Origin of the sequence: Aquamicrobium segne, assembly GCF_042656785.1 — a bacterium.
Lineage (GTDB): Bacteria > Pseudomonadota > Alphaproteobacteria > Rhizobiales > Rhizobiaceae > Mesorhizobium > Mesorhizobium segne.
The window spans coordinates 1-56,103 of record NZ_JBHSLL010000025.1 but is presented as its reverse complement, the minus strand read 5'-3'; the positions used below and the strand labels follow the sequence as shown (position 1 = coordinate 56,103).

56 protein-coding genes (1 of these 56 only partly in view) are annotated in these 56,103 nt (G+C 55.0%); 28 read left to right on the top strand and 28 right to left on the bottom strand.

Going from position 1 to position 56,103, the window contains the following annotated elements:
• Positions 1-875 carry the 5' portion of an oxygen-dependent coproporphyrinogen oxidase gene (gene hemF, locus ACFPLB_RS08975; protein ID WP_378229014.1) on the bottom strand. The gene continues 43 nt to the left of window position 1, outside the view, so 875 of the gene's 918 nt are visible here — the first part of the coding sequence; its start codon is at positions 873-875; the stop codon falls past the left edge of the window.
• Positions 876-971: 96 nt separating this feature from the next.
• Here hemF and ACFPLB_RS08970 point away from each other — a divergent pair, with 96 nt between their 5' ends.
• Entirely contained in the window at positions 972-1,229 is a 258-nt protein-coding gene (locus ACFPLB_RS08970) for a hypothetical protein (RefSeq protein ID WP_378229013.1), read from the top strand.
• Between the two features lie 11 nt (positions 1,230-1,240).
• Here the strand turns inward: ACFPLB_RS08970 and ACFPLB_RS08965 are convergent, their stop codons facing one another.
• Positions 1,241-1,699, bottom strand: coding sequence for a tRNA (cytidine(34)-2'-O)-methyltransferase (locus ACFPLB_RS08965; protein ID WP_378229012.1), 459 nt, complete (start codon positions 1,697-1,699; stop codon positions 1,241-1,243).
• Positions 1,700-1,876: 177 nt separating this feature from the next.
• Between ACFPLB_RS08965 and ACFPLB_RS08960 the strand changes: the two genes are divergently transcribed.
• From ACFPLB_RS08960 to ACFPLB_RS08935, 6 genes are all read left to right on the top strand, one after another.
• The gene (locus ACFPLB_RS08960) at positions 1,877-3,763 is read left to right on the top strand and encodes an ABC transporter ATP-binding protein (RefSeq protein ID WP_378229011.1); all 1,887 of its coding nucleotides are present in this window, start codon (positions 1,877-1,879) and stop codon (positions 3,761-3,763) included.
• A gap of 58 nt (positions 3,764-3,821) precedes the next feature.
• Positions 3,822-5,702, top strand: a complete 1,881-nt coding sequence (locus tag ACFPLB_RS08955; protein ID WP_378229010.1) for an ABC transporter ATP-binding protein — start codon at positions 3,822-3,824, stop codon at positions 5,700-5,702.
• Between the two features lie 261 nt (positions 5,703-5,963).
• A complete protein-coding gene (petA, locus tag ACFPLB_RS08950; protein WP_378229009.1) occupies positions 5,964-6,527 on the top strand; it encodes a ubiquinol-cytochrome c reductase iron-sulfur subunit in 564 nt (187 codons plus the stop codon).
• Positions 6,528-6,541: 14 nt separating this feature from the next.
• Positions 6,542-7,843: a cytochrome b gene (locus ACFPLB_RS08945; RefSeq protein ID WP_378229008.1), complete on the top strand. Its 1,302-nt coding sequence runs from the start codon at positions 6,542-6,544 to the stop codon at positions 7,841-7,843.
• A gap of 29 nt (positions 7,844-7,872) precedes the next feature.
• On the top strand, positions 7,873-8,730 hold the full coding sequence (locus ACFPLB_RS08940; RefSeq protein WP_378229007.1) for a cytochrome c1: 858 nt from the start codon (positions 7,873-7,875) through the stop codon (positions 8,728-8,730).
• Between the two features lie 94 nt (positions 8,731-8,824).
• Positions 8,825-9,370, top strand: coding sequence for an adenine phosphoribosyltransferase (locus ACFPLB_RS08935; protein WP_378229006.1), 546 nt, complete (start codon positions 8,825-8,827; stop codon positions 9,368-9,370).
• 194 nt (positions 9,371-9,564) lie between these two features.
• On the opposite strand, the gene ACFPLB_RS08930 is transcribed toward ACFPLB_RS08935, so the two are convergent.
• Positions 9,565-9,834, bottom strand: a complete 270-nt coding sequence (locus ACFPLB_RS08930) for a PepSY domain-containing protein (protein WP_378229005.1) — start codon at positions 9,832-9,834, stop codon at positions 9,565-9,567.
• Between the two features lie 246 nt (positions 9,835-10,080).
• Between ACFPLB_RS08930 and ACFPLB_RS08925 the strand changes: the two genes are divergently transcribed.
• Entirely contained in the window at positions 10,081-10,383 is a 303-nt protein-coding gene (locus ACFPLB_RS08925) for an alkylphosphonate utilization protein (protein ID WP_378229004.1), read from the top strand.
• Positions 10,384-10,430: 47 nt separating this feature from the next.
• On the opposite strand, the gene ychF is transcribed toward ACFPLB_RS08925, so the two are convergent.
• The 10 genes from ychF to lgt form a co-directional block, all read right to left on the bottom strand.
• Positions 10,431-11,534, bottom strand: a complete 1,104-nt coding sequence (gene ychF, locus ACFPLB_RS08920; RefSeq protein WP_378229003.1) for a redox-regulated ATPase YchF — start codon at positions 11,532-11,534, stop codon at positions 10,431-10,433.
• Positions 11,535-11,615: 81 nt separating this feature from the next.
• Complete coding sequence (pth, locus tag ACFPLB_RS08915) at positions 11,616-12,347, bottom strand: aminoacyl-tRNA hydrolase (protein ID WP_378229002.1); 732 nt, start codon at positions 12,345-12,347, stop codon at positions 11,616-11,618.
• Between the two features lie 23 nt (positions 12,348-12,370).
• On the bottom strand, positions 12,371-12,994 hold the full coding sequence (locus ACFPLB_RS08910) for a 50S ribosomal protein L25/general stress protein Ctc (RefSeq protein ID WP_378229001.1): 624 nt from the start codon (positions 12,992-12,994) through the stop codon (positions 12,371-12,373).
• 232 nt (positions 12,995-13,226) lie between these two features.
• Positions 13,227-14,429 (bottom strand): MFS transporter, encoded by a 1,203-nt coding sequence (locus tag ACFPLB_RS08905; RefSeq protein ID WP_378229000.1) that lies wholly within the window; start codon positions 14,427-14,429, stop codon positions 13,227-13,229.
• An 8-nt stretch (positions 14,430-14,437) separates the two neighbouring features.
• Complete coding sequence (locus ACFPLB_RS08900) at positions 14,438-15,373, bottom strand: ribose-phosphate pyrophosphokinase (protein WP_378228999.1); 936 nt, start codon at positions 15,371-15,373, stop codon at positions 14,438-14,440.
• A gap of 143 nt (positions 15,374-15,516) precedes the next feature.
• Positions 15,517-16,035 carry a hypothetical protein gene (locus ACFPLB_RS08895; RefSeq protein ID WP_378228998.1) on the bottom strand — a complete coding sequence of 173 codons (519 nt, stop codon included), beginning with the start codon at positions 16,033-16,035 and terminating at the stop codon, positions 15,517-15,519.
• A 73-nt stretch (positions 16,036-16,108) separates the two neighbouring features.
• The gene (locus tag ACFPLB_RS08890; protein WP_378228997.1) at positions 16,109-17,260 is read right to left on the bottom strand and encodes a M24 family metallopeptidase; all 1,152 of its coding nucleotides are present in this window, start codon (positions 17,258-17,260) and stop codon (positions 16,109-16,111) included.
• A 4-nt stretch (positions 17,261-17,264) separates the two neighbouring features.
• Positions 17,265-18,056 carry a peptidoglycan editing factor PgeF gene (gene pgeF, locus ACFPLB_RS08885; RefSeq protein ID WP_378228996.1) on the bottom strand — a complete coding sequence of 264 codons (792 nt, stop codon included), beginning with the start codon at positions 18,054-18,056 and terminating at the stop codon, positions 17,265-17,267.
• Between the two features lie 101 nt (positions 18,057-18,157).
• On the bottom strand, positions 18,158-19,246 hold the full coding sequence (locus ACFPLB_RS08880) for a class I SAM-dependent methyltransferase (RefSeq protein ID WP_378228995.1): 1,089 nt from the start codon (positions 19,244-19,246) through the stop codon (positions 18,158-18,160).
• Between the two features lie 10 nt (positions 19,247-19,256).
• Entirely contained in the window at positions 19,257-20,084 is an 828-nt protein-coding gene (lgt, locus tag ACFPLB_RS08875) for a prolipoprotein diacylglyceryl transferase (protein WP_378229210.1), read from the bottom strand.
• Positions 20,085-20,297: 213 nt separating this feature from the next.
• Between lgt and ACFPLB_RS08870 the strand changes: the two genes are divergently transcribed.
• The 6 genes from ACFPLB_RS08870 to ACFPLB_RS08845 all read left to right on the top strand — a co-directional run bounded on the left by ACFPLB_RS08870 (position 20,298) and on the right by ACFPLB_RS08845 (position 24,802).
• Positions 20,298-20,603 carry an accessory factor UbiK family protein gene (locus tag ACFPLB_RS08870; protein WP_378228994.1) on the top strand — a complete coding sequence of 102 codons (306 nt, stop codon included), beginning with the start codon at positions 20,298-20,300 and terminating at the stop codon, positions 20,601-20,603.
• A gap of 329 nt (positions 20,604-20,932) precedes the next feature.
• Positions 20,933-21,433: a type III secretion system chaperone family protein gene (locus ACFPLB_RS08865; protein ID WP_378228993.1), complete on the top strand. Its 501-nt coding sequence runs from the start codon at positions 20,933-20,935 to the stop codon at positions 21,431-21,433.
• An 11-nt stretch (positions 21,434-21,444) separates the two neighbouring features.
• Positions 21,445-21,804 (top strand): tRNA-binding protein, encoded by a 360-nt coding sequence (locus ACFPLB_RS08860; protein WP_378228992.1) that lies wholly within the window; start codon positions 21,445-21,447, stop codon positions 21,802-21,804.
• A gap of 155 nt (positions 21,805-21,959) precedes the next feature.
• The gene (locus tag ACFPLB_RS08855) at positions 21,960-22,808 is read left to right on the top strand and encodes a MetQ/NlpA family ABC transporter substrate-binding protein (protein WP_378228991.1); all 849 of its coding nucleotides are present in this window, start codon (positions 21,960-21,962) and stop codon (positions 22,806-22,808) included.
• A 259-nt stretch (positions 22,809-23,067) separates the two neighbouring features.
• Positions 23,068-24,162, top strand: coding sequence for a methionine ABC transporter ATP-binding protein (locus tag ACFPLB_RS08850; protein ID WP_378228990.1), 1,095 nt, complete (start codon positions 23,068-23,070; stop codon positions 24,160-24,162).
• The gene (locus tag ACFPLB_RS08845; protein ID WP_378228989.1) at positions 24,155-24,802 is read left to right on the top strand and encodes a methionine ABC transporter permease; all 648 of its coding nucleotides are present in this window, start codon (positions 24,155-24,157) and stop codon (positions 24,800-24,802) included. Before ACFPLB_RS08850 ends, ACFPLB_RS08845 begins: the two co-directional genes overlap by 8 nt.
• A gap of 8 nt (positions 24,803-24,810) precedes the next feature.
• On the opposite strand, the gene ACFPLB_RS08840 is transcribed toward ACFPLB_RS08845, so the two are convergent.
• The 3 genes from ACFPLB_RS08840 to ACFPLB_RS08830 form a co-directional block, all read right to left on the bottom strand.
• Positions 24,811-26,223, bottom strand: a complete 1,413-nt coding sequence (locus ACFPLB_RS08840; protein WP_378228988.1) for an ATP-binding protein — start codon at positions 26,221-26,223, stop codon at positions 24,811-24,813.
• Positions 26,224-26,317: 94 nt separating this feature from the next.
• Positions 26,318-27,040: a response regulator gene (locus ACFPLB_RS08835; protein ID WP_378229209.1), complete on the bottom strand. Its 723-nt coding sequence runs from the start codon at positions 27,038-27,040 to the stop codon at positions 26,318-26,320.
• 4 nt (positions 27,041-27,044) lie between these two features.
• Positions 27,045-27,587, bottom strand: coding sequence for a MarR family winged helix-turn-helix transcriptional regulator (locus ACFPLB_RS08830; RefSeq protein WP_378228987.1), 543 nt, complete (start codon positions 27,585-27,587; stop codon positions 27,045-27,047).
• A gap of 239 nt (positions 27,588-27,826) precedes the next feature.
• Between ACFPLB_RS08830 and ACFPLB_RS08825 the strand changes: the two genes are divergently transcribed.
• Both ACFPLB_RS08825 and ACFPLB_RS08820 read left to right on the top strand, forming a co-directional pair.
• Complete coding sequence (locus ACFPLB_RS08825; RefSeq protein WP_378228986.1) at positions 27,827-28,720, top strand: branched-chain amino acid aminotransferase; 894 nt, start codon at positions 27,827-27,829, stop codon at positions 28,718-28,720.
• Between the two features lie 147 nt (positions 28,721-28,867).
• Entirely contained in the window at positions 28,868-29,509 is a 642-nt protein-coding gene (locus ACFPLB_RS08820; protein WP_378228985.1) for an MBL fold metallo-hydrolase, read from the top strand.
• Between the two features lie 138 nt (positions 29,510-29,647).
• Here ACFPLB_RS08820 and ACFPLB_RS08815 read toward each other — a convergent pair whose 3' ends face one another.
• Together ACFPLB_RS08815 and ACFPLB_RS08810 are read right to left on the bottom strand one after the other, a co-directional pair.
• Positions 29,648-29,860, bottom strand: a complete 213-nt coding sequence (locus ACFPLB_RS08815) for a cold-shock protein (RefSeq protein ID WP_378228984.1) — start codon at positions 29,858-29,860, stop codon at positions 29,648-29,650.
• Between the two features lie 326 nt (positions 29,861-30,186).
• Complete coding sequence (locus ACFPLB_RS08810; protein WP_378228983.1) at positions 30,187-30,399, bottom strand: cold-shock protein; 213 nt, start codon at positions 30,397-30,399, stop codon at positions 30,187-30,189.
• Between the two features lie 365 nt (positions 30,400-30,764).
• Between ACFPLB_RS08810 and ACFPLB_RS08805 the strand changes: the two genes are divergently transcribed.
• A complete protein-coding gene (locus ACFPLB_RS08805) occupies positions 30,765-31,241 on the top strand; it encodes a Kazal-type serine protease inhibitor family protein (protein WP_378228982.1) in 477 nt (158 codons plus the stop codon).
• Between the two features lie 170 nt (positions 31,242-31,411).
• Here the strand turns inward: ACFPLB_RS08805 and uvrB are convergent, their stop codons facing one another.
• Both uvrB and ACFPLB_RS08795 read right to left on the bottom strand, forming a co-directional pair.
• On the bottom strand, positions 31,412-34,321 hold the full coding sequence (gene uvrB / locus ACFPLB_RS08800) for an excinuclease ABC subunit UvrB (RefSeq protein ID WP_378228981.1): 2,910 nt from the start codon (positions 34,319-34,321) through the stop codon (positions 31,412-31,414).
• A 128-nt stretch (positions 34,322-34,449) separates the two neighbouring features.
• Positions 34,450-34,797: a hypothetical protein gene (locus ACFPLB_RS08795; protein WP_378228980.1), complete on the bottom strand. Its 348-nt coding sequence runs from the start codon at positions 34,795-34,797 to the stop codon at positions 34,450-34,452.
• Positions 34,798-35,203: 406 nt separating this feature from the next.
• Between ACFPLB_RS08795 and ACFPLB_RS08790 the strand changes: the two genes are divergently transcribed.
• Positions 35,204-35,413 (top strand): cold-shock protein, encoded by a 210-nt coding sequence (locus ACFPLB_RS08790; RefSeq protein ID WP_378229208.1) that lies wholly within the window; start codon positions 35,204-35,206, stop codon positions 35,411-35,413.
• Between the two features lie 63 nt (positions 35,414-35,476).
• On the opposite strand, the gene ACFPLB_RS08785 is transcribed toward ACFPLB_RS08790, so the two are convergent.
• Together ACFPLB_RS08785 and ACFPLB_RS08780 are read right to left on the bottom strand one after the other, a co-directional pair.
• The gene (locus ACFPLB_RS08785; RefSeq protein WP_378228979.1) at positions 35,477-36,310 is read right to left on the bottom strand and encodes an EAL domain-containing protein; all 834 of its coding nucleotides are present in this window, start codon (positions 36,308-36,310) and stop codon (positions 35,477-35,479) included.
• A 26-nt stretch (positions 36,311-36,336) separates the two neighbouring features.
• A complete protein-coding gene (locus ACFPLB_RS08780; protein WP_378228978.1) occupies positions 36,337-37,215 on the bottom strand; it encodes an EAL domain-containing protein in 879 nt (292 codons plus the stop codon).
• Between the two features lie 221 nt (positions 37,216-37,436).
• Here ACFPLB_RS08780 and ACFPLB_RS08775 point away from each other — a divergent pair, with 221 nt between their 5' ends.
• Positions 37,437-38,639, top strand: coding sequence for a pyridoxal phosphate-dependent aminotransferase (locus ACFPLB_RS08775; RefSeq protein ID WP_378228977.1), 1,203 nt, complete (start codon positions 37,437-37,439; stop codon positions 38,637-38,639).
• 349 nt (positions 38,640-38,988) lie between these two features.
• Here ACFPLB_RS08775 and ACFPLB_RS08770 read toward each other — a convergent pair whose 3' ends face one another.
• Together ACFPLB_RS08770 and trxB are read right to left on the bottom strand one after the other, a co-directional pair.
• Positions 38,989-39,885, bottom strand: coding sequence for a LysR family transcriptional regulator (locus tag ACFPLB_RS08770; RefSeq protein WP_378228976.1), 897 nt, complete (start codon positions 39,883-39,885; stop codon positions 38,989-38,991).
• A gap of 49 nt (positions 39,886-39,934) precedes the next feature.
• Positions 39,935-40,909, bottom strand: a complete 975-nt coding sequence (trxB, locus tag ACFPLB_RS08765; protein WP_378228975.1) for a thioredoxin-disulfide reductase — start codon at positions 40,907-40,909, stop codon at positions 39,935-39,937.
• A gap of 204 nt (positions 40,910-41,113) precedes the next feature.
• On the opposite strand from trxB, the gene ACFPLB_RS08760 reads away from it, so the two are divergent.
• Complete coding sequence (locus ACFPLB_RS08760) at positions 41,114-41,584, top strand: Lrp/AsnC family transcriptional regulator (protein ID WP_378228974.1); 471 nt, start codon at positions 41,114-41,116, stop codon at positions 41,582-41,584.
• A gap of 47 nt (positions 41,585-41,631) precedes the next feature.
• Here the strand turns inward: ACFPLB_RS08760 and ACFPLB_RS08755 are convergent, their stop codons facing one another.
• From ACFPLB_RS08755 to ACFPLB_RS08745, 3 genes are all read right to left on the bottom strand, one after another.
• Positions 41,632-42,930 (bottom strand): hemolysin family protein, encoded by a 1,299-nt coding sequence (locus tag ACFPLB_RS08755; protein WP_378228973.1) that lies wholly within the window; start codon positions 42,928-42,930, stop codon positions 41,632-41,634.
• 245 nt (positions 42,931-43,175) lie between these two features.
• Positions 43,176-44,015: an extensin-like domain-containing protein gene (locus tag ACFPLB_RS08750; protein ID WP_378228972.1), complete on the bottom strand. Its 840-nt coding sequence runs from the start codon at positions 44,013-44,015 to the stop codon at positions 43,176-43,178.
• A 71-nt stretch (positions 44,016-44,086) separates the two neighbouring features.
• Positions 44,087-44,776, bottom strand: coding sequence for an MOSC domain-containing protein (locus ACFPLB_RS08745; RefSeq protein WP_378229207.1), 690 nt, complete (start codon positions 44,774-44,776; stop codon positions 44,087-44,089).
• Between the two features lie 278 nt (positions 44,777-45,054).
• Here ACFPLB_RS08745 and greA point away from each other — a divergent pair, with 278 nt between their 5' ends.
• The 6 genes from greA (at position 45,055) to ACFPLB_RS08715 (ending at position 50,241) form a co-directional block, all read left to right on the top strand.
• On the top strand, positions 45,055-45,528 hold the full coding sequence (gene greA / locus ACFPLB_RS08740; protein WP_378229206.1) for a transcription elongation factor GreA: 474 nt from the start codon (positions 45,055-45,057) through the stop codon (positions 45,526-45,528).
• A gap of 26 nt (positions 45,529-45,554) precedes the next feature.
• On the top strand, positions 45,555-46,634 hold the full coding sequence (locus ACFPLB_RS08735; protein ID WP_378228971.1) for a glycosyltransferase family 4 protein: 1,080 nt from the start codon (positions 45,555-45,557) through the stop codon (positions 46,632-46,634).
• Positions 46,631-47,482, top strand: a complete 852-nt coding sequence (locus ACFPLB_RS08730; RefSeq protein ID WP_378228970.1) for a hypothetical protein — start codon at positions 46,631-46,633, stop codon at positions 47,480-47,482. Before ACFPLB_RS08735 ends, ACFPLB_RS08730 begins: the two co-directional genes overlap by 4 nt.
• The gene (locus ACFPLB_RS08725; RefSeq protein WP_378228969.1) at positions 47,424-48,266 is read left to right on the top strand and encodes a glycosyltransferase family 25 protein; all 843 of its coding nucleotides are present in this window, start codon (positions 47,424-47,426) and stop codon (positions 48,264-48,266) included. The genes ACFPLB_RS08730 and ACFPLB_RS08725 overlap by 59 nt, the downstream gene beginning before the upstream one ends.
• Positions 48,267-48,277: 11 nt before the next feature.
• Positions 48,278-49,195 (top strand): hypothetical protein, encoded by a 918-nt coding sequence (locus tag ACFPLB_RS08720; RefSeq protein ID WP_378228968.1) that lies wholly within the window; start codon positions 48,278-48,280, stop codon positions 49,193-49,195.
• 269 nt (positions 49,196-49,464) lie between these two features.
• Positions 49,465-50,241, top strand: a complete 777-nt coding sequence (locus ACFPLB_RS08715; protein ID WP_378228967.1) for a transglycosylase SLT domain-containing protein — start codon at positions 49,465-49,467, stop codon at positions 50,239-50,241.
• Positions 50,242-50,309: 68 nt separating this feature from the next.
• On the opposite strand, the gene carB is transcribed toward ACFPLB_RS08715, so the two are convergent.
• Positions 50,310-53,783, bottom strand: coding sequence for a carbamoyl-phosphate synthase large subunit (gene carB / locus ACFPLB_RS08710; protein ID WP_378228966.1), 3,474 nt, complete (start codon positions 53,781-53,783; stop codon positions 50,310-50,312).
• Positions 53,784-54,095: 312 nt separating this feature from the next.
• Here carB and ypfJ point away from each other — a divergent pair, with 312 nt between their 5' ends.
• Together ypfJ and ACFPLB_RS08700 are read left to right on the top strand one after the other, a co-directional pair.
• Positions 54,096-55,028 (top strand): KPN_02809 family neutral zinc metallopeptidase, encoded by a 933-nt coding sequence (gene ypfJ / locus ACFPLB_RS08705; protein ID WP_378228965.1) that lies wholly within the window; start codon positions 54,096-54,098, stop codon positions 55,026-55,028.
• A gap of 32 nt (positions 55,029-55,060) precedes the next feature.
• Positions 55,061-56,038, top strand: a complete 978-nt coding sequence (locus tag ACFPLB_RS08700) for a nitrilase-related carbon-nitrogen hydrolase (protein ID WP_378228964.1) — start codon at positions 55,061-55,063, stop codon at positions 56,036-56,038.
• The last annotated feature ends 65 nt before the right edge of the window (positions 56,039-56,103 follow it).

Here is a 56,103-nt window from a genome sequence, read left to right as displayed (position 1 = left end):
TTGACATTGCCGCCGGTCTTCAGGCCAAAAGTCGTGCCCCGATCATAAAGCAGATTGAACTCGGCATAGCGGCCACGGCGCACAAGCTGTTCCTCGCGGTCCTGTTCGCTCCAGCCATTGTTGAAATTCTGGCGCACAATATGCTGATAGACGACCAGAAAGGCGCGTCCGACATCCTGGGTAAAGGCAAAATCGGCCTGCCAGCCGCCGCGGCTTTCATCTGAATGCAGCCAGTCATAAAAAATACCGCCAATGCCGCGGGCTTCCTGACGGTGGGGCAGGTAAAAATACTCGTCGCACCAGTCCTTGTAGCGCTGATAATCGACAATGCCTGAATGTTTGTCACAGGCAAACTGCATGGCGCGGTGGAAGGCGATACTGTCGGGGTCTTCCTGTGTACGACGCCGGTCAAGCACGGGGGTGAGGTCAGCGCCACCACCAAACCATTGCCGCGAGGTGACAACCATGCGCGTATTCATGTGAACGGTGGGCACATTCGGGTTCCACGGATGGGCGATCAGCGAAATGCCGCTGGCCCAGAAACTTGGGTCTTCATCTGCGCCGGGTATCTGCTTGCGAAATTCTGGCGAAAACTCGCCATGGACGGCTGAGGTATGGACGCCGACCTTTTCAAACAGCCGCCCCTTCATGATTGACATGACACCGCCACCGCCGCGGCCCTCATCGCGCTCCCACGGGCTGCGCTCGAAACGACCGGGCGTCCAGGACGATTGCGGACCGGACAATTCGTCTTCCAATGCTTCAAAGGCAGCGCAGATGCGGTCACGCAAATCCTCAAACCAAGCTTGAGCAATCTGTTTTTTATTGTCGATGTCAGCCGGCAATCCTGCCGGAATCTCGGGGCGTTGCTGCACTGGCATCTCCGCTTGGTCGAACTCTGTTCGTAAAATGACTCGTCTTTTCCAATTGTGATCCCTAATCTGTGTGCAGCAAGCGTCAAGGAGGCTTTTTTGCGCACGCCTGCAAGACCGCCGCTGGAGGGACTGAAAAAGAGCCTGCAACGCAGCCGTGCACAGCATGGCGGTGGGCGCAGCGACGGGTTTTTGCGCGAGACATTCGTGCTGCCGCGTTCCGATGCGCGCGCCAAGGCGCAGGAATGGTTCAAACGCTGGCCCAAACAGGCTTACTGGACTGAAATCGAAAGCTGGTTTGAGCGCCCCGGCGACGTTATTGAATTTACCATTCGCCGCCTGCCCGCCGCTGATTGATCTTTATTTTATTATTTTAATTGTCGCACGGCTTCGCCGGTGACCATGGCCACCGACAGGGCAAGATTGAGGCTGCGTGCGCCTTTCACCATGGGAATGATCAGGCGTGTATCGGCTTTTTCATGCACGGAAGCGGGAACGCCTGATGATTCGCGCCCAAAAAGCAGCGTGTCGGCAGGTGAAAACCGAAAATCCGTATAGGGGCTGGCCGCTTTGGTGGAAAACAGCACCAGTCGGCGCCCGGCAGCAGAATGCGCAGCCTCAAAAGCAGTCCAGTCGATGTGGCGGGTCAGGCGGGCCATTTCCAGATAATCCATGCCGGCGCGTTTGAGCGCCCGGTCGGAAAGATCAAAACCTGCTGGCTCGATGATATCGACACCAAGTCCCAGACAGGCGGCCAGCCGCAGAATGGTGCCGGTATTACCGGCAATATCGGGCTGGTAAAGGGCAATGCGCAGACCGGTTTCCAAAGGCTTGTTCTTTTTGAGCTTGCTGTTTTATGGCCATAATGTGCGAACATGCCTATAAGGCATTTTGCGGTTGGATGAAAATATCCGGCATCGCATCAAGACAACTGTAACAAGAGCTTGCAAGACTGTGTAGCCGACAGGGTACATGGATTAAGCCACTGTCGTGAAAGAACCAACATGTTTGGCTGGTTTGAAAAAAGGCTCGATCCCTTCCCGGCTGAAGAGCCGATGGAGCCACCCACAACCCTGATCGCCTTTTGTGTGCATTTCACCCGTGGCGCATGGCCCTATATCGCCATCGACGCAGCATTGATTGCAGCCATTGCCATTACAGAAGTGTGGATGTTTCAGTTTCTGGGCTCGATCGTTGACTGGCTCTCGGCCCATGACCGCGAAACCTTCCTGCAAATCGAAGGCTGGAAGCTATTTGGCATGGGCTTTGTCGTGCTTGTGCTGTTACCGGCAATCGTGTGGTTCCAGTCACTGATCCATACCCAGACGCTGATGGGTAACCACCCGATGCGCATTCGCTGGCAGGTGCATCGTTATCTGCTCAAGCAGTCGATGACGTTTTATCAGGATGAATTTGCCGGTCGCATTGCCACCAAGCTGATGCAGACGGCGCTGGCTGTGCGCGATTGCGTCATCAAGCTGGTTGATGTGCTCAATTATGTGGCCGTCTATTTTCTGGGCGTGCTGGTCATTGTCGGTTCAGCCGACTGGCGGCTGGCCACGCCTTTGGTGGTATGGCTGATCGGTTATATTATACTGCTGCGTTATTTTGTGCCGCGTCTGGGCCATGTCGGCAAGGAACAGGCGGATGCCCGCTCACTGATGACGGGTCGCATTGTTGACAGCTATACCAATATCCAGACCGTGAAGCTGTTTTCGCATGCGCAGCGTGAGGCAGGCTATGTGCGTGAAAGCATGTCGCTGTTTCTGGATACGGTCTATCGTTCCATGCGGCTGGTCACCAGTCTTTATGGTCTGCTCTATCTCCTGAACTCCCTGTTGCTGGTTTGTGTGGCTGCTTTGTCAATCTGGCTGTGGCTGGGGGCGCAGGTTTCCATCGGTGCGGTCGCCGTGGTGATTGGTCTGGTGCTGCGCTTGTGGGGCATGTCGCAATGGATCATGTGGGAAGTGTCGGCCCTGTTTGAAAATATCGGCACGGTGCAAGATGGCATCAGTTCGATTTCCATGCCGCGTCTGGTGCAAGACAAGGCGGGTGCAAAAACTCTGACAGTCGATAAGGGCGAGATTGTCTTTGACGGGATCGGTTTTCACTACGGCAAGAAAAAAGGCATCATTGAAGATCTGTCGCTGCATGTGAAGCCGGGCGAAAAGGTGGGTATTGTCGGGCGCTCAGGGGCTGGCAAATCGACGCTGGTCAATCTTCTGCTGCGGTTTTACGACCTTGAGCGCGGGCATATACGCATTGACGGGCAAGATATTGCCGATGTCACGCAAGATTCACTGCGCGCTCAGATCGGCATGGTCACACAAGATACCTCGCTGATGCATCGGTCGGTGCGTGATAACATTGTCTATGGTCGGCCCGATGCAAGTGAGGATATGGTGATTGAGGCCGCACGCCGCGCCGAAGCGCTTGACTTCATTGGCGGGCTTTCAGATGCAAAAGGTCGCAAAGGGCTGGACGCGCATGTGGGCGAGCGCGGCGTCAAACTTTCCGGCGGGCAGAGGCAACGCATCGCCATTGCGCGCGTTATGCTGAAAGATGCACCGATCCTCATTCTTGATGAGGCAACCTCCGCGCTTGATTCGGAAGTTGAATCCGCCATACAGGAGAATCTTTACAAGCTCATGCAGGGCAAGACGGTGATTGCCATTGCGCACCGGCTGTCAACCATTGCGGCCATGGACCGGCTGGTGGTGATGGACAAGGGGCGTATCATCGAAGAAGGCACACATGAGGAACTGATTGCCATGAATGACCTTTATGCGCAGTTGTGGCAGCGCCAAACGGGCGGTTTTCTTGCCGATGATGATGGACATGAACCGGTAGCCCGCATGAAGCTTGAACTGGGAGATGACCTGGCTGAATGATAAAAACATGCCCCGCCGGTCGGCGCTCACATCTTGCTGACAGGGCGGTGCGCCTGCCATGATGAAAACTGTCTATCACTGGTTTGAACAAAGGGTCGATACGTTTGGCGAGCCTGCTGATTTAAGGCCGCCTGCTACAGTTACAGGCTTCATATGGCATTATGTGGGGCAGGCAAAATTTGCCTTTTTTGCCATGCTGGTCGTTGGCGGTGTTGCACCGCTGGTGGAGGCCGGGCTGTTTTATTTTGTCGGGCGGCTGGTTGATATACTCGACCAGCTTCCCGCAGAGCGCAGCTGGACTGTCTTATGGGATGCGGCTGGCTGGGAGCTGATTTTCATGGCGGTTGTGGTGCTGGTCATCCGCACCATGGTTGTGGGGTTTGCTGCCCTGCTGAACGAGCAGACGATTACACCGGGCTTTTATAATCTGGTGCGCTGGCAGGCACACCGGCATGTTTCGCGCCAGTCTTATAGCTTTTTCCAGAATGATTTTGCTGGCCGTATCGCCACCAAGGTGTGGCAGGCCGGGCAGGCGACCGGCGACCTGATGGAAAGTTTCATCGAAGTCGTGTGGTTCATGATTGTCTATACGGTTACCACTCTGGTGCTGGTTGCCGGGCTTGACTGGCGGCTGGCGGTGCTGGTCCTTGTGTGGATTGCCGCCTTTGGCTGGCTGGCGCACATCTATCTGCCTGAAATTCGCAAACATGCCGAGGCCACGGCCGAGGCCGGCTCGATGATCAATGGCCGCATTGTCGATTCCTATTCCAATGTGCAGACTTTGAAACTGTTCGCCGCTGATGGTGATGATCGCTATCTGCGCAGCGGTTTTGATATTTATCTGGGCGCCTTGCGTCCCTTTACCCGGCGGCTGACCGGAGTGCGGATGGCGCTGACGGCGCTGTCTGGCCTGATGATTGTGCTGATTGCCTGTTTCAGTGTCTATCTGTGGGTGGAAGGTTCGATCACGGTTGGGGCGGTTGCGTTCACCCTGGCGCTGGTCTTGCGCCTCAACATGCTGCTGGGGCGGCTGATGATGCAGCTCAATGGTATCTTGCGCAATCTGGGTGTGCTGGAAAATTCCAAGCAACTGATTTCGCAACCGCTTGGGCTGGTCGATGCGCCACAGGCCAGAGAGCTTGTTGTCACCGGCGGCAGGCTTGAGATCAACAACCTCACCTTCCGCTACGGTCAGAAGAAAAACGTGCTGGACAGCATCAATCTTGTTGTGCAGCCGGGCGAAAAGATCGGGCTGATTGGCCCGTCGGGGGCGGGCAAGACCACGCTCGTCAATCTGATTCTTCGCCTTTACGACATAGAAGATGGGGCGATCCTGATTGATGGGCAGAATATTGCGGATGTGACGCAAAATTCGCTGCGCTCCCATATTGGCGTTGTCAGTCAGGATACCGCGCTGTTTCATCGCTCCTTGCGTGACAATATCCGGCTTGGTGTGCCTGACGCCAGTGAGGAGGAAGTGATTGCGGCGGCAAAAAGGGCCGAGGCGCATGAATTCATTATGTCGCTTGCGGATAATCGCGGCCGCAAGGGTTATGATGCCTATGTTGGCGAGCGCGGTGTCAAACTTTCCGGTGGCCAGCGCCAGCGCGTGGCAATTTCGCGGGTGTTCTTGAAAGATGCGCCGATTCTTATTCTGGATGAGGCAACCTCTGCGCTCGATTCGGATGTCGAGGCAGCCATTCAGGAAAATCTCTACAAGTTGATGCAGGGCAAAACCGTGATTGCCATAGCCCACAGATTGTCCACCATTGCCGCACTTGATCGCCTTGTCGTGCTCGATCATGGTCGCATTGTCGAACAAGGCACACATGATGAACTGGTGGCGCTGGATGGTCTGTATGCCCGGCTGTGGCGGCGGCAATCCGGCGGTTTTTTATTCAATGAAGAAAGCCCGCTGGAGGAAACGCGCCCGGCCTGACACATGGGCGGTTGACCTTTCAATGCCAGGCGCTGGCAGGTCACTGGCAGAAAAAGTTGGAAAAAACGGCCTTTTATTGCCGCGACAATCTGCCTTCTCTTGCGTTGCGGTCTGGACAAGTGAAGGCTTCGCGCATAAGCCTTGAATCAAAATGCTGGAGGAGTTCGGCTGGCCCTTTGCCATGCGTGCAAGGCTGGTGCCTGAATTGGTTCAGGATCGAAGACACCTTTAGTGTGGAAGAGGCGAAAGGATCAGTCACCCGTGAGCGAAACCGATATTGAAAATCCAGCCCGGCGAGATTTTCTGTACATCGCCACCGGCATGGCCGGCGTTGTCGGAGCGGGCGCTGTCGCCTGGCCATTCATTGATCAGATGCGCCCTGACGCTTCAACGCGCGCCTTGTCGTCGGTCGAGGTGGATGTCGAGGCTTTGGAGCCGGGCATGTCGTTGACAGTCAAATGGCGTGGCAAGCCGGTTTTCGTGCGCAATCGCACGCCTCAGGAAATTGAAGAGGCGCAAGCCGTCGAACTTGGTGAGCTGAAGGACCCATTGGCCCGTAACGCCAATCTTGGCAGCGATGCGCCCGCGTCCGACATTGATCGCTCGGCCGGTGAAGGCAAGGAAAACTGGCTGGTCATGGTTGGCGTGTGCACCCATCTGGGGTGTATCCCGCTTGGTCAGCAGGGTGAGTTCGGTGGCTGGTTCTGCCCGTGCCACGGCTCGCATTATGATACGGCCGGTCGTATCCGTAAGGGTCCGGCGCCAGAGAATATGGCTGTGCCGGTCTTTGAGTTTATTTCAGACACCAAGATTCGTATCGGCTGAGGGGAAAAGATTCGATGAGCGAGGGACATTCCACCTATACGCCGGCGACCGGCCTTGGCCGCTGGTTTGATGCGCGCATGCCGCTGCCGCGACTGGTTTATGACAGTTTCATTGCCTATCCGGTTCCGCGCAATCTCAACTATATGTGGACCTTTGGCGGCATTTTGTCGATCATGCTGGTTGCACAGATCCTGACCGGCATCGTGCTGGCCATGCATTATGTATCGGACACCGCACTTGCGTTTACTTCGGTCGAAAAGATCATGCGCGACGTGAATTCCGGCTGGCTGCTGCGCTATATGCACGCCAATGGTGCGTCATTCTTCTTTGTCGCTGTTTATCTGCACATCATGCGCGGACTTTACTATGGCTCCTACAAGGCGCCACGTGAGCTTTTGTGGATTTTGGGTTGCATTATCTATCTGTTGATGATGGCAACAGGCTTCATGGGCTATGTTCTGCCCTGGGGGCAGATGTCCTTCTGGGGCGCAACCGTCATCACCGGTTTCTTCACCGCCGTTCCGCTGGTCGGCAACTGGATACAGGAATTGCTGCTGGGCGGCTTTGCCGTTGATAATCCGACGCTGAATCGCTTCTTTGCGCTGCATTATCTGCTGCCCTTCATGATTGCCGGTGTGGTTGTGCTGCATGTGTGGGCGCTGCATGTCACCGGCCAGAACAACCCGACCGGGATTGAAGTGAAATCGAAGACCGATACGGTGGCTTTCACGCCTTATGCGACCATCAAGGACGCGCTGGGCATGATCGTGTTCCTGCTGGTGTTTGCCTATTTCATTTTCTATATGCCCAATTATCTGGGCCATGCCGATAACTACATTCAGGCTGACCCGCTCAAGACACCGGCGCATATTGTTCCTGAATGGTATTTCCTGCCTTTCTACGCAATCCTGCGGGCTATTACCTTCAATATCGGGCCGATCGATTCCAAGCTGGGCGGCGTTCTGGCCATGTTCGGCGCCATTGCGGTGCTGTTTGTCGTGCCATGGCTTGACACTTCAAAAGTTCGCTCGGCGGTTTATCGTCCCTGGTATCGCCTGTTTTTCTGGATCTTTGTCATTGACTGCATCTTCCTGGGCTGGCTGGGTTCGCGTCCCGCAGAAGGCGCTTATGTGATCATGGCGCAGGTCGGAACGCTTTATTACTTCGCGTTCTTCATCGTCATCATGCCGGTTCTGGGCCTGATCGAGACGCCGCGGCGCTTGCCGAACTCGATCACCGAAGCCGTGCTGGAAAAGAACGGGGGCGCTGGGGCCAATCATCTGGATGGCGCAGCGGCACCGGAAACCCGGGGTTGAGCGAAGAGTCTTTCGAGAGGAATTTGGGTATGAAGAAGATTCTCGCTTCACTGATAACCGCAGGGTTGATGGTGGCCGGGGGCGTGGCGATCGCTCAGGATGAAGAAGGCACAGCGGCTGAGCCGACCAGCTTCCCCATCCATAAGCCGCAACAGATGGACTGGAGCTTCGCCGGGCCTTTTGGCACTTACGACAAGGCGCAACTCCAGCGTGGTCTCAAGGTTTACACGGAAGTGTGCGCGGCTTGCCACTCCATGGATCTGGTGGCCTTTCGTACGCTTGAGGACCTTGGCTATTCGGAAGAACAGGTGAAAGCCTTTGCTGCCGAATACACCATTGAAGACGGCCCCAATGATGATGGCGACATGTTTGAGCGTCCGGGCCTGCCGTCTGACTATTTCACCTCGCCCTATCCGAACCTGCAGGCAGCGGCAGCTTCCAACAATGGTGCGGCTCCGCCGGACTTTTCGCTGATCGCCAAGGCCCGTGGTGTCGAGCGCGGCTTCCCGACCTTTGTTTTCGACATTTTTACACAATATGCCGAGAACGGGCCTGATTATATTCATGCGCTACTGACCGGCTATGATGAAGAGCCGCCGGCCGGCATGGATATTCCGGAAGCCACCTATTACAATCCCTACTTCATCGGTGGAAAGTCGCTGGCCATGGCGCCGCCCCTGTCCGATGAACAGGTGACTTATGAAGATGGTACGCCCGAGACCGTTGACCAGTATTCGCGTGACGTGTCAGCCTTCCTGATGTGGGCCGCCGAGCCGCATCTTGAAGACCGCAAGAAAACGGGTTTCCGCGTTATGGTCTTTTTGATCCTGTTTGCTGGCCTGATGTATGCCACCAAGCGTCGGGTGTGGTCCAAGATACCGCACTGACGTGTCCGGCTGATTGAGACACTTCAAGAATTAAGGGCGCTTGAATGCGCCCTTTTCTTTTTTGCATAAAACTGGGACTGAACTGGAAAGCGTTATGACCTTGTCCGCCAAAGACCGGCTTTTATCTTCCATTCGCACCATTCCTGATTATCCAAAGCCGGGTGTCCAGTTTCGCGACATCACAACGCTTCTGGGCAATGCCAATGCCTTTGCCACAGCGGTAGAAGATCTGGCGCAGCCCTTTATCGGCTCCGGCATTGATAAAATTGCCGGTATCGAAGCGCGTGGCTTTATTCTGGGTGGTGCGGTTGCCCATCGGCTTTGCGCCGGTTTTGTACCGATCCGCAAGAAAGGCAAGCTGCCGCATGACACGGTTCGTGTGGCTTACAGCCTTGAATATGGCGTGGATGAAATGGAAATTCACCGCGATGGTGTCAAGGCCGGAGAAAAAGTCATTCTGATCGATGATTTGATCGCTACCGGCGGTACGGCGGAAGCTGCGGTCAGGCTGTTGGGGCAGATCGGCGCGGAGCTTGTTGCGGCCTGTTTTGTGATTGATCTTCCTGATCTTGGCGGTCGCCGCAAGCTGGAAGCGCTGGGTGTGCCTGTGCGCACGCTTATCGCCTTCGAGGGCGATTAGAGCATCGGACCGAAAAGTGGAATCGGTTTTTGGATTATTCCGATGCTTATTCAAAGTGTTAGAGCGTCCTTTGTGCGTCCGATTGGATGCACGGCGCTCTAAACTGATTGTTTTGTCTGTAACGACCTGCCGCCCGAACTGAAAGCAGTTTTGGGCGGCAGGCTTTATCTGGCTACAAAATGCCTTGAAGCGGGTTAGTCCAGATCTTTATCGGTAATTGCCAGGGTTGAGGGGTCGAGCTCGAGATCATATTCACGCCCGTCAGAATGAATGGCATCATCGACTTCCCAAACCTTGCCATCATCAAGTTCGATTTCACCCCATGAGGTAAAACCTTCAGCCTTGAGAACAGCTTCAATTTTGGCTCGCTCTTCAGCGGTCGGGGCACGATCATCTGCAAATGCGGCAACAGTCATAGGCGAAGTCAGCAGCGCTGCCAAGACTAGGGGGCGGATAATACGCATATGATTCCTTTCATTGTTGTCCCTTCGCCCACTTATAGAACAGGTTGTATGGCATTTTCATGATTGGGTTGTTTAAAGCGTGTCGCGATCTTTCAGATCCACGCGATACGCTTTAAGTTATTGTTATTACGCATGTCTTTACCCCGAAACTGGTTCCCAGTTCGGGAGACAGGCTTTAGATATCATGTGCCACATCAATGGTTTTGTGGGCTTGGCAAAACACACAGCGTTTGCGATATGGGGCTTATGAATACTTCCAATGACGATTACGTATATGACGAGGCAACCGGCGAATGGCGTCCCGCCTCAGAACTGGCAGCAGAGATTGCAGCGCAAAATGCGGTGCGTGATGCCTCGGGCAATATCTTGACCGATGGCGATTCCGTAGTGCTGATCAAGGATCTGAAGGTCAAGGGTGCGGGGCAGACACTGAAACAGGGCACGGTGATCCGCTCGATCCGGCTGACCGACAATCCTGAAGAAATCGATTGCCGCCATGAGGGGATCAAGGGCCTTGTTTTGCGAACCGAGTTTGTCAGAAAACGCTGAACGCTTTGCAGCCAGACAGTACCGTCTGGCCGCAATATGATCTAGAATTAGGTATTGAACCGAAACAGGATGACATCGCCGTCCTGCACCACATATTCCTTGCCCTCATCGCGCGCCTTGCCTGCCTCCTTGGCCGCCACCTCGCCACCAAGCGTGATGAAATCCTGATAGGCAATGGTCTGGGCGCGAATGAAACCACGCTCGAAATCGGTATGAATGACCCCGGCAGCCTGCGGGGCCTTGGTGCCGCGCTCAATCGTCCAGGCGCGTGTTTCCTTTGGTCCGGCGGTGAAATAGGTGATGAGTTGCAAAAGCTCGTAACCGGCGCGGATCAGCCGATCAAGACCCGGTTCTTCCAGCCCCATGGAGGCCAGAAATTCCTGTGCCTCTTCATCGGGAAGCTGGGCAACTTCAGCCTCGATGGCAGCCGAAATAATGACCACTTTGGCGCCTTGCGCCTCAGCCATTGCAGCCACGGCCTTGGTGTGCTCATTGCCCTCGGCTGCGTCGTTTTCAGAAACATTGCATACATAAAGCACAGGGTGCGAGGTCAGCAGGTTAAGACCCCTGAGTATCTGCAGGTCTTCCGGGGCAATACCGTCAAGCAAAATGCGGGTGGGCTTTCCACCTTGCAGAAGTTCCAGCGCCTGTTCCATCATCGGCAGGATGGTGATGGACTCCTTGTCCTTGCCGGTGGCGCGCTTGCGGGTCTGCACAATACGCCGCTCAAGGCTTTCCAGATCGGCCAGCATCAGTTCTGTCTCGACCGTTTCAGCATCGGCTACGGGGTCGATACGGCCCTCGACATGGGTGATGTCGTCATCTTCAAAGCAGCGCAGCACATGGACAATGGCATCCACCTCGCGGATATTGGCAAGAAACTGATTGCCAAGACCCTCGCCTTTGGAAGCGCCGCGCACCAGGCCGGCAATATCGACGAAGGAAATACGGGTCGGGATGATCTCTTTCGATCCGGCTGCTGCCGCAACCTTCTTCATGCGCGGATCAGGAACGGCGACCTCGCCGGTGTTCGGTTCGATTGTGCAGAATGGATAATTGGCAGCCTGTGCGGCGGCGGTTCTGGTCAGCGCATTGAAAAGTGTTGACTTGCCGACATTGGGCAGGCCGACGATGCCGCATTTGAAACCCATGATTGACTGATCCTGTTTCTACGGGAGATTTTTCTTCCCCCGGCTATGGTGGAAAGGGCAACGCCCTCAAGGCAGGGCTGGTTATTCCTTGCCAAATAATTTTTTGAGCATGGCAGCCATCGGCCCGTTTTCGGGAAGTGTGTTGACGCGGGGTGCCTGCTGGCGCGCCTGCCTGATATGGCTTTGCCCTTTTGGCGCTGCTTTTTTGGGCGGCGGTGTGTCGTGGGCGCCTGTGGGTTGAAGTTTTTCACGCAAGGCAAGCGTGACCCGGTTCATGAAGGAGCTTTCGTCATTCCTGGCAATCAACCCGGCATGAACGGCAATGGCGTCGAGCAATACCCCCAGCCATTCCTGATCGCTTTTGGAAAAATCGCCCAGCACATGATTGTGGACCATTTCCCGGACGCCGGGATGACCAACGCCGATGCGCACCCGCCGGTAATCCTTGCCGATATGCTGGTCGAGCGAGCGGATGCCATTATGGCCACCGGCGCCGCCGCCTTTTTTTATCCGCAGCTTGCCGGGTTCAAGATCGATCTCGTCATAAAAAACGGTAACGGCAGAGGAGGGGAGCTTGTAAAAGCGCAACGCTTCACCGACCGACTGACCGGAAAGGTTCATGAAGGTCTGCGGTCTGACCAGCAGTATCTTTTTACCTTCAAGCTGGCCTTCGGCAATTTCAGCCTGAAATTTGCGTGTCCATGGCGAAAAGGAATGGTGGCGGGCAATTGCGTCCGCCACCATGAAACCGACATTGTGCCGGTTGTTTGCGTATTTCGCACCCGGATTGCCGAGGCCCACAAAGAGCAGCATCGTTACCCTCCGGACGTGGCGAATCAGGTCTCTGGCGTGGCCTCTGCGTCGTCCTCTTCGCCATCGGCGTCAGACTTGGCAGCAGCAGAACCGGCAAGTGTGGCAACGGTAAAGTCGCGGTCAGCGATGACCGGGGTAATGCCTTCAGGCACCTGAACCTTGGAAATATGGATCACATCACCGATTTCCACGCCATCAAGGTCAACAATGATGGAGTCCGGGATCTTGTCGGCCGGGCAGATGAATTCCACCTCGTGACGCACCACGTTGAGAACGCCGCCGCGCTTGAGGCCGGGCGACTTTTCTTCATTGATGAACTGAACCGGAATGTTGACGTTGACTTCGGTCTTGGCGCTGACGCGCAGGAAATCAACATGCAGGGGAAAATCGCGAACCACGTCAAGCTGATAGTCTTTGGGCAGAACGCGGATTTTCTTGCCGTCAACATTGATCGTGGCAACGGTGGTCATGAAGTTGCCGCCGTGGATCTTGTAGAAAATGTCCTTGTAGGACACGGCAATAGCCAGGGGAGGCTGCTTGTCACCATAGATGACTGCGGGAATCTTGCCGTCACGGCGAATGGCACGGGCGGACCCCTTACCGACCCTGTCGCGCGTTTCGGCCTTGAGCTCATATCCGGTGCTCATGGCATTTCCTTTCAAATTGTGGAGCGCTTGCCGGGGTGTTATTCCCTGGTAAACGTGAAAAACCCCGCAAATTTCAAAACGCTGCCCTGTTAACAGGCATAACGACAGAAAAAGGCGGGTTGTTTCGACCGCGTTTGCCTCCAAGGGTGTCTGCGCGGCTGGCGGGTCTATAGCGGAACTGGCCGGTTCGTGCAAGACCGGCGCGCGGTTGCGTGCGGGCGCAGAGGCGGTTTTATCCTTTTGCTGCCCGGACCTGTTTCATGTTGGGCAAGAACACGGTCAAAATTCCAAATAGCGGCAGGAAAGAGCAGGCGTGATATACATATTCAATGCCCTTGGCATCTGCCAGCACACCTAAAAATGCAGCCGCAATGCCGCCAATCCCGAAAGCAAAGCCAAAGAAGATACCGGCGATCATGCCGACCCGGCCAGGAACCAGTTCCTGTGCAAAGACAACAATGTTGGAAAAGGCCGATGACATGATCAGACCGATCATGATGGTGAGGATGATGGTCCATTCATAGTTTGCGTAAGGCAGGGCAAGCGTAAAGGGAATGACACCGACAATGGAAAACCAGATCATGGTTTTTTGACCAAGACGGTCGCCAAAGGGGCCGCCAAGAAGAATGCCAAGGGCAGACGAACCCAAAAATGCAAAGAGCATGATTTGCGAGGTTTGCACCGAGACATTGAATTTTTCGATGACATAAAAAGTATAGTAGCTGGAGATGCCCGCCGTATAGGCGTTTTTGGAAAAAACCAGAATGGTGAGAATGACAAGCGCCCACACGACCTGTTTGCGCGGCAAGGTAAAGACAGCTGGCGCAGGATTTTTTCCACTCGCAATGCGTGCCTGCAAGCGCTTGTACCAGGCGCTGACCTGATAAAGCAGGGCAATGCCCAGCAGTGAAAGGGCTGCAAACCAGATAATGCTTGCCTGACCATAGGGAACCACGATGAATGCGGCCAGAAGCGGGCCGATCGCCTGACCGGCATTACCCCCGACCTGAAACAGCGATTGGGCCATTCCATGACGCCCGCCCGAAGCCAGACGGGCGATGCGTGAAGATTCAGGGTGGAATATGGCTGAGCCGATACCGATCAATGTGGCGCCCAGAAGAAGCAGCCAGTAGTGACCGGCATAGGCCACGATGATCAGCCCGATCAGTGAGGCGCTCATGCCGGCGGGTAGTGAAAAGGGCATGGGTTTTTTGTCGGTGATGAGACCGACGGCAGGCTGCAACAGCGACGCTGTCAGTTGAAAGGTCAGCGTCAGCAGCCCGATTTGCCAGAAATCGAGCCCGTAATTATCTTTCAGCAGCGGATAGATTGCCGATAACAGCGACTGCATGACATCATTGATAGCGTGGCACAGGCTCACCGCCAAAATGATGCTGAATGTCGTGCCGGTTGCGGACGCTGCTTTGACTGACATGTTGCGGGTCAGTCGAACAGGCTGGAGACCGATTTTTCAGAAGCCGTTCGCGCAATGGCCTCACCAAGCAGGTCGGCAATGGTGATGGTGCGGATATTGGGGGCGTCAATCACCGCCTGAACCGGCTGGATGGAATCGGTAATGACCAGTTCCTGAAGCTGCGAATTGACAATGCGTTCGGCCGCAGCCCCTGAAAGAACGCCATGGGTGATATAGGCAGTAACGCTGGTGGCGCCCTTTTCCAGAAGCGCATCTGCCGCATTGCACAGCGTGCCTCCTGAATCGACGATGTCATCAATGAGCAGGCAATTCTTGCCTGCAACCTCACCGATCAGGTTCATGACTTCCGATTCACCGGGGCGTTCGCGGCGCTTGTCGACAATGGCAAGCTGGGCGTCAATGCGTTTGGCAAGTGCGCGCGCGCGCACCACACCGCCTGTATCGGGCGAGACAACCATGACGTTTTCAAGCTGCTTGTATTTGGCTTTCACGTCACGCGCCATCACCGGAACCGAAAACAGATTGTCGGTCGGAATGTCAAAAAATCCCTGAATCTGACCGGCATGAAGGTCAAGTGTCAGCACGCGCGATGCACCGGCGCGGGTGATCATATTGGCAACCAGCTTGGCTGAAATGGGGGTGCGCCCTGAAGCCCTGCGGTCCTGCCGCGCATAGCCGAAATAGGGGATGACTGCCGTAATGCGCCGTGCAGATGAGCGCATGAAGGCATCCATCATGATGAGCAGTTCCATCAGGTGATCATTGGTTGGATAGGAGGTGGACTGGAGAATGAACACATCCTCACCGCGCACATTTTCCTGAATCTCGACAAAGATTTCCTGATCGGCAAAGCGGCGCACGCTGGCCTTGCCCAGGGGAATGTTCAAATAGCGGGCGACCGCTTCCGCCAGCACCTTGTTGGAATTGCCCGCAAAAAGTTTCATGTCTTGGTCCCGGAGAGAAGTTAGAAGGGGTTTTAGTCGCCTTATCGCGTATTGCAAGCGTCAGAAGCGGGTTTTTACGTACAGGCCCCAAGAATCAGATGCTGATATTGCCTGTCGTGCAGGAGAGCGGGAGAATGGGGTGCCTAATTCCCATCTTGTTGTGTCTGGAGCCAAATGGCAAGTTGGCCCATGCTTGTTGCGGCTATGGTGTGCAGTGTCTGGCGGGCAATGCCGGGCCAGCCTTGGGCACCATTGAGCGCTTGGGTCTTTTGCTGGTTGGAGAGCCGGTGCAGGCGATTGCCTGACGGATCATAAATATCCCACACCGAAATGACGGTGGCACCGCCATTTTCGTTGAGAACCGAAAAATAGCCTTTCAAAATATGGGTTGCATCGGAGGTGGAGTCGCCTGCCAGCGGGATGGCGCGCAAATGTGCCTGCTGCTGCAGGTTTTCGACAAGGGGGGCGGCCAGTTCCTCTGAAACGCCAATAACAGGCGCCACCTGAAGTCTGATGTTTTGTGCCTGTGCGGGCTGCAAGACTGCTGGCGAAACAGAATGACCATTTGCGGCAGTCTGCTCTTGTCGTGTGGAATCGGGGCTGGTGCAGGCTGATAAAGACAGCATGACAGGCAGCAGGATCGACAAGGCTTTTCGGTTCATGCTTTCTCTCGATGCCGGACATGTATGGGCACTGCTTGCACATATACAGGACCGCACCTTGAAGAAAGCCCGGCTATTTTACGATCAGCTCAAGATCATGGCGCGAAAGCGGTCGGGGCTGGGTGTCGGTCGTCAGATAGGTGCGGCCCAGCGTCATGGCCGTTTCACTTTCTGAATCCATGATGATCATATGGGCAAACAGGGTCATGTTGGGCGCAATCGGTTCAGAATTGCCCTGATAAAACATCGGCGTATCCATCCATGATGGTGCAAAGCGGGCCCCGACCGAATAGCCGCAGGTGTTGAGCCGGTGCTTTGTCAGCCCATGCGCTTCCATCGCACGGGAAAAAGTATCAAAGACGCTGCCGAAATTATTGTCGGGGGTGAGATTTTTTTCCACCGCCAGAAGCGTGGCATGGGCTGCTTCATAAAGTTCCTGATGACGGCGCGAGGCCTTGCCGGTCAGGATCGTGCGTATCATCGGTGCATGATAGTGATGAAAGACCCCGGCCCATTCGAGCGTGATCTGGTCATTCTTGTTGAGCTTGCGCCGACCGGACTTGTAGCGGCACAAAAGCGCGTCAGGGCCTGATCCGACAACAAACCCGTTGGCCGGGTAATCGCCGCCACCGGCCAGAACCGTGCTTTGCAAGCTTGCCAGAATTGCGGCCTCGTCACCGCCTTGCTTGATGAGAGGCAGTGCTGCATCCAGCGCGTCATCGGCCAGTGCGGCGGCTTTTTCCACCTTGGCAATTTCTGCCGGGCTTTTGAACAGGCGCAGACGGCTGACAACGCCGGATGCATCGGAAATCTGGCCAAAACTCTTTAATTGCTCATCCAGTTGACGCCCATTCAACGCGGTCAGGCCGTGCGTGTCATATTCCACGCCGATACGTGCGCCCAGCAGGTCCATCTCATTGAGCAGATTGCGCAGGTCAATGGCCGGATTGGCCCCCTCACGGTCAGTCCATAAAACGATATTGTCAATAATGGAGGTGTGGCGCGCCTGGCGCAGATCAGCCGAGCGCGTCAGCAATGTCGTGGAGCCATCGGCCTGCACAACCAGGCACTGGAAAAGACAGAAGCCGAATGTGTCATAGCCTGTCAGCCAATACATGCTTTCTTGTGCAAACAGCAAAAGCGCATCCAGTTTGCGCTCTGCCATTTCGATCATCAGCCGGTCGCGCCTTGTGTCAAACTCGGATTGTTCGAAATGCAGGGCCATGACGTTACTCCTCGATAGAAATCGCCGAGACCTGCCGGCCGTAATCCGGCTCATTGCGATGGGTCGCGCGGCGGTAGGAATAGAAAAGCTTTTCTTGCGCATAGGTGCAATGACCGAGCATTTCAGCAATTACACCTGCTTTGCGCAGGCGCGCAATTGTATAGCCGTTAAGGTCAAAGAAAAAATGATCCGGTCTGCCGGAAGGGGTAAACCACTCTTCATTGGCAGCATCAGCAATGATGAAGCGCTCGCGAAATTCGGGGCCGACTTCATAATTGGGGCCGCTGATCGATGGCCCAAGCACAGCCGTGATCGAATCGCGACGGGCCCCCAGACCCTCCATTGCCGCAATCGTGTTTTCAAGCACGCCGGTAAAGGCCCCTTTCCAGCCTGCATGGGCAGCGCCGATGATCCGGGCTTGCGGATCGGCAAACAGGACAGGCCCGCAATCGGCGGCCAATGCGCCAAGCGCAAGGCCCGGCCGGTTGGTGACCATGGCGTCCGCCCTGGGGCGCCCGCCTGAAAAATTCTCGTGGGCGATCACCACATCGGGTGAGTGGATTTGGTGGACGGTCAGGAGGTTGAGTGGTGAAACGCCCATCCATTGGGCCACGCGCCGCCGGTTTTCAGCCACCAGTTTCTGGTCGTCTCGTGAACCGGTACCAACATTGAGGCCCTGATAAATACCTTCGGAGACACCACCGATGCGGGTGAAATAACCGTGCCTGATCCCGTTTGCAGCGGCTTTTTCCAGCAGTGGAGAGCAGATTGGTTCCGGCTTTTGCTGATTCGACATTGGGGCTTTGTTGTCTCCTCGAAGCGTTTCGTCAAGCAAAAGCCAATGGTGGGCCTGCCAGTATGGCAGCCTTTCAGAGTGCCGTGCAAGGTCAAGAAAAGTCAATCACTCACCGGAAAGGCTACGTTCCGGGCTGTTTTTGGCAACAGCGCCAGCACCTTGAACAGATCGCCCATCTGGTCTGGCCCGGCCAGTCGTTCGACCTGCGCCCGGATTGCCTCGCGGGCCTTTTCATCAGCATTTGCACCAAGGCGTCCGGCGCGCTCCAGCAGCCCCATGGCAAGTAAAAACGCGCCTTGAGTGGCGCTCAATGCCTTCAATCCATGGGCGTGAGCAATGTCGCCAAGGGCGGCAAAATCGACATGAGAGGTCAGGTCTGCCTCACCCGGATGAGCCAGAACGGGGTCATAGGCATGGTTTTTCAGCGCTTGCAATGTGTCGCTGATGCCGGGGGTGAGATAGCCATAGTCGATAAACAGGCCAGCCCCGCCATGGGTTGCGATGCGCCCGGAAATTTCCGCCATCATGGCGCTGCGGGCCGGCGCCAGTTCGATGATAGCGCCTTCTTGTGCCTGTTCTGAGCCTTGCGGCAAAAGGGCAGTGTCCAGTGAGGCGGCGCCGGCAAAAAAGGCCAGTTCTTGCCTCTCGTCCAGACCAATCATGCGCTCACGCCAGCCCAGTGCCGTGCGCACAAACTGGCGCATGGGAATGGCGTCAAAGAGCTCATTGCCAACAATAAGCAGCGGCATGGGCGAAAGACCGGCCACAGTTTCATGCCATGTGATGCGCCGGGCAAGCGGTCCCAGCGTTTGACGCTGAATTTCTGTCAGTCGCGGGCTGGTTTCAATCAGGGCAAAATGGGCGCTTGCATAAAAATCTGGATCAAGCTGCGCCCAGATGCGCAGCATGTCCTTCATCAGCGTGCCGCGTCCGGGGCCGATTTCGGCAATGGTGACGGGCAAGGGGCGGCCATTGGCAATCCATGCCTGATAAAGCCACACCCCCAGCAATTCGCCAAACATCTGGCTGATTTCCGGAGCGGTGGTGAAATCGCCTTTTACGCCAAAAGGTTCGCGGCTTGTGTAATAGCCAAATTCAGGATGATACAGGCAAAGCGCCATATAGTCGCTGACCGGAATTGGGCCATCGGTTGAAATCAGCCGGGCAAGGCGGGTTTTCAGCTTTGTCATGCGTGAAAGATCATGCGCGTGGTGACGGGGGCAGGGGTCTGGCTGTTGCCATGGCCCACAGGCCAATCAGCACCATGGGCAAAGACAACACCATGCCCATGGTCAACCAGTCGCCGACAAGATAGCCGATCTGTGCGTCCGGCTCACGAAAAAATTCGACAAAGATGCGCGACAGGCCATAGCCGCAGATGAACGCGCCGGACACAAAACGCGGTGCTTTCAGTTTCAGGCGTGAATGGGTGAGCAGGCGCAAAATCAGAAATAATACCACCCCTTCCAGAAGCGCTTCATAAATCTGGCTGGGGTGGCGTGGCAGTGGCCCGCCATTGGGAAACAGCACGGCCCATGGCATGTCGGAAACCCGGCCCCATAATTCGGAATTGATGAAATTTGCCAGCCGCCCCAGCCCCAGCCCGACCGGCACACCGGCAGCCACCACATCAAACAGCGACCAGGCCTGGATATTGTGTGAGCGGGCAAACAGCAACATGGCGATGGTGGTGCCCAAAATGCCGCCATGAAAGGACATGCCACCTTCCCAGACGGCGAAAATATCAAGCGGACTGGCAAGATAGCGGGCAAAATCATAAAACAGGATATAGCCGATGCGCCCGCCCAGAATGATGCCCAGCGCCGCCCAGATGACAAAATCGTCAATGTCCTGCGGCTTCATCGGCAATGTACCTTCCGGCCACAGGCGCGGATTTGCAACCAGCTTCTTGGCGTACCACCAGGCAAACAGAATGCCGGCAACATAAGCCAGACCATACCAATGGATGGCGAACGGGCCGATCTGTATCAAAACCGGGTCAATTGCCGGAAAGGGCAGGGCAGCCATTGGTACGGGGCTGGAGACGCTCAATAGATGATCCTCAAGGTTGGTGGTGTTTTTGAGTGCAGGATGATGGCGACCATGAGGCAGGGCAAAAGCGTGGTCAAGCCAGCGCCGCCTGCATTGACAGGCAGCATGCCGGTTTGAATATGGCAAGATGATTGACTTGCATTCGGTTTCTATCGCCACTACGTCAGGAAATCCAAGTGAGGTGCAGCCATGTCAACCGGACCCAACCGTATTCTCGACGAATTTGCCAAGCTGATGACTGACGCCGCTGGCGCAGCACAGGGCATGCGACGCGAAGTGGAAACGGCGTTTCGCGGGCAGGCGGAGCGCATTCTCAACTCCATGGACATTGTGCAGCGTGAAGAATTTGAGGCCATGCGTGATATGGCGATCAAGGCGCGTGAAGAAAATGCAAAGCTTCTGGCGCGCATTGAAGCGCTTGAGACGAAGCTTTCCGGGTCCGATAATGCTGCTGGCAAGGCAGGTTCTGCTTCCAGATCGCCTGCAAAGAAATAATTTTTTTAGAAGTTTTCCACAAAGGGCTTTTGCGAAAAAGCTCTTTGTCATGAATCGCTTACACATTGCCCGGGAATCTGGCGTGAGCGACTGTCCACATGCGAATGATGCTTTGTCCAAAATTGGGCTGGTCACGCGACTCTGGATCAATACACTGAATTTATTGCATGATTCGTGAAAGCGAACAGGCATCGGGCGGTGAGGTCCGGTCATGGGTTGTTGTTGCGTCGAGCAGTCCAGGCCGTCCGGGTTCAGAAAATAACAGAGTTTGTCTGGAAATGCCTGCCATGAATTGGGTGGCGTTTCCGGCAGGCGGCGGGAAGCATTAAATGGAACTTCTTGAACTCGAAATTTCGCGGGACATTCATCCGGTGGATGTGATCGAACAGGTCGCGCATAATAATGACTGGTCTTTCGAGCGGGCTGGCGACGATGAAATCTCCATTGCCGTTGCTGGAAACTGGGCAGAATATCATGTCTCCTTCTCATGGATGGAGGATTTTGAGGCGCTGCATCTGGCTTGCGCCTTTGATATCAAGGTGCCGGAAAATCGTGCGCTGGATGTCATGCGCCTTTTGTCGCTGATCAATGAACAGATGCTGTTTGGCCATTTCGACCTCTGGGAGCAGGAGGGGGCGATCATGTTCCGGCAGTCGCTGCTTCTGGCCGGTGGGGTCGAGCCGTCGAGCCAGCAGGTCGAAGTGCTTTTGTCATCGGCGCTGGATGCGTGTGAATGCTATTTTCAGGCTTTCCAGTTCGTTGTCTGGTCGGGAATGTCGGCAAAGGATGCGCTGGCCAGTGTCTTGTTTGAAACACATGGCAATGCCTGAGGCCGGTTGCGATGAGTGGTATCCCGGTACGCAAACCTGAAATCACCTTTGCCGATTTCGACAAGGTCGATATTCGCACCGGTACCATTGTTGAAGCAGCCCCGTTTCCGCAGGCGCGCAAGCCTGCCATCAAGCTGATGATCGATTTTGGTGCTGAAATCGGGGTCAAAAAATCCTCGGCCCAGATTACCCGCCATTATACGCCTGAAGCGCTGGTCGGGCGGCAGGTCTTTGCTGTGGTGAATTTTCCGCCGCGCCAGATCGGCCCGTTCATGTCCGAGGTTCTGACGCTGGGCTTTCAGGATGAGGAGGGCGCTGTTGTTCTGGGCGCCATTGAGCGCCGTGTTCCCGATGGCAGCCCGCTTCTATAGACGGTTCGTTCCGTAATTTTAGTGTATCTTGAATTTGCAATCTCTGGATTGATAAAAAATCGGATCAATATTCTTTGATGAAAGCAAAGTTCTGGCTAAGGATAGACAGGCTTTGCATCCTGCCGGGCTAAATTATCCTTCTTGCGAGATCTCAAATGACTATTCTCAGGACAAAATTGCGTGCTGGCGTATCCGCCGATCGCCGTACTGCTCTCATTGCACTTGCTGCCTCTGCCTTTTCTGTTGCGAGCCTGATGCTCATGCCTGCTGTTCAGGCGCAAGACAAAACCTCGTTGAAGGTCGGCATCATGTCCGGCGAGGAGGAAGATACCTGGGCTGCCGTCAAGGAACAGGCGGCAAAGGAAGGTCTGACGATCGAACTTGTTCTGTTTAATGACTACACCCAGCCCAATGAGGCGTTGGCGCGCGGCGAGATTGACGCCAATGCCTTCCAGCATGAGCCCTATCTGGAAAACCAGATCGCCACGCAAGGTTATGACATTGTCGTTGCCGGTTATACGGCGCTCTGGCCGGTTGGTCTTTATTCCAAAAAGCACAAATCGCTTGAGGAATTGCCCGATGGGGCCTCGATTGGCGTGCCCAATGATCCTTCCAATGAAGGCCGTATGCTGAAGGTTCTGGAAGATGCCGGGCTGATCAAGCTGCGCGAAGACGCCGGTATTCTGGCTACAGTGATTGATATTGTTGAAAACCCGAAAAATCTGGATATCAGGGAACTGGATGCGGGCATGGTTGGCCGCGCTGTTGATGATCTTGATGGTGCTGTCGTCAATACGGACTGGGCGCTCAAAAGCGGGCTGACGGCAGATATTCAGATTGCCAAGGAAACGATTGAAGGCAATCCTTATCGCAATTTCATCGCAGTGCGTGGTGAAGACAAGGATGCGCCCTGGGTCAAGAAGCTGGTTGCATCCTATCAAAATGATGCGGTTAGACAGGCTTTTGACGAGATCTACAAGGGGTCGGGCGTTCCTGCCTATTGATGTAAAACAGGCTTGCCTGAGGCGTGATTATTGCTGTCTCGCCTGATTTGGTGCAAGAAAATAGCGGCCTGCGGTGTTAGAGCGCCGTGCGTCCTGTCGGACGCACAAAGGACGCTCTAACTCTTTGAATGAGCATCGGAATTATCCAAAAACCGATTCCACTTTTTGGTCCGATGCTCTAAGCAGCAGGCCGCATTTGTGCATGAAAGATCAAGGCTAGAGCCGCTATAATGGCATCCCGCGCATGAAAGATGGCAAGATGAACCAGCATGTGGACATGTCCGCATCAGGCGATAAAGCCGCCCGGCAAGCCACCGGGCTTGTTGGTGAGCCTGTGGTGCGTCTGGTCGATGTCAAACGCCACTTTGGGAAAACTGCGGCGCTGGATGGCGTGTCGCTGAGCGTCGGCAAGGGCGAAATCATCGGCATTATCGGTCGCAGCGGGGCTGGAAAATCAACGCTGATCCGCTGTTTGAACGGGCTGGAGCGACCGGATTCCGGTGAAGTTCATATTGAAGGTCGCGAGATCGGTCGGCTGGACGAAAAGCAATTGCAGCCGCTGCGTCGTCGCATCGGCATGATCTTTCAGCATTTCAATCTGCTGTCGGCCAAGACAGTGGAAGAAAATGTGGCTCTGCCTTTGAAGATTGCCGGTGTTTCCAGCACTGATCGCCTGCGCAGGGCCGGTGAATTGCTGGAACTTGTGGGGCTCTCGGGCAAGGCCAGAGCCTATCCGGCTTCGCTCTCCGGTGGTCAGAAACAGCGGGTTGGCATTGCCCGTGCACTGGCTGCCGAACCCGCACTCTTGCTGTCTGATGAGGCGACATCGGCGCTTGACCCTGAAACCACGCGCTCCATTCTGGCCTTGCTGCGTGAAATTAACCGCCAGCTTGGCCTTACCATTATTTTGATCACCCATGAGATGGAAGTGGTGCGCTCGATTGCGGACCGCGTGGCGGTCATCGATGCGGGCCGCATCATAGAGGAAGGACCGGTCTGGAAGGTTTTTGCCGACCCGCAGGAAGAAATCACCAAAAGCCTGCTACAGGGAATGCGTCCGCAATTGCCACTTGAATTTATGCAAAAGCTCTCACCCAATCTGGGGTCTGAGGCGGTGCTGCGTGTGGATATTGTGGGCGAAACGGCATTGGGGCCGCTTCTGGCCGATCTTGGTGCGCAGGCTGGCACGTTCCGCTTTATTCATGGCGGTATCGAGCAGGTGCAGGGCCATGCGGTCGGCACTTTGTTTCTTGCGGTTTCGGCCGGTGCCCCCGATCTTTCAAGAACCATGGAATTTCTGACGGGCAGAGGCGCCCGTATCGAGGTTTTGGGCTATGTCTTCAGCGATGATTGATCTTTTCCTGCGCTCCTTGTGGGAAACCGTGTTGATGACCGGGGCCTCGGGCGCAATTTCGTTCATTTTCGGCCTGCCGCTGGGGTTGGCCCTTGTGGTGAGCGACCGTGGCGGAATTGCTGAAAATCTTTGGATCAACCGTATATTGGGGATTGTCGTCAATGGTTTCCGCTCCGTGCCCTTCATCATCCTGCTGGTGGCGCTGATCCCGGTCACCCGGTTGATTGCAGGCACATCGATCGGCACCTGGGCAGCCATTGTTCCTTTGTCGATTGCCGCAACACCTTATTATGCGCGCATTGCCGAAGTGTCGTTGCGCGAGGTTGACAAGGGGCTGATCGAGGCGGTGCGCGCCATGGGCGGTTCGCGCTGGACGCTTGTGCGTGAGGTTCTGGTGCCTGAAGCCATGCCGGGCATTGTTGCAGGCTTTACCGTCACGCTGGTGACATTGGTGGGGGCTTCGGCCATGGCCGGGGCCATTGGCGCAGGCGGGCTGGGCGACCTTGCCATTCGTTACGGTTATCAACGGTTTGAAACCAGTGTGATGATTGCCGTCGTTGCGGTGCTGATTGTCATGGTCAGCGCCTTGCAATGGGCCGGTGACAGGCTGGTCGCCCGGCTTGACCGCCGTATGGGTTGAGGATCACTTCAGGCCGGAATCTTGATGATGGCGCGCAAGCCTCCCAGCCTGCTGTCGTCAAAAGTGAGATCGCCGCCATGGCTGCGGGCAATGTCGCGGGCAATCGGCAGGCCAAGTCCGGTGCCGCTGGCGTCCAGATTGCGGGCCTCGTCCAGGCGCACGAAGGGTTTGAACACGTCTTCGCGCTTTTCCGATGCAATGCCGGGTCCATCATCATCGATTGTGATGGTCAGCCAGCCATTGCCATGGGTGGCATTGATTTCAACGTTTTTGGCATAGCGGAAAGCATTGCCCGCTACATTGGTGATCAGGCGGGCAAAGGCATTGGGGCGCACCTGAACAGTGGGATATCCTGTAATCGAGGTTTTAAGCTGGCATTTGCGCAGTTTTGCCTCATCTTCCAGACGCTGGAAAGAGTTTGCCAGATCAAAGGGGCCGCTTTCTTCGGCTGCTTCACCACGTGCAAAGGCAAGATAGCCTTCCAGCATGGATTGCATGTCGTCAATGTCCTTGCCCAGCGCCTCAATGTCCGTTTTGGTTCGGGTCAGCGCCAGTTGCAGTTTGAAGCGGGTCAGGATGGTGCGCAGATCATGGCTGACGCCGGTGAGCATGGCGGTGCGCTGTTCAATCTGCTTTTCGATACGGGCGCGCATCTGCATGAAGGCAAAACCGGCACGGCGCACTTCTTCAGCCCCGCGCGGACGAAAGTCAGGCGGCATGGGCTGGCCCTTGCCGAAACTTTCAGCCGCTTCAGCCAGCGCCAGAATGGGCCTGATCTGATTGCGCAGGAAGGGAATGGCAATCATCAAGAGCACCAGTGATGTGCCAACCATCCATAACAGGAAAATATGGGTGTTGGACGCATAGGCCTGACTGCGGCGGACAAAGACGCGCAATACCTTGGTTTCCAACTGAATGCGCAGCTCAATAATATTGGAATCGCCAACCGTATCCAGCCAGAAGGGGCGGTTGATCTGGCGGGTGATTTCTTCCGACAGGATCTGGTCGAGGATCGAGAAAAAGGGCTTGGGGCCGGGGGCGGGCAGCGGCTCGGGCGGCAATAGATCGATCTTGAGTTGCATCCTGTCCTGAGCGATGCGGATGATATTGGCGTAATCGGCATCGTCAGGATAGGTCTCCACAAGGTCGATAATCGCGGCTATATCGCGGGTGACGGCTTGTGAAAGGCGCTGCGTCACCGTTTGCCAGTGGCGCTCCATAAAGTCAAAGGCGATGACCGATTGCAGCAGGATCATCGGCGCAATGATGATGATGAGCGAACGGGCATAAAGCCGCTTGGGCATATAGCGTGAAATGCGATGCCAGAAATGCCGCCACGCCTTTCGCAAGAACGCGCGCGCGTGTGAAAGGCGGGTGCGAAAGCTGTCCGGTGGCGGCGTTTGCAATTTTGTGGTCGTCACAGTCCGTTCCGGTGTGCGGCTAAAACAAGAGCTTGGAGCATTTCATCCGTTTTTCGTGAAAACAGGAAATGCTCTAAAGGGTCACAGAAGAACCTTATTCGACGCTGAGCCGATACCCAATACCACGTATGGTCTGTAACCACACCGGGTTGGAAGGATCACGCTCGATCTTGCGGCGCAGCCGGTTGATCTGCACGTCGATCGTGCGCTCGCCAACTTCCGTATCCCCGCTGACCAGTTCATGACGGGGAATGGTTTCACCGGCGCGCTCGGCAAAGATTGTGAGGATTTCCTGCTCGCGATCGGTCAGCTTCAGCACCTCGCCGCCGCGTTTCAGTTCGCGCTTGATGATCTGGAATGTGTAGGGGCCAAATACAAGCTGTTCTGCCCTGGGTGGTGCAACCGGACCACCGCGCCGCAAGATGTTGTTGACGCGCAAGATCAATTCGCGTGGATCAAAGGGCTTGGGCAGGTAATCATCGGCGCCTGCCTCCAGTCCGGTGATGCGGCTGTCGGTTTCAGACAGGGCGGTGAGCATCAAAATTGGCACTTCGCGCTCCAGACGCAGCGATTTTGTCAATTCAACGCCACTTTCTCCCGGCATCATCACATCCAGAACCAGAAGATCAAAATCAAGGCCAGCCAGCTTGCGGCGTGCTTCTGCAGCCGTGCTTGCAGTTGTGACGCGAAAGCCGTTTTCACTGAGAAATTGCTGCAAAAGAGTGCGGATGCGCGTGTCATCATCAACCACCAGAAGATGAAACGCATCATCATCAGGCCCCTTGCCCTGCTGCTCTGGTCGCTCAATGCTTTCCATCATGTTACTCCCGATTTTCTTCGGCTGACGGCAAGAAGGAAACATCAATCTGCGCGCGTTGTTCCGGATTGACCATGGCTTTCAGGAATTTTGCAATTGCAATCCGGGATTTTTCATCCAGCACCATGCCTTCAATCTCCCTCAATGCGCCATCTATCCGGCGTGACTGTGGCCGGGTCAGGGCAAGTGCCAGATCCCGACCCTTGGCCGTTGGATAAAGTTCGCGCTGCCGCCGGTCGCTCAAGCCTTGCAACTGGACGATATGGCCAGTGTCGATCAGTTGTTTCAACACCCGCGCCAGCGATTGCTTGGTGATTTTAAGCACATCGAGCAATTCGGCCACAGTCAGGCCGGGGCGGCGGTTGACGAAATGCAGTACCCGGTGATGGGCCCGGCCAAAGCCGTAAGACGTCAGCATCTGGTCAGGATCAGAGGTGAAGTCGCGATAGGCAAAGAAGAGCAGTTCGATGAGCGTGAAATCAATCCCCCCTTCATTGACCGCTGCGGTTCGGATGGGAGCCAGATCGCCGTGTTTTTCCTTCAGCATGTTTTTTCCAAAATTAAGTCAGCTCTATTGACGCATTTTAAGGATGCTGGTAATTTTTGACAAGTCTTGAGGTTTATAACGATCAAATGTTCTGAATTTTCCAGAAATCGGGAATTTTTCAAATTTGCCTTGATCGTCATATGAGCCTAGGCTCGGTGGCTGCGGTTGGTCTGTTGCTGCCGGATCATATTTCAACATGCAAGTTTAATATGGGCTGCGCCCGCTGGAGGTTATCTGTCATGGCATCCGTTTCCTTCGACAATCTCGACGGCTATATCTGGATGAACGGTGAGTTCGTCAAATGGGCGGACGCCAAGATTCATGTGCTTTCGCACGGGCTGCATTACGCCAGCGCTGTATTTGAAGGCGAGCGCGCTTATGGCGGCGAGATTTTCAAGCTGACGGAACATAATACGCGGCTGCATGAATCGGCAGACATTCTTGGCTTCAAGATTCCTTATTCGGTTGCTGAAATCGACGCTGCCTGCAAGGAGCTTCTGCAAAAGCAAGGCTTTCAGGATGCCTATGTGCGCCCCATCGCCTGGCGTGGCAGTGAGCAGATGGGCATTTCGGCGCAAAATAACCGCATCAATCTGGCCATCGCCATCTGGCAGTGGCCAAGCTATTTCGACGCGGCGCAAAAGCTCAAAGGCATTCGTCTCGATATTGCTCAGTACTGCCGGCCCGATCCGCGCTCGGTGCCGTCAAAGTCAAAGGCTGCCGGCCTTTACATGATCTGCACCATTTCCAAACATGCCGCCGAGGCCAAGGGCTATGATGACGCGATGATGCTGGACTGGCGCGGACAGGTGGCCGAGGCGACAGGGGCCAATATCTTCTTCGTCAAGGATGGCAAGATCCACACTCCGACGCCGGACTGCTTCCTTGATGGCATCACCCGCCGCACGGTAATCGGTCTGGCTCGCGATCATGGTATCGAGGTCATTGAGCGCGCCATTCAACCGGAAGAGCTGGAAGGGTTCGAGCAATGTTTCCTGACCGGAACAGCCGCCGAAGTGACGCCGGTTTCGGAGATCGGCCCTTATCGTTTTGAGGTGGGTGAAATTACCAAAAACCTACTGGATGTTTATTCTGCTGCTGTTCAGCCTAAAAAGGTGATGGCTGCCGAATAAGGCATGTGCGTTGCATGAAATGACAAGGGAATGGTCTTTGGGCCATTCCCTTTGTTTATGTGCATGTCTTTATCTGGAAGCTGGAAGACAGCGTAGCCAGACAAAACTGATATCGGGCAAGATTTTGCCGATCTGGAAAGGATCATCATGGGGCAGTTGAACGCCGTTATTGTTCCCGTTACGCCATTTCAGCAGAATTGCACTATTCTGTTTGATGTCGATGAAAAAATTGGTGTGGTCGTCGATCCGGGCGGCGATGTCGAGCATATCGTGGCGGGTTTGAAGGAAAATAACATTACCGCGACTGCCATCTGGATCACCCATGGCCATATCGACCATGTTGGCGGAGCCATGGACCTGAAAGAGGCGCTGGGTGTCGAGATTATCGGATCACATGAAGATGACCGGCCGCTGCTGGAAAAGGTGGAGACACAGGCGCAGCTTTATGGCCTGGCCGGCAAGGTTCGCAATTGTATACCCGATCGCTTTTTAAAGGAGGGGGATCAGGTTTCCTTTGGCGAACATGTGTTTGAGGTTCTCCATTGCCCCGGCCATGCACCGGGCCATGTCGCCTATTATAATCGGGCGGCAAAATTTGCCCATGTCGGAGATGTGCTGTTTCGCGGCTCTGTGGGGCGCACCGATCTTCCCGGCGGCGATCATGATGCGTTGATCCGTTCCATCAAGGAAAAGCTTTTGCCATTGGGAGATGATATTGGCTTTCTATGCGGGCACGGGCCGGGCGGACGCTTTGGTGAGGAAAGACGTTCCAATCCGTTTTTGATCTGACGATGAAAAAAGAGCCGTTTTTTAAGAATGGCTCCTTTCAATCAGATGGTACCATCTGTGCTCACAAAATGCTCTAAACTCTTGTTTTAGCGGCATTTGTGCGACGCCAGATGGTGCCATCTGTGCTCACAAAATGCTTTAACCGATGGTGAGATTGACCGCTTTCGGGCCCTTGCCACGTTTGTCCGGCTCGGTTTCGAATGATACTTTCTGGCCATCTTCGAGGTCAGTCAATCCTGAAGCCTGTACGGCCGAGATGTGGACGAAGACATCTTTGCCGCCATCATCAGGGGTAATAAAACCAAAGCCTTTGGCATGATTGAAGAATTTTACAGTGCCGGTTTGCGGCATGGGATGCTCCCTTATAGTCCCATAATCTTGTTTTTCCGGGTATTAAGTTCCCGGATATTCTATTTGTCGTTTATTTTTACTCTATCGGCAATATAAACTTTAACAATGCCTGTGATCCAGACTCTGCCAGCCCAAACTCTGCCGGCATTGAAATTTTGTGATGAAACAAAGGGCGCAGTTGTTTCTGCCACACCCTTTGCCAAAGCCTGTCCCTCAAACTTAAGAACCAGTTTTGAGATAAAGACATACGCAAAAATAAAGACTTAAAACGGGTCGCGTGAATCTGAAAGATCACGACCCGCTCTAGAACTGTATGGGCAGCAAAGTCAGGCGGCGCTGAGATTGACCGCTTTGGGGCCTTTGCCCATACGGTCAGGCTCGACATCGAAGGTTACCTTCTGGCCGTCGATCAGCGTGCGCATGCCTGAGGCTTCGACTGCAGAGATGTGAACAAAGACATCCTTGGCGCCATCATCGGGGGTAATGAAACCAAAACCCTTGGTGGCGTTGAAGAACTTTACAGTTCCGGTCTGGGACATTGGGAGAACTCCTTCACCCGGTCGTCATTATGAACCTCGGTGCGCCGGAGCGGTTGGAGGCCCGGTGGTGTCCGGCGGTCATGCATTTGCGCATAATAAAACCCCCCGCCAGAACAGGGCTGTCAGAGATTCACAATATCGGGGATAGGGTCGTCCAAAACGTTCCATTCTCCGGGGTGAAAATGCCCGAACGTTGAATTTATTGCATGGTTTCGGGGGCGTGGCAAGGTGTCGCTGTTTTGTCGTGAGTGAGGGATAACCTTGCCGGGTTTAAATCAATGCTTGTCAGGGCATAAGGGAACTGTCAGCTTTGTGCGGTATTGTTGGCTTTGGGGCGCGGGGACACAAACTTTAAGAGGGCTGTGATGAAGTTTAGAAATGTCTTTCTGGCAGGTGCTGCACTACTGCTGAGCTCCGGGTTTCTTACGGCTTGCGTGGTTGATGAAGGCCCCGGCTACCGGCCACCGCCGCCGCGCCCAAGGCCGCCTGCACAGGCCTGCACACGTGAATATGCGCCGGTTTGCGGTGTGCGTGGTTCTGATAGCCGCACTTTTGCCAATAGCTGTCAGGCCCGCGCCAGCAATTATCGCATCAGCCATGAAGGGGCCTGCCGCTCCAGTGGAAACCGCCCCGATACAAACCGTCCGGGTGCAAATAAACCCGGCTGGGGGCATCAGCCCGGTTCACGGCCAGGCCAGCGGCCCAATCGGTCAAAGCAGGCCTGCACACGCGAATATGCACCGGTTTGCGCTTCCAGCCGCGGGCAGTTGCGCACCTTCCCCAATTCCTGTGAGGCGCGGGCCGCCGAATGGCGCATCGTCAGCAATGGTGCGTGTCGCTAAAGCATGATTCCAAAAAGTTGCAGACTTTTTGGATAAAATCATGCGTAAAAATAAAGGCTTAAAGCGTGTCTCTCAAAGCTGATTCCCAGTTCGAGAGACAAGCTTTAACAAAAGTGGCGGCGGAAAATGATCCGCCGCCTTTTTCATTATACTTCTGACAGGAGACAGGGTTATTTGCCTGGTCGGCCTGTCTTGGAAGGACGGCGTCGGCGTTTTGCGACATCTGCCGGGTCTTCATAAGAACCAAGGCCGATCCGCTCGCGCCGGATCGGTCCTGCATCATCATCCGGTTTGACCGGCTTTTTGCCTTCCACGGGTTTTTCGGTGCGGCCCACAGTCATTTCGTCGAGCGTGTTCTTGCGAAACAGCGAGCGCGATATGGCGCCTGCCGGGGTCGCCATATCGGTTCCCGGTCCCATGTCATCGAGTGAGGGTTTGGCAAAAAGCGATGTGTTTGCCGGGCTGTCATCGACCGCCCGGTGCCTTGCGCGCCCCTGATTGTGCCGCCCTTTTTCGCGGCCCGAAACCGGGCTTTCGGATTCGACATATTTGGCCAGCGGATCGTCAGAAATGGCCAGTTCCAGTTCGGTCAGCCGCTTGATCTCGTCGCGCAGACGCGCTGCCTCCTCAAAATTGAGATCGGTGGCGGCGACCTGCATTTTCTTGTGCAGGAATTCCAGATGGGTTTTGAGATTATTGCCGACCAATTGGCCTGCATCATCGGTAAATTTTGAAATATCGGCACGGACGTGGTCCTGTTCATAGACCGAATCCAGAATATCGGCGATGCGCGATTTGACCGATTCAGGTGTGATGCCGTTGGCTTCATTATATTCGATCTGCTTTTCGCGGCGGCGATTGGTCTCGCTCATCGCCCGCTGCATCGAGCCGGTGATCTTGTCGGCATAGAGGATGACCTTGCCGTCAACATTGCGCGCTGCACGCCCGATGGTCTGGATCAGCGATGTTTCGGAGCGCAGAAAACCTTCCTTGTCGGCATCCAGAATGGCGACAAAGCCACATTCTGGAATATCCAGTCCCTCGCGCAGCAAGTTGATGCCAACCAGCACGTCAAAAGCGCCAAGCCGCAGATCGCGCAGAATTTCGATGCGTTCCAGCGTATCAATGTCGGAATGCATATAGCGCACACGAATGCCCTGCTCATGCAGATATTCGGTCAGGTCTTCGGCCATGCGCTTGGTCAGAACGGTGCACAGGGTTCGATAGCCCAGCGCGGCTGTTGCGCGGATTTCGCCCAAAACATCATCAACCTGATTCTTGGCGGGCCGCACCTCGACCGGCGGGTCAATCAGTCCGGTCGGACGAATGACCTGTTCGGCAAACACACCGCCAGCCTCTTCCATTTCCCAGCCGCCGGGTGTTGCGGAAACGGCAATGGTCTGCGAGCGCATGGCGTCCCATTCCTCGAAACGCAGTGGTCGGTTGTCCATGCAGGAGGGCAGACGGAAGCCGTATTCGGCCAGCGTTGCCTTGCGCCGGAAGTCGCCGCGATACATGCCGCCGATCTGGGGAATGGTGACATGGCTTTCATCGATGAAGACCAGCGCATTGTCGGGCACATATTCAAACAGCGTTGGTGGCGGTTCGCCCGGTGCGCGGCCGGTGAGGTAGCGCGAATAGTTTTCAATGCCGGCGCAGGAGCCTGTCGCCTCCAGCATTTCCAGATCAAAGCGCGTGCGCTGCTCCAGCCGCTGTGCTTCCAGTAGCCGCCCGGCCTGTTCCAGTTCAGCCAGCCGTTGCTTTAACTCTGCCTTGATGGACTTGATGGCCTGATTGAGGGTCGGTCGCGGCGTCACATAGTGTGAATTGGCGTAAATCTTGACGCTTTCGAGGTCGCCGGTTCTGGTGCCGGTCAGCGGGTCAAATTCGGTGATTGTCTCGATTTCGTCGCCAAACAATGAAATGCGCCAGGCGCGGTCTTCAAGGTGGGCAGGGAAAATTTCGATCGTGTCGCCGCGCACACGAAATGAGCCGCGCACGAAATTGGCATCCAGCCGCTTATATTGCTGGGCAATGAGATCGGCCAGCAATTGGCGCTGGTCCAGCCGGTCGCCAATCGACATCTGGAAGGCCATGGCCGTATAGGTTTCGACCGAGCCGATACCGTAAATACAGGAAACCGAGGCAACGATGATGACATCATCGCGCTCCAGCAGCGAGCGGGTGGCCGAGTGGCGCATCCGGTCGATCTGTTCGTTGATCGAGGATTCCTTTTCGATAAATGTGTCGGTGCGCGGCACATAGGCTTCGGGCTGGTAATAGTCGTAATAGGAAACGAAATATTCTACCGCATTGTGAGGGAAGAATTTTTTGAACTCAGCGTAAAGCTGCGCGGCCAGTGTTTTGTTGGGGGCCAGAATCAGGGCAGGGCGCTGCGTTTCCTCAATCACCTTGGCCATGGTGAAGGTCTTGCCGGAGCCGGTGACGCCAAGCAGCACCTGTGTGCGCTCGGCATCGGCAATGCCTTCGACAAGATCCTTGATTGCGGTCGGCTGGTCGCCACGCGGTTCAAATTCCGATTCCATGCGAATTTGAATGCCGCCTTCGGATTTTTCCGGGCGGTCAGGCCGGTGAGGCGTCCATATCTGACCGTTCTTGTGCAGCGGATTGCCGCTTTCGATCAGATCGGACAGTGCCTGCACTGTGGCGGTGACGGCGGATTTTGGCAAGGTGGCGGCATCTTCCAGCGAGATGTCGAGCCCGGCCACCGGATTAAGACCCGCTGCGGCACGTTCTTTGGCGGACGCGGCCCCGCCCATGGAGGTGCCACGCGCAGAACGGGTAGGGGAGGCCGAGCGGGCCGGGATTTTGGCGCCGGTTTTGTCTGCCTTGCCAACAGGCTTTTTGGCAGGCTTTTTCTGCTCTGCCTCCTGTGTGATCTGTTCGGCCCATGCTGAAATCGACCCCGACAGCGGAATGCCGGACAGTTCGGGCTGTGGCGCTTCCCCAAAGCCGGTTTTTTCCAGCGGTTTGCTCTCTAGCGGCTTACTGGCATCATGAAAGTCGGTCAGGGGACTGCGCGGCTTGTGCTGCGCCTGCTTGTCAGGAGATTTGGCCATTGGATGAATATGGGTGCGGCAGTCTCAAATGGAAAGGCCTTTATCCCGAAACTGGTTTCCGGTTCAAGATAAAGGCTTGAGCCGCATTTATGCGACGCCAGACAAAATTGTCTGGCTGCAAGAAATGCTTAATCCCGGCCAAACCGCCAGAAACGGTTGCGCCGATCAAATTCCGGCTGCTTGCATTTATAAACTGTGCAGGCGCGCATATCGGCACTGGGCACAGTGGCCCGCGCACGCACCTGTCCAGCCGGGCAAAAGCGGCTATCACGCACATAACGGTCGTAAAGCGGCAGGCTCGGATTGTGCGGTGATCCGTAGCGCAAAATCACTGCCCCTTCGCGTGCCACCCTTGCCTGCACAGCCTCACAGCTCATGCGCGTCGGGTCGTAGCGGGAAATTGCCTGTGCCTGACCGGCAATCAAGCCAAGTCCGAGACCGATGAGCGCAATTTTGCAAAAAGAATGGATTTTCATGATGTTTTCCGCTGTTAAAGCGTGTCGCTTTTCTTTCAGATTCACGCGACCCGCTTTAAGCCCTTATTTTTACGCATATCTTTATCCTGAAACTGGTTCTCAAGTCTCGGGAGACAGGCTTTAGAGCATCGCCTGTTTCTTCAGAAGTGGATGCAACCGTCTAACTAAAAAAATGCTCTACCGGCCTTTTAAACGCCCGCCCATGATGATGGTTCCACGCAGTCCTTGCAAGACGAGCCTTGCAACTGGCGCAGGACATGCATATATGGAACGCATTGATATTTCGGCCGATCGATCCGGGCCGCGCGTTCCTAAGAGCTTGCTGCCGTCTATCTCCAAAATCTCGATACCACTGACCGGGTGGATTTCCGGTCATAGACAAACGCAGCAACCAAGGAATACTTACATGGCAACTGGAACCGTCAAGTGGTTCAACGCTACCAAGGGCTACGGCTTCATCCAGCCTGACAATGGCGGCCCCGACGTTTTCGTTCACATCTCCGCTGTTCAGCGCGCTGGCCTGACCGAGCTTGCAGATGGTCAGAAGATCAGCTTTGAGATCGAGCAGGACCGCCGCACCGGCAAGTCCTCTGCCGGCTCTTTGCAGACGGCCTGATTTTGCGCCGGGTCAGACAGTCTGGCCAGCCGAATTGAAAAGACAAATTGAAAAGGCGGGCTTTCAAGTCCGCCTTTTTTTATTGGTTTCCTGCAAACCGGCACGCGGCAGAAGACTGGCGGCCACCAATGGCCCGTGATCGAAAAAAGCACCGGTTGCCAGCGGCTTTGCCAACAGCACCCCTTGCAGAAAATCAGCACCGGCTTCAAGCGCCACCTGCAACTGATGCGGGCTGACTATGCTCTCCACCAGAACCTGCACGCCATGAGCATGCAGTGCGGCAATCAACCGGGCAAGCAAAGATCCTGCTCTCGTGGAGGTACATAAAAGCGCAAACAGCGGACCATCAATACGCACAATATCGGGGCGAACCAGATCAAGCAGTGCTTCCCCCCCTTGCGCAACGCCAAAGCCGTTCAAGGCCACGCCAAGACCTGTCGCCCGCATTTCACCCAATATGCCATCCAGAAACCGGGCATCCACACCCGGAGCGGCATTGATCTGACACATCAGCATTTTGGGATGCAGGCCCAGTTCCTCCAGTCGGCCCGCAATTTGCCGCAACTGTGAAATTGCCCCATCATCGGCCGCCGGATCGCAAGCAAAATCAAAAAAAAGTCTGACATCATCCAGGGCCAGATTGCAGAAATTACGCATATGAAGCGCCTGGCAAAGCGCCGTAATATAAGAACGCTGATCCTGCCCGATCATCTCCAGAAAGGTTGCGGGATGAACGCTTTTACCCTCATGATGTGCCTCGACGATCGCTTCCACCGCCACCATGCGCAAGAGTTCGCCACGGGGCGCAAATATCGGCTGATATGCACTGCGCAGACGAAATTTTTCGTAGATCGCATATTCAACACCGATTTCATCGACGAATATGGCGTCTCTCACGTCACATAGTCTCTTGCCATTTGTCGTCATTTCAGCGCCCGCCGACCAAAGGATATTGCCCCGGATTGGGAAAATAGCGGCTCGTTTGGCAATGCGGGCGATGCAACAGGCAAGACATCTTGCGCAGCTTTCATCTGCGGTGATGCCAGCCGTGGTTTGGCCAGCACAAATCCCTGTACCATTGAAGCGCCTGCTTCTTCGGCAAGTTCAAGCTGCCATCCTTCCTCAATCCCCTCAAACACCGTGCAAATATTCTGATCCTCAAATGATCTGACCATCCCCGCCAGTACGGAAAATCCGGCTTCGGTCTCCATAAGCCGACGAACCCATTCCGCATCGAATTTGACAATATCAGGGGCCAGTTCCTGAATACGCTGGATATCAGAGTCATCAGCGCCATAATCATCAACGGCAATATGAAAGCCATTGGCCCGTAATTTGGTAACGAGGTTGTAAAACATCTGCGCAGAACCGGCCGGATTTTCCGTGATCTCACACACGATGCGCGCAGGCTCGATCCCGACACCGTTCATCACCAGACGCATATCACGCAAGGTCGTCTCGCAAACAAGCTCTTCGGTAAAAACCGAAGGATTGATGTTCAAGAACAACAAGGCCTCGTCCGGCAGGCAAATACTGGCATTGAGCAGATGCAATGTGCGGATCAGTTCTTCCGCCTGTTGGCGCTCGTCAGCATTGCAGGTTGAAAAAAACACAAAAGGAGATTCCGGCTGATCATCACGAAACGGTCGGACAAGCGCCTCGAAGGCCTCGATACGCAACTTGCCGTCGTGAAAGGCAAAAATCGGCTGGAACGCGCTTTTGAGCGTATAAGGCCCCCACTGCCCTGTTGCAGTTTCGTCTTCCTCGCGTTCGATGCGATCCAATCCGGCCCTTCGTGCCACCTTTCAGCTCTTCCATTGATCATTTCACGCCAGATAATGTGGCACTAAACGCTTAAAGGCAGCTTAACCTGCGCTTTTGCGCTCAAAGCCATAAATTTTTTTTGGACGGGGGCGCAAAGGTGAACAATACTTGCGCCCCATCGTTTCATGCGACATTACAGATGTTCCATATTTTTTTCGGTCCACCCTCTCTTGGACCACCCCCTCTTGGAGATGTCCCAATGGCCTTTCTTGCCGACGCCCTTTCCCGTGTGAAGCCTTCTGCGACCATTGCCGTGACACAGAAAGCGCGCGAGCTGAAAAATGCCGGTCGTGACATTATTGGTCTGGGGGCTGGTGAACCTGATTTCGACACGCCCGACAACATCAAGAATGCAGCCATTGAAGCCATTCGCCGCGGTGAGACAAAATATCCGCCGGTCTCCGGCATCATGCCGCTGCGTGAAGCAATTGCAGCCAAGTTCAAGCGCGAAAACAATCTGGACTACAAGCCTGAACAAACCATTGTCGGCACCGGCGGCAAGCATATTTTGTTCAACGCCTTGATGGCCACACTCAACCCCGGTGATGAGGTGATTATTCCGCGCCCCTATTGGGTAAGCTACCCGGAAATGGTGGCCTTGTGCGGTGGCACCCCCATTTTTGCCGAGACCTCTATCGCCAATGGTTTCAAACTGACACCGGAAGCGCTCGACAAGGTGATTACGCCAAAAACCAAATGGCTGGTGATGAATTCACCGTCCAACCCTTCGGGTGCCGCCTATTCGCAAGCTGAATTGCGGGCGCTGGCCGATGTGCTTTTGAAGCATCCCCATGTCTGGGTGCTGACCGACGATATGTATGAGCATCTGACCTATGGCGACTTCATCTTCAAAACCATTGCCGAGGTTGAGCCAAATCTTTATGAGCGCACCTTGACCATGAATGGTGTGTCCAAAGCCTATGCCATGACCGGCTGGCGTATCGGCTATGCAGCCGGTCCTCTCCAGCTTATCAAAGCCATGGATATGATTCAGGGCCAGCAGACTTCAGGCACCAGCACCATCTCCCAATGGGCTTCGGTCGAGGCGCTGAACGGACCGCAAGACTTCATCCACAAGAACAAGGCGATCTTCCAGTCACGTCGTGATCTTGTCGTGTCCATGCTCAATCAGGCGCGCGGCATCTCCTGCCCCACACCGGAAGGAGCTTTTTATGTCTATCCTTCCTGTGCGGATCTGATCGGAAAAAAGACGCAGCAGGGCAAGGTGATCGAGAATGATGAGGTCTTTGCCTCAGAGCTTCTGGAAGAAGAGGGCGTGGCCGTCGTCTTTGGCTCCGCCTTTGGTCTTGGCCCCAATTTCCGTATCTCTTACGCAACCTCGGATGCACTTTTGGAAGAAGCCTGCACACGCATCCAGCGCTTTACCGCAAGTCTGGTTTAAGGCATTTGTGCTTGCCTCCGACGGGTTCCATCTGAGGCAAGCACAAGAGTTCCATGTCTTTTTGCATAAGTGGGTTGCAAAATAGATGCTTGTTTGCCGCCAGGAAATAACTGATATTTCAACCATCTCCTGAGCGCGTTCTCCTCCCATTAGCGCTCACGAGTGTTCCCCTCTGGAGGTTTAGCCTTTCAGGCACTCCATCAAACTTGGCCGGGTCCTTTGATTCGGCTTTTTTTGTTTGGGTTTTCTTTATGTGTGCAAGGCCAGATGAAACATCCGGCTGCAAAATGTTAATTTTTATTGAGCCGCATTTATGCGACGCCAAATATTCCATTTGGCTGCAAAATGCTTAAAACGACCAGTTGCGCGCCTCGGCATACATGAAATCGCGAAAGGCCTTCAGCTTCGCCTGGTTCTTCATGGCCTCGGGATAGACAAAAAACGTGTCGAATGACGGGCCATCAAGCTCTTCGAGAATTGGCACAAGGCCGGTTTCCTTGCCAGACATGTAATCCGGCAGCATGGCAATCCCCACCCCGCGCCGGACAGCCCTGCGGATCGACATCAAATCATTGATCTGCAACACGCTTGGCCGTTTTTCACCATCGGGTCTGCCCACTGTTTCCAGTGCATTCAGGCCAGCCAGATAGGTTGGAACCGGTTCACCAAAGGTAATGATGCGATGGCGGTCGAGGTCAACTGCCGTTTTGGGCACGCCATGGCGGTCAAGATATTCCTGTGAGGCCACAACGCGCAGATGCACGGTAAACAGCCGACGCTGGATCAGATCCGGTTGCTGTGGCTGGCGCAGACGCACCGCACAATCAGCCTGGCGCATGCTTAGATCCAGCTCCTCATTGGTAAACACCAATTGCAGGTCGATGTCGGGATAAAGATCCAGAAATTCTTTTGTCCGATCGACCAGCCAGCCGGTTCCCAGCCCCACAGTGGTGGTGACGCGCAAAACGCCGGTCGGGTGGTCCTTTGTCTCCAGCAGGCGCGAGCGGATCGCCTCCAGCTTCATCAGCACTTCATGGGCTGTGCGAAAAAGCATCTCCCCCTGCTCGGTCAGCACCAGCCCACGTGCATGGCGGTGGAACAAAGCCACCCCGACATCATGCTCCAGCGCACTGACCTGCCGTGAAATGGCTGATTGTGACAAATGCAGAGATTCAGCGGCATGGGTGAACGAGCCTGCCTGTGCGGCAGCATGAAAAACCCTGAGCTTGTCCCAATCCAATGCCATGTTTTCCCCTCAAACCATGCCGCGTTTGAAAAATACGGGGCAGTTGCAATTACTGCGCCGCGTCCTGATGCTGCTCAATCTCCGCCAGATATTTTTCTGCTTCCAGTGCAGCCATGCACCCCATGCCAGCCGCCGTCACCGCCTGACGAAACACATCATCCGCCACATCGCCAGCCGCAAACACACCAGGCATGCTGGTGCGCGTCGAATCTGGTTCCGTCCACAGATAGCCGCCCTGCTTCTGCTTCAGTTTCCCGGAAAACAGTTCTACTGCCGGAGCATGGCCAATGGCGACAAACACACCATCAACCGGAAAGCGGCTTTCTTCACCTGTCAGTACATTGCGCAGTTTCAAGCCTTCGACTGAAGGCGGCAATGGCGCCTGTCCCGGGCGGCCGGTAATTTCATCGACCACAGTGTTCCAGACAACATCGATATTGTCCTTGGCCAGCAGACGTTCACGCAAGATGCGCTCGGAGCGAAAATCATCGCGGCGATGAATAACCGTAACACGGCGCGCCAGATTGGACAGGTAAAGCGCTTCCTCCACGGCCGAATTGCCGCCGCCAATCACCGCAACATCCTTGCCCCGATAAAAGAAGCCGTCACAAGTGGCGCAGGCCGACACGCCAAATCCCATAAAAACCTGCTCGGACGGAATACCCAGCCATTTGGCCTGCGCGCCGGTGGCGATGATGAGGGCATCAGCGGTAAAAACAGTGCCCGAATCAGCCTTTGCCACAAAGGGGCGCGCATCCAGATCCACTTTAACGATGATGTCGTGGATAATTTCCGCACCCACATGTTGCGCCTGTTCAGCCATCTGCTCCATCAGCCATGGTCCCTGTACAGCTTCGGCAAAACCGGGATAGTTTTCAACATCCGTGGTGATGGTCAATTGCCCGCCCTGCTGAAGCCCCGTGACCAGCACCGGGCTCAACATGGCGCGTGCCGCATAAATGGCAGCGGTATAGCCCGCCGGACCAGAGCCGATGATGAGAACAGGAGCATGCTTGGTGGTCATGGTTGAGCCTTGCTAAAAGCAGGCTTGAGAACTGCCTGCCGGATAAAGAAATCAGTATGGCGTCAATGTAAGGGCTGGCCCTTGCGCCAGCAAGACACTGGATAAAGTGTCCCCGGAAAGCTGCAATGCAGAAAGAGGCTGGTGCAAAAGCTGAAAAGTCGGCTAATGACTGAATACGACAGATTGTTGCGCAAAGATGATCGCATGACCCTGAACGCCGACCTCGACGCCATTGACTGGAAAATTCTGCGCGAATTGCAAGATAATGGACGCATGACCAATGTGGAATTGTCGCAAAGGGTGGGTATTTCTGCACCACCTTGTCTGCGGCGGGTGCGCCGGCTGGAGGAAAATGGCGTCATACGCGGCTACCGTGCGCTTTTAAACGGGCCCTCGCTTGGCATGGAAGTTGTCGCCTTTTGCCTTGTCGGCCTGAAACATCAGGCCGATCATGAGTTGAAAGCCTTTGCCGAACTTACCCGCAACTGGCCACATGTGCGTGAGGCATGGATGGTTTCAGGCGAATCCGACTTTCTGCTCCATTGCAGCACCAGCGATATTGGCACGTTTCAGACTTTTGTGATCGAGGAACTGACCTCTTCACCCAATGTCGATACGGTGCGCACCGCGCTGACCATTCGCAAGGTCAAGGACGAAGCACCTGTGCGGATCTGACAAAGCCTTTATTTTGAATGTGAGAACCGGTTTCGGGAGATAAAATCTTACTCCTCATCCGGCAGACGGGTCGCCAGCACCTTGTCGATGCGCCGGTTGTCCAGATCAACCACCTCAAAACGCCAGCCCTGCGCATTGACCGCCTCGCCCGTGGTGGGCAGATGATGCAGATGCGACAGCACATAACCCGCCACGGTTTCATAATCGCGGTTTTCCGGCAGTTCGATACCTATGACATCGGCCATTTCATCAGCCTGCATATAACCGGCCAGCAGCCAGGAACCATCCTCGCGCCGGACAGCGGTTTCTTCCACATCATCTTCATCAAGGTCAGAGCGGAAAACGCCGGTAATGGCTTCCAGAATATCTGCCGGGGTCACCACACCTTCAAAATGGCCGTATTCGTCGTGGACGAGAGCCATCGGCATGTCGGATTCCTTGAGCCTGGCCAGCACATCCAGCGCATCGGCCTGGTCATGGACAATCGGGGCCTCGCGCACATGTTTGCGGGCATCGAGCGGCTTGCCTTCCAGCAGGCTGGAGAGAATGTCACGGGTCTGCACGACGCCGATCATATGATCGACAGTGCCGTCAGCCGCCGGCAGGCGCGAATGCTGGCTTTCCAGCAACAGTTTGCGTACCGCCTCTTCATCCGCCTGAATGTTGAGCCAGTCCACATCGGTGCGCGGGGTCATCACCGCACGCACCGCCCGATCGCCAAGCCGCATCACGCCGGCAATCATGCGGCGCTCATCGGATTCAATGGTGCCCTGATGCTCGGCTTCCGCCACAATCATCTTGATTTCTTCATCGGTGATTTTTTCATCGCTCTCGCCGCGCTGCCCAAGCAGCCACAAAACAGAGCGGCCGGAAAGATCCAGCAACCAGACAAGCGGCGCAGAAATGGCGGCCAGAACGCCCATTGTACCGGCAATTTTTGAGGCGATGCGCTCCGGATCACGCAATGCAATCTGCTTGGGCACCAGTTCGCCGATGATGAGCGAGGCATAGGTGATGACGGCAACCACGATGCCGACGCCCAGCGTCTGGGCTACCCCCACCGACATGCCGGTTTCAATCAGGACTTTGGAAAGCCGGTCGCCCAGTGTCGCGCCTGAAAAGGCGCCGGATAAAACACCGACCAGCGTGATGCCGATCTGCACGGTCGACAAGAATTTTCCGGGATTGGCGCCCAGTTCCAGTGCTCGCGCTGCCCCCCTGACCTTGCGGTCGATCATGGTCTTGAGCCGGGCCGGACGCGAAGAAACAATCGCAAGTTCCGACATGGCGAGCAGGCCGTTCACGCAGATGAGGACGACGACAATAACGATTTCAACATAGAGCATGAATGCTCATTAGCATTGTCGAGGCTATTTGGAAAAGATGGCAAAACACATCCTAGTGGTTCGTTTCCAACATTTGCATCCCATTTGTATCGGGCGCGGGGCAAATGTTGGAAACAAGAGAACCACTAGCTGCCTTGTTTGTTTTAAAGCGTGTCGTGATCTTTCAGATTCACGAGCTTGCTTTAAATTTTTGTTTTTACGCATGTCTTTACCCCGAAACCGGTTCCCGGTTCGGGAGACAGGCTTTAGCGGCAGGCACGATAGCCGTTTTTGCGGGTCTTGATGTCGAAATGGAAATGGTCGCGGTGATCATGATCATAGCCCGGACCCAGCACCGTGGTGAAATAAGAGCAGCCATCGGCGCGCACCGTATTGAGCAGACCGCGTTCACGAAAGGCAAACAGGCCGGGTTTGCGCACGTCGATCACCTTGCCATTGTTGAGTTCAATTGCCATCACATCAAGCGCATTGCCCTTGCCATGTTCGGAAAGCACGCCTTCGCCACGGATTTTGCGGCAGGAATAGCTTGACCCTTGCCGGATGGAGCGCACCCCGCTCAAATACCGCAAACGTGCAGCAGGGTTCAATTCATCGCTTGTCCATGTGGCAAAGCTTGCGGCCATGGCGCAGGTGAGTGTGGCTGCCGGTTTCATTTCGATCTTGCCAATGGCGGTTACTTTGACGGGATGGTCAATGCCGCACTGGCCGCCATCACGGATCGGGTCAATATCGGTATAGGCCACACGCAGCCGTTTTAGCTCCTTGCGGCAGGCCTCTTCGCTTGCTGGCAATTGAGAGGGTAAAGAAAGTGGCAGATCAAAACGCGGATAGGCAGCGGTGACATAAGGATCAAGCGTGGCAGGAGCCTGCAAGCTGGCCTCAGGTGCTGTGACTGGAAGGGACGAAACAGTTGGAATGGTTGCGGTGCTGCCGACATCAATGGCGGGCTGAAGGTTCAGCACACTGCCTGTGTTGCAGGCTGAAACGCTGGCAAGCATCACCAGCGCCGCGGCAGTTGCCAGCAATCGAACGCGACGTCGCAGAGCGCAAATGCCATCAGCACTGTGTGGAAAACGCCCGGCCATGGTGACAAACTTTGCTCCTTCGGGAGTTTGTGTTTATCAACCAAGGGTAAAGAAAAGATCAGCGCCGCCATTCATCTGTATGGCGCAATTGCGGCATCTTGCAACCGGGTGCTCCAGTCCTCGACCTTCCGGCTGGCGATGCGCCGCGCCGCCAGTTCGCGCCAGGAAAGAGCCAGTTCCGGCAATTGACTGAGTTTTTCCAGCGCCTCAAAATCCAGGGTGCGGGTGTAGAAAAGGTCGATAATGCGTGCCAGAACCCAGTCCGGTTGTGGGCGCTCCTGCAGGATAAGTGTGTCTCCGGCCTGTGCCACGCCTTCTTCCAGAACCCGATAATACCAGCCGGTGCGCCCGGTTTTTTGAACGCGAAACGCCATGTCGGAGCGCTCAAAATGCGCATTCAAACGCCAGCAGGGCTGACGCCCCTGACTGATTTGCAGCAAGGCTGTGCCCAGGCGAAAGACATCGCCAATACAGATGTTTTCTTCGCGCAACCCCGATGACGTGATGTTTTCGCCAAAACCCGGTACGTCTGCCACAATCCCTTCGCTGGCCCATGCTGCATAATGGTCGGCCGGATAATGATGCAGGGCCTTTTCCGGTCCACCATGATGGCGGGTATCGCCCTGCTGGTCATTTGCCAGCCCGACCTTCGTAATGCGCTGATAGCCTTGCACCGGTTTTTTATCGATGCCGCTTGCAACCTGCCGTGGCCCCAGCGGCGCGAGTGAGCCGACAAACAAATTTTCAACTGTTGCAGATATGGCCGGGGTGGGAGAAAGAGACGAGTTCTCAGGCACTGTGATCCACTTTCTGTCTGCTAAAGCAGGCCCTGTCTTTCGATTGCAGGAAAATAGTCATTCATCTTACAGGCTGAATTCAACTCACAAAACCTTTGTCATTTTAGGACGTGAAAAGCCCAGAATAATTGCTATATTATGGAAGAATCCAAATGTGACGGTTCTGCCAGTTTTCTGGTGGACCGTTTTATTTTTGTCGAAAGGCGTCTGAGAAAAGGCGAACGACAGGGAAAGGAATGGCTATGAACAAGGTGCCGATGACGGCTGGCGGCTTTGAGACGCTCAAGGAAGAACTTCGCTGGCGTCAGCAGGAGGAGCGGCCGCGTATCATCGAGGCAATTGCCGAAGCGCGTTCGCATGGTGATCTTTCGGAAAATGCCGAATATCATGCTGCCAAGGAATCGCAGAGCCTCAATGAAGGCCGCGTTGGTGAACTGGAAGATCTGATTGCCCGCGCCGAAGTCATCGATATCAGCAAGCTCAGCGGCGCTACAGTGAAATTTGGCGCGACTGTTGTTCTGGTGGATGAAGACACCGAGGAAGAAAAAACCTATCAGATTGTCGGCGATCAGGAAGCCGATGTGAAGGCGGGCCGCATTTCCATCTCATCACCTATCGCGCGTGCGCTGATCGGCAAGCAAGTGGGGGACGCCATTGAAGTCAATGCGCCGGGTGGCGCACGTGGTTACGAAATCCTCGAACTGCGCTGGGCCTGAACAAGCGCATCAGGAAGGGGCCGGCGATGACTGCGCCAGTCGATCTGTCCCGGGTCCATGTCGTGGTCCCCAATTTTAAAAAACGCCTGTCGGGTGTCACGAGCACGATTATTCAACTCGTGCCCCTTCAGGAAAAACAGATCGGCATTGCAACATTGGGGCCGGGGCTTCCCGACCATTTGCCGAAACTGCGCTGGTGGCAGGTGCCGGGGCTGTTGCGACGCCCCAAAACAGCCATGGTGCGGGTGTGGCACGCGCGCCGCAACCCGGAAATGCTGGCCGGTGTTATCCTCAGGGACATTTTTCGGGCGCCGCTGAAACTTGTTTTCACCTCGGCCTCGCAGCGCCAGCACACAGGCTGGACGAAATTTTTGATCCGCCGCATGGATGCGGTGATCGCCACCAGCGTCAAGACCTCTGCCTATCTGAAAGTGCCCAATAGTGTCGTCATGCATGGCATTGACACCGACCGCTTTTGTCCGCCGGTTGATCGCGCAGAGGCGGCGCGCCAACTCGGCCTTGATCCCGGCCAGCTTTATGTCGGATGCTTTGGCCGGGTGCGTCATCAAAAGGGCACGGATCTTTTTGTTGATGCAATGATTACGCTTTTGCCTGACCATCCGCGCTGGTCAGCCATTGTGGCTGGACGGGCAACAGCTGAGCATAAGGATTTTGAAGCGCAGTTGCGGGATCGCGTCAAAAAGGCAGGTCTGGCTGAGCGCATCCTGTTTGTGGGTGAGCACAAGGATATTGAGCGCTGGTATCAGCCATTGTCGCTGTTCATCGCTCCGCAGCGCTGGGAGGGTTTTGGCCTGACGCCACTGGAAGCCATGGCCACTGGCGTGCCTGTTATCGCCACCGATGTCGGTGCTTTTTCCGAATTAATCGAAGAAAATGTCACCGGAGCGCTGATTGTGCGTAATGATCTTGAGGCCATGATTGCCGCGGCAAAGCACTGGATGGGCAATGAAGTGGCGTTGGAAAAAGCAGGAAAAGCTGCACTCGATCATGTGCATACCCATTTTCAGCTTGCGGGCGAAGCTCGGCAATTGGGTGATATCTATCATGAATTTCTGGGTGGAGAGACTGAGGATAATGCTATATGAAAAGAAAATTAGCCTCATTCTGGACTGGTGCACCACTGGGACCAATTGAACAGATAAGCGCGTTGTCGTTTCTTTCTGTTGGACATGAGCTGACGGTTTACTCGACTGGTCCAGTTGAGGGGCTGCCTCTGGGTGTCGAATTGCGTGACGCTAATGAAATTCTTTCAACGCAGCATATTGTTACACATCGAAAGACAGGTAGTGCGGCCCTTTATTCTGATCTTTTTCGTTATGCGCTACTGAACCAGACTGATTATACTTGGGTTGACCTCGATATGGTCGCATTGCGCCCCTTGCCTGACAATATGGACTATCTCGTGGGCTTTGAGAGTGCAGAGGAAGTTAATGGTGCGGTGCTACGGTTGCCAGCAGGGTCGTCTACGCTCGCGCTATTATCCAAGTTTAAGGTTGACACGCACGGCTATCCACCATTTCTGACCGGATTCCGTTATTTTCGTTATGTTGTCAAATCACTGGGAAGAGGCTTGCATATTTCTGATTGGCCATGGGGTTCAATCGGACCAAGAGCTCTGACCTATTACTTGCAGCAGACAGGCGAAATAACCCATGCCCTGCCGAAAGAAGCCTTTTATCCTGTCAGCTATCGGCAGGTAGAACGTTTTGCCAAGCCATATGATCTGACGATGGACTCCTTTGGCGAGCAAACCTATGCAGTTCATTTGTGGGGGAAGGCGCTACGTCAGCATATAAAAGAAAAATGTGGCGGCGCTATTCCTGAAAACTCATTCCTTGCTTGCTCAATTAAACATTATTCGGAGGCGATGGAGTTTGACATCTGTTCGGGACAGAGAAAAATTATCGATCGCGGTATATGTTATCAATCTTGAAGACAGCAAAGAGCGGCTTGATCTGATCAGAAGCCAGCTTGACTCTTTAGGCATTGCCTTTGCGCGCGTTCCTGCATTTGACGGTCGCAAGCTCGATTTGAGCAAGGTTGAAGACTACGATGCTGACCGATCTATGCGATATATGGGGCGTGAACTCGTCGGCGGAGAAATTGGCTGTTACCGCAGCCATCTCTCTGCTGCTGAGCATTTCCTTGCCTCTGATGCTTGCTATGCGCTGGTGCTTGAAGATGATGCTCATCTTCTGTGTAATCCACTGGAGTTACTGGCCAAGGCACTGCCTGATCTTGAAATGATAGATCCTGACTGGCTACTGATGAATATCGGCAACCGTAAGCTAAAATATTCCAGTTCGCTGTCACGTTACAATGTTGATGCCCGTAATTATGTGCTGGCTGCCGCTCATTATTTTCCGATGGGGACCAGAGCTATCGTCTGGTCGCGCAAGGGAGCCCGAAATTTTGTTGCAAAACACCGCACTATTTTTGCACCCATCGATAATTATTTTCGTTTTTGGTTGACCCGTCAGGGGCATGGATATTCTTTTTGGCCAGCGCCAATCACCGCTACTGATGCGAAAAGTCAAATCATGGCATCGGACGAAGGTGAGCGCGACAAATATGGTCGCAAATGGTATCACAGCTTTGCCAAGAAAAAACGGCTGCTTGAAGAAAAAATAATAGCCTTGAGGCATAAGTATCTTTCCAAACTGAAACTCAAATCTGACAACACAAAGCGGGCTTGGAGTGCTGACCCTAACGAGTAGATAATTTTCCTATGGCTTATTTAAAGCAAAACCGCCCATTCCATCGCTATCTTGCCCGGATCTATTGCCGCCTTTGCTATGGAGCCTTGCGGTCGCATAATGAGGAATGGTGGCCGGGCTTGCGATTGCAAAAGCCCGGCTTGAATGGCGCCGCCGGATCTGTCGAATATAAAGGGCGGGTGCTGGCGCCCTTGCTTCCTTTCTCGGCAAAGGAAAAGCTCGAAGAATTGATCATTGTCGGTTCTGGCCCCTCCCTTGCAAGTCAGGCTATCGATAAAATTCCCATGTCATCGGCCATTCTGTTGAATGGGGCTGTTCATCTTCTGTCGGAAACAGATGAACGGCCTTATGCGATCGTGATTGAAGATGAGCGGTTCATCTGGCGGCACTGGCCTGATTTGTGTCGGCTGGTGCCTGAGCCTGCTGACGTTTACTTTTCAACCAGTGTGATCCGCAGCCTGTGCGAAACTGCCCCGGACTGGCTGGCCAGACAGAGAATTCACCATCTGGATTTCGTTCACCGGCCCTATCTGGCCCCACGCCGCAATATACAGCACCAGAAAGAACTGCCATTTCTTATGTGGTCTGACGATGGTGAGGTTGCGATTTCCCTTCAGCCAAGGTCAGGAATTGTTGCCGCAGGTTCGGTGGCTGTTACAGCCGCTCAACTTGCGCTATCCATGCAGCCGGCAAAGATCGGATTGGCAGGCATTGATCTGACATCGACACAGATGCCGCGATTTTACGAGCAGGCGGGCAATCAGGCGATGTCGCGGCTGGATGTAGCTGTTGAGCGTATTCTTGCAGCCTTTTCTCTCATCGCAAAAGAGGGCGGTAACCGAGATATTGTCTTTGAAAATTACTCTCCCATTTCCTTATTGATAAACAAAAATATACCCTATTCATCAAGGTTAGAGCCGGTCTCTTGAAACTGGTTCCGGTTCAGGGGCAGGTTTTCGTGTTACATTCTGTTACAATATCTCATTGAAACAGGGCCTGTCGCTTCGGTTTTATCGCTTCTTTTCTAACGCATTGCATTTGTTGGGTTATTTTTGCTCTTGCGGGTGGGGTGCTGTGGGCAGGCATGGTGGGGGCCTGAAAACCGCAGCAGTGCAGGTTGCCGCATAAAATCGGCTGGTGTAAAGGAGCGGGTAACCGATGAACGGACTTTGACCTGCTCTTGTCAGCGAAGCTTAAAATGACCGCCTTCGGCGTTGTGTTTGCGGCACTGGGCGTTTCCGGCTGCACCACCTCGCAGACCATGCAAAACTTTGCCCAGGCGAGTGAAGCAGAAAGCGATGCGGGCTTTACCCTGACGCTGCCTGAAACGGTAGCTGTTTTTCCTGAAAGCGCGCTCGGTTATAGCGGACAAAATGCTGATCTGGCGCAAGTGCCGGGTGAAGCTGTCCCGGTCATGGCGCTGGCTGCGCAAGGCGTTGGTTCTGGTGTGCAACTGGCTTCTGCTGCTTCCATGGTTCCTGTTGAGGCGCCCACACCCGCTACCGACCTTGAAGTCCGCACCGCCTCGCGTAGTGAGGTCGATGGGCTGATTGCCAAATATGCCAGTTTTTACGGCCTGCCGGAGGCTTTCGTGCGCCGCGTCGTCAATCGTGAGAGCACTTTTAATCCGAAAGCCTATAATAATGGCCATTGGGGCCTGATGCAGATCAAGCACGCGACCGCGCGCGGCATGGGTTATGATGGCCCGGCCAAGGGGCTGCTCGATGCTGAGACCAATCTGAAATATTCGGTCAAATATCTGCGTGGTGCATGGCTTGTGGCTGATGGCGATGAAAACCGCGCCGATCGGCTTTACCAGACCGGGTATTATTACCATGCCAAGAAGCGTGGAATGCTGGAAATTACTGGCCTTGGCAAGGATCGTAAGCGCCGCCGTGAGCCTGTGGTTGCAAAGGCGTCAGCGATCGAGACACCGCAGCAGGTCAATCTGCCGGTTGCACTCAACGAGTTTTGATTTTTGCTTTCCAAAAAGCTTTAAAAAGGCCGGGCTAAACCCGGCCTTTTGTTTTTCGGTTGCAAAATTTAAAAATAATCCTGCAAGGGGCGCACTTCGAGCGACCCGGCTTTAAGGGCTGCAATGGCCTCTGCCACGGCTCCCATGCCTGCCAGCGTTGTATAATAGGGCACTTTTTGCATCAGCGTGGCGCGGCGCAGAGATTTGGAATCCGACACCGCCTTCTGGCCATCCGTGGTGTTGAAGACGATATGCACCTGACGGTTGCGGATGGCGTCTTCAATATGTGGACGCCCTTCCAGCACCTTGTTGATCTTTTCCGCTGGAATGTTGTTTTCAGCCAGAAAACGCTGGGTGCCGCCGGTGGCCAGCACCCGAAAACCCAGTTCCGACAGGCGGCGCACCGGCGCCAGCACGCCTTGCTTGTCGTCATCGCGCACCGAGACAAACAAGGTGCCGGAGCGTGGTAGATCAACGCCTGCGCCAAGCTGGGCCTTGGCAAAAGCCAGCGCATAGTCACGATCAAGCCCCATGACCTCGCCGGTGGACTTCATCTCAGGCCCAAGCAGAATATCCACGCCGGGGAAACGGGAGAAGGGAAACACCGCTTCCTTGACCGCGATATGGCCGGGATTACGGGCATCCGGCTTCTCGCCATAATGGGCAAAGGCAGCATCCAGAGTTTCACCGGCCATGATGCGGGCTGCAACCTTGGCGATCGGCTTGCCAACCGTCTTGGCGACAAAAGGTACGGTGCGGCTGGCGCGCGGATTGACCTCCAGCACATAGATGGTGCCGTTTTGAATAGCATATTGCACATTCATCAACCCGCCGACATTGAGCGCCCTGGCCAAGGCTGTTGTCTGGCGCTCCAGTTCATCGACAATCTCATCGGAAAGCGAATGGACGGGCAGTGAACAGGCTGAATCGCCGGAATGGATGCCCGCTTCCTCAATATGCTCCATAATGCCCGAGACATAGACATTTTCACCATCGCACAGGCAGTCAACATCAACTTCAGTTGCTCCCGACAGATAGGTGTCGAATAAAAGCGGGTTCTTGCCCAGCAGCGTGTTGATCTGGCCGGTCTTGTCGTTGGGGTATTTCTGCTTGATGTCTTCAGGCACCAGTTCCGGCACGGTGTCGAGCAGATAGGTTTGCAGCATGGTCTCATTATGGATGATCTGCATGGCGCGCCCGCCCAGCACATAAGAGGGGCGCACCACCAGCGGAAAGCCCAGTTCACCGGCAACGGTGCGCGCCTGCTCGACCGAATAGGCAATACCGTTTTCAGGCTGGGTCAGGTCGAGCTTTTGCAACAGCTTCTGGAAGCGGTCGCGATCTTCGGCCAGATCGATCATGTCGGGTGAGGTGCCAAGGATCGGAATGCCGTTCTTTTCCAGCGCTTCGGCCAGTTTCAGCGGGGTCTGGCCACCGAACTGGACAATAACGCCGGCCAGTTCGCCACGGCTTTGCTCCAGCTTGAGAATTTCAATGACATCTTCAGCCGTCAGCGGCTCGAAATAGAGGCGGTCGGAGGTGTCATAATCGGTTGAAACCGTCTCCGGGTTGCAGTTGATCATGATGGATTCATAACCGGCTTCTTCAAGGGCAAAGCAGGCATGACAGCAGCAATAGTCAAACTCGATGCCCTGACCGATGCGGTTGGGGCCGCCGCCCAGAATCACCACTTTCTTGCGGTCTGAGATTTCGGCCTCATTGGCAGGTGCGCCCGCAAAGGGCTGCTCATAGGTGGAATACATATAAGCGGTGGGCGAGGCAAATTCGGCAGCGCAGGTATCAATGCGCTTATAGACCGGGTGAACGGCAAGCGCATTGCGTAATTGCGCCACTTCCTTGGGTTTTTTGCCGGTCAGTGAGGCAAGACGGGCATCGGAAAAGCCCATGGCCTTGATCATGCGCAGATTGGCCGCATCATCGGGCAGGCCATGTTCGCGGATGCGGGCTTCCATGGCGATGATACCGGCGATTTGTTCAAGGAACCACGGGTCGATCTTGCACATGGTGTGCACATCTTCCAGTGAGGTGCCCATGCGAATGGCCTGTGCCACCATGCGCAGGCGGTCAGGCGTGGGTGTGCCAAGTGCTGCACGGATGGCGTTCTTGTCGTCGCCTTGCCCGATGCCGGGAATTTCAATCTCATCAAGGCCGGTCAGGCCAGTTTCCATACCGCGCAGCGCCTTTTGCAAGCTCTCCTGGAAGGTTCGGCCAATGGCCATGACCTCACCCACCGATTTCATGGCGGTGGTCAGGATGGGCGAAGCACCGGGAAATTTTTCAAAGGCAAAACGCGGGATTTTGGTGACCACATAGTCGATGGTGGGTTCAAAAGAAGCAGGCGTTGCGCCGCCGGTAATGTCATTGTCAAGCTCATCCAGCGTATAGCCAACGGCCAGCTTGGCGGCTATCTTGGCAATGGGAAAGCCGGTGGCCTTGGAGGCAAGGGCGGAAGAGCGCGAGACGCGCGGGTTCATTTCAATAACGACAAGACGGCCATCTGCGGGGTTGACGGCAAATTGCACATTGGAGCCGCCTGTCTCGACACCGATCTCGCGCAGCACCGCAATTGAGGCGTTGCGCATGATCTGATATTCCTTGTCGGTAAGAGTCACGGCCGGTGCAACCGTAATGGAATCACCGGTATGAACCCCCATCGGATCGATATTTTCGATGGAGCAGATGATGATGCAGTTGTCCGCCTTGTCGCGCACGACTTCCATCTCATATTCTTTCCAGCCGAGAACGCTTTCCTCAATCAGCACTTCGGTGGTGGGCGAAGCATCAAGCCCCGACTGGACGATGGAGAAGAATTCTTCGCGGTTGAAGGCAATGCCGCCGCCGGTGCCGCCAAGGGTAAAGGAAGGGCGGATGATGGCAGGCAGGCCCACAATATCCATGGCCTGTGCAGCCAGACCCATGGCATGGGCGACATAGCGCTGCTTGCGGTCGCCTTCGCCCAGGTTCCAGCTTGTTTCAAGCGCGTCCAGTTCCTTGTCGGAAGCGCCCGATGCCTTCAGACTTGCGCGCTCTGCCTCATGGGTCTTGCGGTCGGCATCCTTGACCTCGGTGGCGTTGGCCAGCATCGACTTGGGCGTTTCCAACCCGATCCTGGCCATGGCCTCACGAAACAGGGCGCGATCTTCGGCCTTGTCGATGGCGTGCGCATCCGCACCGATCATCTCGACATTATAGCGCTCCAGCACGCCCATGCGGCGCAGCGACAGGGCCGTGTTCAGCGCCGTCTGGCCACCCATGGTCGGCAAAAGTGCATCCGGGCGTTCCTTGGCGATGATCTTGGCAACGACTTCAGGCGTGATCGGCTCGATATAGGTGGCATCGGCCAGTTCCGGGTCGGTCATGATGGTGGCCGGATTGGAATTGACCAGAATGACGCGGTAGCCTTCCTCGCGCAGCGCCTTGCAGGCTTGCGTGCCGGAATAGTCGAATTCACAGGCCTGACCGATGACGATGGGACCGGCACCGATGATCAGAATGGATTTGATATCGGTGCGTTTTGGCATGGTTTTTTCCATCATTGTTGTGCGCGCAAAACACCGACGCCGGATTTTCCGGGCCGGTTTGCACTGCGTGGCATATCAGTATCTGGCTAAGAGGGCCTTATAGGGCAGAGTTTGACATGATGTAACCCCGAAAAATGCATGTTTGCCCAGCCGATGTGCATAGCTTGCGCATAAATGATGGCTGCGGGATCAAACAGGCAGCTTGCGCGTTGAAGAACCGGGCTGCAAAACCAGTTCCGATATTGATCATGACATGGTCCGGCAGATCGGCTATCTGTCTGCTTGAGGGACTGCACCACAAAGAGGTATGCGATGCGCTGGAGAGGCCGCCGTCAAAGCAGCAATATTGATGATCAGCGTGGACGCGGCGGACTGCGCAGGCCCGGCGGCTTTGGCAGTGGTGGTCCCGGTCGTATCCGTATTCCCATTGGCGGGCGTGCCGGTGGCGGCAGCATTTCAACTATCATCATCCTGATCGTGCTGTTTTTTGGCCTGAAAGCCTGCGGCATTGATCCGATACAGATTTTGAACGGCGGCGGCGGCTTCCTGCCAGGTGATGACCATGGACGGTTAAGTTCAACCGAATCCGGTTCGGGATCTGTGCGCAATGATGAAATGGGACAGTTCGTGGCGACCGTTCTGGCCGAGACGGAAGATGTGTGGCACGGTATCTTCAAGTCCAATGGCCTGACCTATGAGGAGCCGCGCCTGACCCTGTTTGAGGATCAGGTCAATTCGGCCTGCGGTTTTGCTTCTTCCGCCTCCGGGCCATTTTATTGCCCCGGCGACAAGAAGATCTATCTCGACACATCCTTCTTTCAGCAGCTTTCCCGGCAATTTGGCGCATCCGGCGATTTTGCCGAAGCCTATGTGATTGCCCATGAAGTTGGCCATCATGTGCAAAACCTTATCGGGGTATTGCCCAGATTCAACCAGATGCGCCAGCGCATGAGCGAAAGCGAAGCAAATCAAATGTCAGTGCGGGTTGAACTCCAGGCCGACTGCTTTGCCGGTGTGTGGGGCCATTTTACGGCGCAAAAAGGCATTCTGGAGGAAGGCGATCTGGAAGAGGCGCTTAATGCGGCCCAGCAGATCGGTGATGATACGCTGCAAAAGCGTATGCAGGGCTATGTGGTGCCGGAAAGCTTCAACCATGGCACCTCGGCCCAGCGGCAGAAGTGGTTTGCGCGTGGCTATCAAAGCGGCAAACTGTCTGATTGCGATACGTTCAACACGCCTATTTAAACATTTCTATCCGGGGAAGGAGGGAGGCTGCCATGACACAGACCCGTATTGCCGTGGTTCAGGCCGGAACCAGCCTGTTTGATACGCCGCGTACGCTGGAGCGTATGGAGGCGCATTGCCAGACGGCGGCGGCTGATGGCGTGGAGCTTGTTGTTTTCCCCGAAGCCTATGTTGGCGGCTATCCCAAGGGGCTGGATTTTGGCGCACGGGTTGGAACCCGCACCGAAGCTGGCCGCGATGATTTCTTGCGCTACTGGCAGTCGGCCATCGATATTGCGGGACCGGAAGTGGCGCGCATCGGCTCTTTTGCCGCCAAAATGAAGGCGCATCTGGTCACTGGTGTGATCGAGCGTGATGGCGCCACGCTTTATTGTACGGCATTGTTTTTTGGGCCGGACGGGAGCCTGCTTGGCAGGCACCGCAAGCTGATGCCGACGGCCAGCGAGCGGTTGATCTGGGGACAGGGCGATGGCTCGACCATTCCTGTCTTTGATACCGATATTGGCCATATCGGTGCGGCCATTTGCTGGGAAAACTATATGCCTGCCCTTCGTCAGGCCATGTATGGCAAGGGCATCAATTTATGGTGTGCGCCAACCGTGGACGAGCGTGATATCTGGCAGGCGTCAATGCGCCATATCGCCTATGAAGGGCGCTGTTTTGTGCTTAGCTCCTGCCAATATATGACACGCGCCGACGCCCCGCCTGACTATGATTGTGTGCAGGGCAATGATCCCTCGACCGTGCTGATCCGCGGCGGAAGTGTGATTGTGGGGCCGCTTGGGGATGTGCTGGCCGGTCCGGTCTATGATCAGGAGGCCGTGTTGAGTGCGGATATTGACCTGACAGATACGATCCGCGCCAAATATGACCTTGATGTTGTGGGCCATTATGCGCGCCCTGATATTTTCAGGCTGAGCGTCAATGAAACCGGGCGTACGCCGGTGAGCTATCAGATGGAAACTGCCGGTGGCGATGAGAGTGACGACCTTGATGAGGCGTTATTCTAGGTTGTGGTGACGATTTAAGGTTTTGGGATTCCCATCCGGTCGCAAATCAGATTCAACGCTGATTT

What these genes read in the sequence shown, in the direction of transcription:
- ACFPLB_RS08870 (WP_378228994.1), top strand. Translation starts at nt 20,298, where the DNA reads ATGTCAACCGGACCCAACCGTATTCTCGACGAATTTGCCAAGCTGATG.
- ACFPLB_RS08850 (WP_378228990.1), top strand. Translation starts at nt 23,068, where the DNA reads ATGAACCAGCATGTGGACATGTCCGCATCAGGCGATAAAGCCGCCCGG.
- ACFPLB_RS08820 (WP_378228985.1), top strand. Translation starts at nt 28,868, where the DNA reads ATGGGGCAGTTGAACGCCGTTATTGTTCCCGTTACGCCATTTCAGCAG.
- greA (WP_378229206.1), top strand. Translation starts at nt 45,055, where the DNA reads ATGAACAAGGTGCCGATGACGGCTGGCGGCTTTGAGACGCTCAAGGAA.
- ACFPLB_RS08935 (WP_378229006.1), top strand. Translation starts at nt 8,825, where the DNA reads ATGACCTTGTCCGCCAAAGACCGGCTTTTATCTTCCATTCGCACCATT.
- ACFPLB_RS08825 (WP_378228986.1), top strand. Translation starts at nt 27,827, where the DNA reads ATGGCATCCGTTTCCTTCGACAATCTCGACGGCTATATCTGGATGAAC.
- ACFPLB_RS08770 (WP_378228976.1), bottom strand. Translation starts at nt 39,885, where the DNA reads ATGGCATTGGATTGGGACAAGCTCAGGGTTTTTCATGCTGCCGCACAG.
- ACFPLB_RS08865 (WP_378228993.1), top strand. Translation starts at nt 20,933, where the DNA reads ATGGAACTTCTTGAACTCGAAATTTCGCGGGACATTCATCCGGTGGAT.
- ACFPLB_RS08755 (WP_378228973.1), bottom strand. Translation starts at nt 42,930, where the DNA reads ATGCTCTATGTTGAAATCGTTATTGTCGTCGTCCTCATCTGCGTGAAC.
- ACFPLB_RS08890 (WP_378228997.1), bottom strand. Translation starts at nt 17,260, where the DNA reads ATGGCCCTGCATTTCGAACAATCCGAGTTTGACACAAGGCGCGACCGG.
- ACFPLB_RS08760 (WP_378228974.1), top strand. Translation starts at nt 41,114, where the DNA reads ATGACCCTGAACGCCGACCTCGACGCCATTGACTGGAAAATTCTGCGC.
- ACFPLB_RS08715 (WP_378228967.1), top strand. Translation starts at nt 49,465, where the DNA reads ATGACCGCCTTCGGCGTTGTGTTTGCGGCACTGGGCGTTTCCGGCTGC.
- ACFPLB_RS08805 (WP_378228982.1), top strand. Translation starts at nt 30,765, where the DNA reads ATGAAGTTTAGAAATGTCTTTCTGGCAGGTGCTGCACTACTGCTGAGC.
- ACFPLB_RS08940 (WP_378229007.1), top strand. Translation starts at nt 7,873, where the DNA reads ATGAAGAAGATTCTCGCTTCACTGATAACCGCAGGGTTGATGGTGGCC.
- ACFPLB_RS08810 (WP_378228983.1), bottom strand. Translation starts at nt 30,399, where the DNA reads ATGTCCCAGACCGGAACTGTAAAGTTCTTCAACGCCACCAAGGGTTTT.
- ACFPLB_RS08945 (WP_378229008.1), top strand. Translation starts at nt 6,542, where the DNA reads ATGAGCGAGGGACATTCCACCTATACGCCGGCGACCGGCCTTGGCCGC.
- ACFPLB_RS08815 (WP_378228984.1), bottom strand. Translation starts at nt 29,860, where the DNA reads ATGCCGCAAACCGGCACTGTAAAATTCTTCAATCATGCCAAAGGCTTT.
- ACFPLB_RS08790 (WP_378229208.1), top strand. Translation starts at nt 35,204, where the DNA reads ATGGCAACTGGAACCGTCAAGTGGTTCAACGCTACCAAGGGCTACGGC.
- ypfJ (WP_378228965.1), top strand. Translation starts at nt 54,096, where the DNA reads ATGCGCTGGAGAGGCCGCCGTCAAAGCAGCAATATTGATGATCAGCGT.
- ACFPLB_RS08960 (WP_378229011.1), top strand. Translation starts at nt 1,877, where the DNA reads ATGTTTGGCTGGTTTGAAAAAAGGCTCGATCCCTTCCCGGCTGAAGAG.
- pth (WP_378229002.1), bottom strand. Translation starts at nt 12,347, where the DNA reads ATGCTGCTCTTTGTGGGCCTCGGCAATCCGGGTGCGAAATACGCAAAC.
- ACFPLB_RS08830 (WP_378228987.1), bottom strand. Translation starts at nt 27,587, where the DNA reads ATGCTGAAGGAAAAACACGGCGATCTGGCTCCCATCCGAACCGCAGCG.
- ACFPLB_RS08860 (WP_378228992.1), top strand. Translation starts at nt 21,445, where the DNA reads ATGAGTGGTATCCCGGTACGCAAACCTGAAATCACCTTTGCCGATTTC.
- ACFPLB_RS08930 (WP_378229005.1), bottom strand. Translation starts at nt 9,834, where the DNA reads ATGCGTATTATCCGCCCCCTAGTCTTGGCAGCGCTGCTGACTTCGCCT.
- ACFPLB_RS08925 (WP_378229004.1), top strand. Translation starts at nt 10,081, where the DNA reads ATGAATACTTCCAATGACGATTACGTATATGACGAGGCAACCGGCGAA.
- ACFPLB_RS08845 (WP_378228989.1), top strand. Translation starts at nt 24,155, where the DNA reads ATGATTGATCTTTTCCTGCGCTCCTTGTGGGAAACCGTGTTGATGACC.
- carB (WP_378228966.1), bottom strand. Translation starts at nt 53,783, where the DNA reads ATGCCAAAACGCACCGATATCAAATCCATTCTGATCATCGGTGCCGGT.
- ACFPLB_RS08835 (WP_378229209.1), bottom strand. Translation starts at nt 27,040, where the DNA reads ATGGAAAGCATTGAGCGACCAGAGCAGCAGGGCAAGGGGCCTGATGAT.
- pgeF (WP_378228996.1), bottom strand. Translation starts at nt 18,056, where the DNA reads ATGTCGAATCAGCAAAAGCCGGAACCAATCTGCTCTCCACTGCTGGAA.
- ACFPLB_RS08700 (WP_378228964.1), top strand. Translation starts at nt 55,061, where the DNA reads ATGACACAGACCCGTATTGCCGTGGTTCAGGCCGGAACCAGCCTGTTT.
- ACFPLB_RS08900 (WP_378228999.1), bottom strand. Translation starts at nt 15,373, where the DNA reads ATGAAACTTTTTGCGGGCAATTCCAACAAGGTGCTGGCGGAAGCGGTC.
- uvrB (WP_378228981.1), bottom strand. Translation starts at nt 34,321, where the DNA reads ATGGCCAAATCTCCTGACAAGCAGGCGCAGCACAAGCCGCGCAGTCCC.
- trxB (WP_378228975.1), bottom strand. Translation starts at nt 40,909, where the DNA reads ATGACCACCAAGCATGCTCCTGTTCTCATCATCGGCTCTGGTCCGGCG.
- ACFPLB_RS08895 (WP_378228998.1), bottom strand. Translation starts at nt 16,035, where the DNA reads ATGAACCGAAAAGCCTTGTCGATCCTGCTGCCTGTCATGCTGTCTTTA.
- lgt (WP_378229210.1), bottom strand. Translation starts at nt 20,084, where the DNA reads ATGGCTGCCCTGCCCTTTCCGGCAATTGACCCGGTTTTGATACAGATC.
- ACFPLB_RS08730 (WP_378228970.1), top strand. Translation starts at nt 46,631, where the DNA reads ATGAAAAGAAAATTAGCCTCATTCTGGACTGGTGCACCACTGGGACCA.
- ACFPLB_RS08910 (WP_378229001.1), bottom strand. Translation starts at nt 12,994, where the DNA reads ATGAGCACCGGATATGAGCTCAAGGCCGAAACGCGCGACAGGGTCGGT.
- ACFPLB_RS08880 (WP_378228995.1), bottom strand. Translation starts at nt 19,246, where the DNA reads ATGACAAAGCTGAAAACCCGCCTTGCCCGGCTGATTTCAACCGATGGC.
- ACFPLB_RS08855 (WP_378228991.1), top strand. Translation starts at nt 21,960, where the DNA reads ATGACTATTCTCAGGACAAAATTGCGTGCTGGCGTATCCGCCGATCGC.
- ACFPLB_RS08750 (WP_378228972.1), bottom strand. Translation starts at nt 44,015, where the DNA reads ATGGCCGGGCGTTTTCCACACAGTGCTGATGGCATTTGCGCTCTGCGA.
- ACFPLB_RS08775 (WP_378228977.1), top strand. Translation starts at nt 37,437, where the DNA reads ATGGCCTTTCTTGCCGACGCCCTTTCCCGTGTGAAGCCTTCTGCGACC.
- ACFPLB_RS08735 (WP_378228971.1), top strand. Translation starts at nt 45,555, where the DNA reads ATGACTGCGCCAGTCGATCTGTCCCGGGTCCATGTCGTGGTCCCCAAT.
- ACFPLB_RS08955 (WP_378229010.1), top strand. Translation starts at nt 3,822, where the DNA reads ATGATGAAAACTGTCTATCACTGGTTTGAACAAAGGGTCGATACGTTT.
- ACFPLB_RS08795 (WP_378228980.1), bottom strand. Translation starts at nt 34,797, where the DNA reads ATGAAAATCCATTCTTTTTGCAAAATTGCGCTCATCGGTCTCGGACTT.
- ACFPLB_RS08720 (WP_378228968.1), top strand. Translation starts at nt 48,278, where the DNA reads ATGGCTTATTTAAAGCAAAACCGCCCATTCCATCGCTATCTTGCCCGG.
- ychF (WP_378229003.1), bottom strand. Translation starts at nt 11,534, where the DNA reads ATGGGTTTCAAATGCGGCATCGTCGGCCTGCCCAATGTCGGCAAGTCA.
- ACFPLB_RS08905 (WP_378229000.1), bottom strand. Translation starts at nt 14,429, where the DNA reads ATGTCAGTCAAAGCAGCGTCCGCAACCGGCACGACATTCAGCATCATT.